This is a genomic window from Paraburkholderia sp. RL17-381-BIF-C (assembly GCF_046026435.1).
Classification (GTDB): domain Bacteria; phylum Pseudomonadota; class Gammaproteobacteria; order Burkholderiales; family Burkholderiaceae; genus Paraburkholderia.
In genome coordinates this window covers 1-41,723 of record NZ_JARESX010000066.1, presented here as the reverse complement: position 1 = coordinate 41,723, position 41,723 = coordinate 1, and the positions used below count along the sequence as shown (strand labels likewise).

The following is a 41,723-nucleotide window of genomic DNA, read 5'->3' as shown; positions in this document are numbered from 1 at the left end:
TGCCGGCGCGCGATTCCAGCAGCCAGAGAGTTTCGAGGAGACACTATGACGAGCACCACCATCCCGACGGCCGCCATGGCCGACAACCGCAAGGCGCGCAGCCAGGCCCGCAAGGCGGCGCTCGGCAGCTTCGTCGGCGCCGTGGTCGACTGGTATGACTTCCTGTTGTATGGCATCGTCGCCGCGCTCGTTTTCAATGCCGAGTTTTTCCCCAAAGTCAGCCCGGCGATGGGCACCCTCGCCGCGTTCGCCACCTTCGGCGTCGGCTTTCTGTTCCGTCCGCTCGGCGGCTTCGTGTTCGGGCACTTCGGCGATCGGCTCGGACGCAAGCGCATGCTCGTGCTCACGGTCATGATGATGGGCCTGTCGACCGCCGCGATCGGCCTGCTGCCGTCTTTCTCCAGCATCGGCTGGTTGGCGCCGGTGCTCCTCGTGACGTTGCGCGCGATCCAGGGCTTCGCGGTGGGCGGCGAATGGGGCGGCGCGGCGCTGATGGCGGTCGAAAGCGCCCCGGCAAAGAAGAAAGCGTTCTATAGCAGCGGCGTGCAGGTCGGTTATGGTGTGGGCCTCGTGCTCTCGACCGGATTGGTCGCGCTGATCAGCCGTTCGATGGATAACGCGTCGTTCCTGAGCTGGGGCTGGCGCCTGCCCTTCCTGTTCAGCGTGGTGCTGGTGCTGATCGCGCTATGGATCCGCTCGAGCATGGAAGAGTCGAAGGAGTTCGTCGAGAAAGTCGGCAAGCACGGTGAACGTAGCGTGCGCCTGCCGATTGTCGAAGCATTGCTGCGGCATCCGAAGGCGTTCCTGCTGATCATCGCGCTGCGTCTTGCCGAGTTGTTCACGATGTACATCGTCACCGCATTCGCGCTGAACTACTCGACGGCAAATCTGCACATGCCGCGCGAATTCTTCCTGACCATCGGTCTGCTGGTCGGCGCGCTGAGCTGCATGACGATCCCGTGCTTCGCCGCGCTGGCGGACCGTTTCGGCCGCCGCCGCGTTTATATTGTCGGCGCGGTGATCGGCATGCTGAGCGCGGTGCCGTTCTTCCTCGCGCTCGAAGCGCGCTCGACGCTGTGGATCGTGGTCTTCGCCGTCATGCTCGCCAACGTCGCGCACGACATGGTGGTGAGCGTGCAGCAGCCCATGTTCACCGAACTGTTCGGCACCGAGTATCGCTACAGCGGCGCGGGTGTGGGCTATCAGGTGGCGAGCGTGGTCGGCGGCGGCTTCACGCCGTTCATTGCGGTCGCGCTGGTCAGCTTTGCCGGTGGCTCGTGGCATCCCGTGGCCGCTTATCTGGCTATCGGCTGTCTGATCTCGGTGCTCGTAGCCGCCAAAATGAAAACCGGGCGCACCATCGCCTGAATGCGGTAACTCCGCCAAAGCGGGCCGGCGTGGCGAAAGATGCCACCGCCGGCCCGTTTCGTTTGGAATGACCGGTAGTTTGTTCCGCCCGTTTGCGCCGCGGCGCCGCGATTCGACAGATTACGGTCGTGTTTCACCAGGCAAACACCTTATGTCTTTGCGTCTCATATTGCAAAGGCCATGATCGCCGCCTATCGTTCGACGATGCGATTTTTGTCGCGGACTTCAACACGTCATATGCAATTCAAATACATATATTGACGGCTCCGAGTTCGTGGACTTTACGCCGCGACGCCTAAAGCAAAGTGTACGAGGCGCCGATAACAACTAATTCGTCACCGGAGACCGACCATGAGCAGCATCACCGAGCCGAGCGGCAATTCAGGCTCTGTTCCGTTCTTTTCCAAACAGGCCACCGTTGCGAAACCCGGCTTTTCGCGTTGGATGGTCCCGCCCGCGGCACTCGCCGTCCATCTCTGTATTGGCCAGGCGTATGCGTTCTCCGTGTTCAATGGCCCGCTGACCAAGGTCATCGGCATCACGCAATCCAGTGCGGATGACTGGTCGCTGACCTCCCTCGGCTGGATCTTTTCGCTGGCGATCGTGTTCCTCGGTTTGTCGGCGGCCTTTGCCGGCAAGTGGCTCGAACGCGTCGGCCCGCGCCGCACGATGTTTACCGCCGCATGCTGCTTCGGCGGCGGCTTCCTCGTCTCCTCGCTCGGCGTGTATCTGCATCAGATCGTCCTGCTCTACCTCGGCTACGGCGTGATCGGCGGAATCGGGCTGGGACTCGGTTATGTGTCGCCGGTGTCCACGCTGATCCGCTGGTTCCCGGACCGCCGCGGGATGGCGACGGGCATGGCGATCATGGGCTTCGGCGGCGGCGCGATGATCGCCGCGCCGTTGTCCGTGGCGCTGATGAACCACTTCCGCAGCGCCACCAGCATCGGTGTGGCCGAGACGTTCGTCGTGCTCGGCATCGCGTACTTCATCTCGATGACGATCGGCGCACTGGCGATCCGCGTGCCGCCAGCGGACTGGAAACCGGCCGGCTGGACGCCGGCCGCGACGAGTCAGAACAAGATGATCTCGCGTAACCACGTGCATATCGACCAGGCGCTGAAGACGCCGCAGTTCTATCTGATCTGGCTCGTGCTGTTCCTGAACGTGACGGCCGGCATCGGCATTCTCGGCCAGGCTTCGGTGATGATTCAGGAAAGCTTCAAAAACTCGGTGACGGCAGCCGCAGCGGCCGGATTCGTGGGTCTTCTGTCGCTGTTCAATATGGGTGGCCGGTTTGTCTGGGCGTCGGCGTCCGACTGGATCGGCCGCAAGAACACGTACTTCATCTTCTTCGCGCTCGGCGCGGTGCTGTACTACCTCGTGCCGGGTTTCGCCGCATCCGGTCAGATCGCCCTCTTCGTGCTCGCCTACTGCGTGATCCTGACAATGTACGGTGGCGGCTTCGCCACCGTGCCGGCCTATCTCGCCGACATGTTCGGTACGGCGTTCGTCGGCGGCATTCACGGGCGTCTGCTGACGGCGTGGGCTGCGGCGGGTGTCGCCGGTCCGGTGCTGGTGAACTACATTCGCGCCTATGAAGTCGCGCACGGCGTCGCCAAGGCGGACGCCTACACGATGACCGTTCATATCATGGCCGTGCTGCTGGTGGTCGGCTTCGTCTGCAACCTGCTGGTCAAGCGTGTGGACGACAAGCACCACATGACCGACGCTCAACTCGCCAGAGGCGCATAAGGAGATTCCCATGTCGACCGTTCAAGCAGTGAATCAGACCAGCAAGGTCAAACTCGCCGTGTTCTGGCTGTATGTGACCCTTCCGCTCGCATGGGGCGTGGTCAATACGCTCTCGCAGGCGATGAAGCTGTTCCAGTAACGGCCTGTCGTTCATCACCCCGCGCGTTCAGACGGCGGGGTGCGCGCCGCGAGCCAGGCTCGCGGCCCGTCTACCGGCGCATATCGAACGCGCCGATATCCCGCCTTCGCTCTACCACTGATATGCCGCGCCGGCCGTGACCGCGGTCGTGGCGGAACTGATGCCCGCGCCGAGCTTCACCTTCAGACTCTGCGTGACGCGCGCCGACAGCCCCACGGCCACCGCCTGATACCCCTTGTAGCCGGCCGTGCCGACTCCGATTGCGAGGTTCTTGCTGGAGTCGACTTCAGGAATCGAGGTCAACGCCAGCGCCGAGGCTGTGCCCGAGTAGGCACTGCGCGCCATGTCGCTCAAGCCGCCCTGGAACTGCTGCATATTCACCGCATCCGTGGGCGCCTGGCCCGGTGCGACGTTGGTGATGCGGCGCTCGCTGCCGGATGAGCCCACGGAAACCGTGTTCGTCACGTCGGCCACCGAACCCTCGCCGATCGCCACCGAGTTCGGCGCCGACGCTTTGGCGCCGCCGCCGATCGCCACAGACCCGTTGCCGATCGCCTGCGCCGCGCTGCCGGCACTGTTCACGGAAACATAGGGAGTGCCGGTAGTCTGATTGTTCCGCACGGACTGAACCAACTGGTTCAGCGTGCTCACATCCTGGTTGGTATTCCAGAGCTGCGCACCGGTCACGGCGTCAGTGCTGGTGGCCGATAGATTGGCGTCCTTCAGATTGGTCAGCTGTACCTTCGGCGCATTGGCCGCCGTGCCGCCGAGCGTGATCCTGTCGTGCGCCGAACCGTCGTACTGCACCGCATTCGCGACCGCCCCGTTGAGGTTGCCAATGGTAGTTTGCAAACCGGCGATATCGCTGCTGTTTTGGGTGACGCGGCCATCCAGGTTGGTAATCGCGCTGCCGACGTTGTTCACTACCTTGCCGCCCACGCTATACGAAGGCGCCGTTACCGAACCGTCCGCGTTGACCGTCGCTCCGCCGCCCAGCGCCACTGCCGTGCTCGCCGCCTGCGCATACAGTTGCGCGCCATTCACCGCGTCGCTGCTCGTCGAACTGACCGATCCTCGCGCCACGCCTGTGACGACCCGATTGCCTGCCGTGCCGGCCATGTTGATCAGATTGCCGTTCGTCGTCGCGCCCACCTTGATATCGCGCGACACCGGATCCTGCGTGACCATGCCGATGCCGCCGTTTTCCATGTTCTGCTGCAACGTGCTGAGACCATTGTCGAGCGAGCCGAGCGCGTCGCCGACCGTGGTTTGCGTGCCGCCTTGCATGTGATAGCTGGGGCCGGTCAGCGAACCGTCGGCGTTGATCTGCGCGCCGCCGCCCAATGCGGCCACCATCGGCTTGAACTGGCCGAGATTGACCGCGGATGCGTCCGTGGTGCCCGCCGCGATCCCGGTCAGCTCGCGCGCGCCGCCAGTGCCGGTGAAATCGACGCGCGCGCCGTCCGTATCTTTCGCCACGGTGAGATTGCGCGACGCCTGATCCTGCTGAACGAGCCCGATCTCGCCGTTCGTGATCTGGTTCGTGATGTTGGTCACGTCGCCTTCGATCGTGGTGGTGCGCTGGTCGAGATGGCTGATGTTCGTCGTGTTCGCGGTGACGCGCTGGTCGAGGCTGCTGATGTTCGTCGTGTTATCCGTCACGCGCTGGTCGAGGTTCGTGATGCTGACGCTGTTCTGCGCGACGGCCTGATTGGTGGCGAACAGTTGCGCGCCGTTGACGGCGTCCGAACTGCCGGCATCGAGATTAGCGGCGCGCACGTTGGTGAGCCGAACCGGCGCGACGCCCTTGCCCAACGTGATGATGTCGTGTGCCGCCGAATCGTACTGAACGGAATCGGCGCCTGCCTGGACACTGGTCGTGACGGCGGCCGCGAGCGCGGCCCCCACGTCGCTGTAGGTGCTTCCGCCGATGCTGTAAGCCGGCCTCTTGAGCGAGCCATCCGGATTGACGGTCGATCCGCCGCCCAGCGCGGCCGCCGTGTTAGCGGTGTTCGCATAAAGTTGCGCGCCATTGACCGTGTCGCTGCTGGCCGCGCCAACCGCACCAGCCGCCACGCCGGTGATCACGCGATTTCCCGCCGAACCCGCCACGCTGACCCGCGTGCCGGTCGTGGACGCGCCGATCAGAATGTCGTGAGATGCGGCATTCTGCGTGACGAGGCCGACCGTGCCGCCGCTGATCTGCGACTGCAGCGACGAAAGCCCGGTGTCGAGCGAACTCAGCGCGCTGCCGACCGTGGTCTGCGTGCCCGCTTGCACGTGATACGTGGGACCGGCCACCGAACCGTTCGCGTTCACCGTGGCGCCGCCGCCAAGCGACGCCACGACCGGACTGAGCTGCGCCAGATTCACCGCCGAGCCCGCGGTCGTACCCGCCGCCACGCCGACCAACTCGCGCGCCCCCGTCAATCCGGTGAAGTCGACGTGCTTGCCGTCCGTGCCCTTCGCCACGGACAGATCGCGCGAGACAGCGTCTTGCTGAAGCAGCCCCGCCTTGCCGTTACTAATGTTCGTGATGTTGCTGGAGATGTTGGTGATGTCAGTCGTGTTTTGCGCGACCGCCTGATTGGTGCCGTAGAGTTGCGCGCCGGTCACGGCGTCCGAACTGGCTGCGCTCAAGGTGCCGGCCGCGACGTTGGTGAGCTTGACCGGCGTGACTTTGTTGCCAAGCGTCGCAACGTCATGCGCCGGGGTGTCGTAGCGCAGCGCGTCGGCACCGCCGGCGGCGCTATTTGTCACCACCGCCGCGAGGGCCGCGCCCACGTCGTGGTAGGTCGTCCCGCCGACGGTGTACGCAGGCGCGACCACCGCGCCGTTCGGATCGACTTGCGCGCCGCCGCCGAGCGCTTCGGCCACGCCCGAGAGCTGACCGACGTTGGCCGCGTCGGTAGGCCGCGTGCCGGCCGCGACATAGGTGATCTGACGGCCTTGCGTAATGCTGCCCACCGAGACGACATTGGCGCGGTCGGCAATCGAATCGGCGCCGAGCGCGACCGAGCCCTTGGCGCTCGCCGACGCGTTCGAGCCGATCACGATCGAATTCGTCGAGGACGGGTTGATGAAGGCGTTGTAGCCAATCGCCACGGACCCGCTCGACACGGCGCTCGCGAAGGAGCCGAGCGCTATCGTATTCATGGCGCCTGCGCGCGAGTTGTAACCCACCGCCACCGAGTTATTGGAAAGCGCGCCCACGATGGCCGAAGCACCGACGGCGGTCGAATTCACCGAAGCGACGCCCGCCGCCGAGCCGACCGCCGTCGAAGCGTCGGAACCGGCAATCGAGGCCGAACCGACGGCCAATGCGTTGAAGCCGGTTGCAGCGGCCGTTGGGCCGATCGCCATGGCGTTCAGGTCGGTCGACGCACTGGTGCGCGCGCCCAGAACGACGTTCGGACTCACGGCGATATAGTCGGTCACCGGTGTAGGCACGCTCGCCCCGAGCAAGCCGGTCCGGTTCGAACTGGCAAGGGATGCCGCCGACGATGGCGCCGACGCCGTGTCGAGTGCCGGATTGCCGGTGAACACGCTCGCATTCGTGATTGCGGCCACCATGTCCGCGGGCTTCGCCGCGTCGTCTTTGTCCGGCACGGCGACACCGGCCGCCAGCGCCTGCGCGACGCTCAGACAGTGCTGTTCCGATGACTCGCATTCCCCGGCCGCTGCGGGTTGCGAAAACGCCAACGCACTCAGCAGCCCCGCACTCGCGGCCACCAGCGACCCGCGTACCGACACCCCTTTTGCACCACGGCTTTTCGTCACCTCTGACGCGGCTGCGTATGTGCGGGTCGTTGCATTCCAGACGGTCTTATAAGATTTATTCAACATACCTCCCACTCTTCTTATTGAAGAATCAAACAATAGTTTTTTCTTATGTGATCCTAACTATTTAGCCAGAACCAATAGAAACTTAAGATGGCATCGCGCTTCGCCTCGTCGCAAAGCCACGGGACACAAATATACCTTGCAAAGCTATTTTTTAGCTTATATTAGAAAAACGACATAGCCGATTTAAGACGCAAAATGCCAAATGTCTTAAATAGTGCAGACTGTTTTTAGTCTTTTCTAAGACGCAATTCCAAACTGTCTGAAAACAGTGCTCTGGATAAATGCGAATCGCGGCTAGCCGGCTTTCACGCGGGCGAACATCGACCGAATCAGTCTACGCTCGGTGACTGAACGAAAGTCATACAAGAGAACCACATTGGAAGATGCAAGAACTGATACAGCGGAGCACGCCGTATCCAGATAGACCTGTCAGCCGCCCGTCGCCTGCAAGCGCATCGGAAAGGTGATATCGAAGATCGTCCCCTTGCCTTCATGCGAGTCGAAACGAATCTCGCCCTCCAGCACCCGGCACAGTTCCTTGACGATCGCGAGACCCAGACCGGCGCCGGGAATGTCGTCGGCGGCGGCGCGCTCGAATTCCTTGAACACGCGCTCCCGGTCCGATGCCTCGATGCCCACGCCCGTGTCCGACACGCGCAGGCGCCAGCGGTCGTCCTGCGCGGCCGTCATGCTGAATTCGATCAGGCCCGCCTTGGTATATTTGGTCGCGTTGGTCAGCAGGTTCAGCGCAACCTGCTTGAGTTTGAGGCGGTTGGACACGACCACCTGCAGGGCGCCGTCGAAGGCCGTCTGAAGCCGCAGCCCTTTCGCTTCGATCGCGGGTTCGCACGAGATCACCAGTTCGTCGAACAACTCGCGCAGCGCGAAGCTCTCCACCACGAGCGGACTGTTATCGCCGAGCACGACTGAATATTCGACCAGTTCGTCTACCAGCGTTTTCATGTCGGCGGCCTGACGGTTCGCGAGCGCGAGCGCGGTGTCGACGCGGGACGGCGCGCGGCTGATCAGTTGCAGCGCCATCGAAAACACGTTGAGAAAGTTGCGCAGATCGTGCACGACGCTGCGCGTGATCTGCATGCGTGACTCGTACAGATCGCCGACCAGCCGCTGCTTGAGCGTCAACTCGTGATTGGCGCGCTCGAGGCGCCCGGTGTAGTCGTCGATTTTCCGGTCACGCTCGCTGACGACCTCGCGAATCGAGGTCAGCGTGACGAAGCTGACAGCTTCGTCGACGAAATACCGCGCCCGCTCCTCGTGACGCCGCGTGAAATACGGCCGGGATTCGCTGAATTCGACGATCGCGCCGGTCAGCATCTGCCGGAACAGATCGAGCTCGCGCACCAGTTCGTCGATCCGGTAGCCCTGCTTCCAGCGCAATTTGCCGTGCAGTCGCGCGTCGCGCTCGATCGCGCCTTCAGCGTGGTCGAGGTCCTGGCGCTCCAGCACGCTGCAGATTTCCTCGAGGATGTTCGGGATGTGATCGGCCAGTTGCTCGTAGGTCAGCCGGTCGGATTCGGTCAATTCGGCGTCGTGAAAGACGGCCTTCATCCAACGTTCGGTCAGATCGACCTGTTGCAGACGCAACTGTGCGGCAAGAGCGGTCAGCGGCAGTACGTGCGAGTCCGTCATGTGGGAGACCTGGCGCCGCGTGGCGGCGAAAATAGGTGTTCCGCGCCACCGCCAGGAGGACTTCCTCGGCATATCCAACGCGACCGCAGGGACTGCGCAACCGCGCTCAGGAGGCACAGGGGGAGCGCTTCGCAAGCCGCCCGGACGCCTCCAGTATGCGCGATTTACGGAACAAAAATTAACCAGGGTTAGGACGCGTCTGCACTAGTGTCCCGATGCAAGTCGCCATGCGGGACACCGCGCCGCCGTGTCAGATCTTTTCGAACAGCACGTCCTGCGCGCCTTCCCACAACACCTTGGTGCCGAGCTCGCGCAGTTTTTCCTTGCCTTCGACAATCGTCAGGAAGTGATTGCCCGCGAGCTGGCCCAGCTTGCTCGCGAAGCAGCACGAACCGTACGCGAGAATGATCTCGGTCTCGCTGTAGCCGCCGGGGTAGAACAGAATGTCGCCGACCGACGGATGGCTCGTGTGATTCTCGAAGCCGACCGCCACGCCGTCGTTTTCGAGCTTGAAGTCGCCGAGCGGCACCCAGCAGCCTTCGCCACTCCAGCGCACGTGGATGATCTTCTGGCGGTACGGCAGAAGCTTCAGGAAGGCGGCCACGGTATGCGGCGCGTCCGGATGGGTTTCAGCGGTAAAGACATGGCCGCAGGAGGTGATTCGGAGTCGGGTCATCGCCAGTTGTCCAGTGTGACGGGTTGAATGGAATGGTCGGTCAGACGCGAGGCACAGGCCAGGCCGCAGGCGCACCATTCTGTCGTCCGGTGCAAGGCTTCGACAGATACAGTTGACATTTTGCCGGTCAGGCCAGTTGGACCAGTGCGACGAGCTTGTTCAATTCGTGGCCGCCGCGCCTTGACGGCATAGCCGTGCCAGGTCGAACCGCAAGTCCGCCACGAAAGTTCGTAGTTTGCAAGCCGCGCAATGCGCAGCACACTGCGCAAGGTGCGTGATTCCCCCAAGGCGGCCCGTCGCATTGTCCCTCGCAGCGATCCAAGTCGGTTCGACTTCGGTGACAGTACGACAGACAGTACGACAGCGCGTCTGGCGGCGAAAGCGGCGAGGCTTAGCGAACCCTCGTCCGGCTAGCTTGAACCCTCTGCCGCCGTCTCGCCACTGCCTGCTGACCAGCCGGCCACTTCCGGTCGCGCAATCCGTACTTCAGTCACGCAGCCGGTAAGCGAGCGGCGTCACGCCGTAGTCACGCTTGAACTGCACGGAGAAATGACTGGCATTCTCGAAACCAACCGCAATCGCAATCTGCAGCACGGTGTGATCGGTCGCACGCAACAGCCGCGCCGCCTCTTCGAGCCGCAGTCGCGATACGAACTGATGCGGCGCCTCGCCAGTCTCGCGGCGAAACACGCGCGCAAAATGAAAGCTGCTTAATCCCGCCTGGGCAGCCAGTTCGCTGATCGACAGATCCCCGGCCAGATTGGCGCGGATGTAGTCGGTTACACGGCGAATCCGGCGCGGCACGAGGCGTTCCGGGTGCGCCGGCAATCCGGTTTGCGATCCAGACAACGTTGAGCGGCCGCGTGAATAATGCTGCAACAGGTGCGCGGCAAGCGCGTGGAGCAGCGCATCGACATACAGACGCGAGTCGGCCGGATCCGCCGCGGCGCGATGCAATGCGGCAAGCATCGCGGCAACCAGCGGATCACGAAACTGCATCGCGTCGCCGAGCGACAGCTCGCGGGAGCCGCCAAGCTCCATCTGATCGGCGACGCTGTCGATCAGGCTGCGCTCGATGTGCAAATGGACGGTCGACAGCGGCTCATCGCTGATCGAGCGCCAGCGCCACGAGATCGGCGCGGACGGCACGAACCAGACGTCGCCCACCCGCAGATCGGCGCTCTCCCAGCGCCCGTTCAGGTTGCGCTCGAGGTGCTCGGCGCCGCTCGCGAGTGTCATCAGCGTGAGGTCTTGCAAGCCGGGCGCTTCCAGCAGTTCCTGCTCGGCCGGTTCGAGATACGAGCGCAGCACGAGGTGGCGCCACGGGCGATTCACGCTCGAGACCAGTTTCTCGCCCGCCATGTAGCGATCGTAGGCAAGCGTCGTAGTCAGCTTTGGAATTCGTGCCATCACGTCCATTCCCAGGGAGGTGCATATGAAGAGTGAACCCTGCCATACCCGTGTTGCCAGTCCGCCATCAGAGCAAGAACTCAAAAATGATAGCAAGGAACCGGCTACCGTAATTTTTGGAAATAGCTAATCATTCAGGTTGTCGTCTTTCACGCGTTTCGAACGCTGGAGCTACCGTTTAATGGAACATGAATGCGATACGCTGCCGCACTGGCTGACCGGCTCGCCGCAAGGTGAAGCCGGGCACGCGTCGGCAGCTTACAACTCGGCGGTTGCCGCACAACCGGCCTACCCGGCCGGCACGCGGCAACCCGGGAAATCAGCCCACGCGGCTGAAGCATCCAGGGCACCTAACCGCACCGCAACAGGCATCGCGCCCACAGGCTTTCTCACGCTCTTCACCGAGGAGGAAATCGGCACGCCCTCACCCGCCGCCCGGCGCGCCGCGCCGGTCATCAGTCCGCTGGTGCGCTTTGGCAGCGCGCAGGACCGCATCGAGTTCGTGCGGCAGCGCATCAGGCAACTCGGATTCGACTCGTTCAGCTATTCGGCCACGCGCACGTCGGCGCATCACAAGACGATGTTCGTGCTGACCAGCTACGAGTCGCAGAGTTGGCTCACGCGCTACTTCCGCGAGCGTTATTTCGAACTCGACCCGCGCGTCGCGCTCGCCTCGCCGACCGGCCTGCCGTTTCTCTGGAATACGGCGGACATGCGCGCCGATCTGCCGCGTGCGCAAATGCGCAGCGAACGGCTCGGCGGCCTGATCGACCTGCTTGAGGCGACCGGGCGCAAAAGCGGGATCCTCACGCAAATGCCGCTGCCCGAGCCGGAGCTGAGCGCTAGCTTGTGCTTCAACTCGGAGATCGGCAATCCGCGCTGGATGACCGAATCGATCGTGGCCGAAACGTTGATGTTCGCGCACACGATCCACGAATTCATCTGGACGCACGCGAAAAGTGTGATCGGCATCGCGCCCGCGCAGCAGCAGCGCGTCACGCTGAGCGAATTGCAGCATGCGGTGCTGCGGGCGGTCGTGCAGGGTCAGCGGGACAAGGAGATCGCCTATTTCCTCGGGCTGTCGCCGCATAACGTCGATTACCACCTGCGCCGTCTGCGGCAGTTGTTCAACGTGCGCAACCGCGTGCAGTTGATCAATGTCGCGCAGGGTTATGTGACGTAGAAGTCAGGCAGGAAAGCGCGCAGTGGCCGGCATGCAGGGGTGCCGGCTCGCGTGCGCCCTGCTAGCTTTTGAGCCGATATCCCGTCTTGAAGATCCACGCAACGATCAGCAGAAACACCGCCAGAAACAACGCGGTCATGGCGAGACTCACTTCGACATTCACGTCGGCGAGACCATAGAAGCTCCAGCGGAATCCGCTCACCAGATAGACGATCGGATTGAACAGCGTCACGACCTTCCAGAACGGCGGCAGCATATTGACCGCGTAGAAGCTCCCGCCGAGAAAAGTGAGCGGCGTGATGATCAGGAGCGGCACGAGTTGCAGCTTCTCGAAGCTATCCGCCCAGATGCCGATGATAAAACCGAGCAGGCTGAACGTGACCGCCGTAAGCACGAGAAACAGGATCATCCAGAACGGATGCTGCACCTGCAATGGCACGAACAATCCCGCGGTAGCGAGAATGATCAGCCCGAGCAGAATCGATTTGGTGGCCGCGGCACCCACGTAGCTCACCACGATTTCCAGATACGACACCGGCGCCGACAACAATTCGTAGATCGTGCCGGTAAAGCGCGGAAAGTAAATTCCGAACGACGCATTCGAAATGCTTTGCGACAGCAGCGACAGCATGATCAAACCCGGCACGATGAACGCGCCGTAACTGATCCCGTCCACTTCCTTGATGCGCGAGCCGATCGCCGCGCCGAACACGACAAAGTAAAGCGAAGTCGAAATCACCGGCGCGATGATGCTCTGCATCAGCGTGCGCCAGGTGCGCGCCATCTCGAACTTGTAGATCGCGCGAATGGCGTAGAGATTCATTGGTCACCTCGGAGCAGACTGACGAAAATGTCTTCGAGCGAACTTTGCGTGGTGTGCAGGTCCTTGAAGCGAATGCCGGCGTCGTCGAGCGCCTTGAGCAGCGCGATGATGTCGGTGCGCCCGCCCTCGCCCTCATACGTGTAGATCAGCTCGTTGCCGCCCTTCGCGACGTCAAGCCCATAGCCGGCGAGCGAGTCCGGCACTTGCGCGAGCGGGCTCTCCAGTTGCAGCGTCAACTGCTTTTTGCCGAGCTTGCGCATCAACTCCGTTTTCTCTTCGACCAGCATGATTTCGCCGCCGCTGATCACGCCAATGCGGTCGGCCATTTCCTCGGCCTCGTCGATATAGTGGGTGGTCAGAATGATCGTCACGCCGCTCGCCGCGAGCGAGCGCACCAGCTTCCACATGTCGCGGCGCAACTCCACGTCCACGCCGGCAGTCGGTTCGTCGAGGAACAGCACGCGCGGCTCGTGCGAAAGCGCCTTCGCGATCAACACCCGGCGTTTCATGCCGCCCGAGAGCGTGATGATCTTGCTATCGCGCTTTTCCCACAACGACAGGTCGCGCAACACCTTTTCGATGTACGCCGGGTTTTTCGGCTTGCCGAACAGTCCACGGCTGAACGAGACGGTCGCCCAGACGGTTTCGAAGGAGTCGGTGGTCAGCTCCTGCGGCACGAGGCCGATCAGCGAGCGCGCACCGCGATAGTCGGTCGCGATATCGCGGCCGTCCACCGTCACGCTGCCAACGCTCGCGTTGACGATCCCGCAGATGATGCTGATCAGGGTTGTTTTGCCGGCACCGTTCGGGCCGAGCAAAGCGAAGATTTCCCCACGGTTGATCGCGAGATTGATGTTTTTAAGCGCATGAAAACCGGTCGCATAGGTTTTCGACAGGTTCGTGACCGAGACGATTGGCTGCATGGAATCGACGATGGCAGACACCGTTGTTTAATTAGAGGGAGCGGTGTTAAAGCGCCACCGCACCCGCAATGTAATGGAAAGTGCGAAAGCGTGCAGCGCACTGCAGCGCCGCACCGGAAATACGTAGGGTCGAAACGGGGAAAGATGCGCGTCTAGCGCTGTCCGCCGGGGAAGCGGCCGGTAATCACATGCTGAATTTCTTCGCACGACACCGGCTTCACCAGATGGTGGTCGAAGCCCGCCTCACGCGAACGTTGGCGGTCGGCCGCCTGCCCATAGCCCGTCACCGCGATCAACAGGGCATTGGCGGTGGACGCGCGCTTGCGCATCTCCTCGGCGAGCTGAAGCCCGTCCATGCCGGGCAGGCCGAGATCGAGCAGCACGATCTCGGGTTCGAACTGCGCCGCAAGCTCGAGCGCATGATTGGCCTCGTGCGCGACCCGCACGTCGTAGCCGTCCGCCTCGAACAGCATCGACATCGCCGTGGCGGCGTCCACGCTGTCGTCCACCAGCAGCAGACGCAGCGCCGGCCGCTCGCTGGAGACAGGCGAGACGGTAGCCGCGACGATGCCGGCACCGTTGTCGCGCAGCATGTTCTGCACGTCGTCCTGACCTGGCGGGACGAGAGGCGTTGCGCCTGGCGTTTCCATACGGCGTCCTTAATCGTTTTTGCGCGGACAGCGTGATGTGCCGGCCCGCGTTTTTACTGGTGGTTGTGGTGCTGCCGATCAGGCGCCTCGGACTCTAACACGCGTCATCTGCCTTCACAATCCTGCGATTGGCGTTCGCCGCCAACCTCCGCCGAAGGCGCAAGCATCGGCCGCTTTTACTGGACGCAGCGCCCTCGCCGCGCGATTCAAGGTAACTATTCCCATTGCTTTGGATACCTACCTTTTCATCATTCGCGGCATCGATCCGGGAACGGCCCATGCTCGAATTTCTGCATGCTGCCGTGTCGTTCGCGTTAATGCGAGCCTCCTCAAGCGAGGCACACCGCTTGCGGCAGTCCATGCATGTGAGCGACAAGCGCTTGCGTGACATCAAACTGACTTTATGGAGGTCAACATGAAACACGTTACCAAGATGGTTTTTGCTTCGGCGCTCGTAATGGCATTGTCTGGCGGAGCTTACGCACAGGCGGGCGGAGCCGGCGGTACGGGCGGTGGAGGCACCGGCGTAGGTGCCGGCGGCGGCACTACGGGTGGCGCGGGCGGGACCGCAACGCCCGGTGTCGGCAATGGATCGATGAAGAGCCCGAGCGATTCGGGCTACGGCACGCCTGGCGTGACGGGCACCGGCGGCGGCGTGGGCACGGGTACTGGCGCATCACCGAATAGCCCGTCGATGAACCGTTCCAATAGCGGCATGAACAAAGGCATGAACAACGGTATGAGCAACGGCACCCGGAGCGGTACCGGCAATGGCATGAACAATGGGGCGGGCGGCACGATGCAAAACGGCCAGTAATACGATACGGGCCGTGTATGCTTTGAGTTGCTGAGTTCGATGTGGGGCGGCAGCGCCGATGCGAGGCGCCGCCGCCCTTCTCTTTGCGAAAGCGGAATCACACGCTCATGCAGCGGGCTCGCTGCGCATGCACCCCGGCCTTTCAATTTCCGCAGCGCTTTTTGCAAGACGTCCGCTCACGGCTCGGCACATATAAAGCTGCTGGCCAGATTCACATTGCCCTTGCCGACATAACGCGGAAACAGCGGATAGCGGCACAGCGGACGTGAGCGTCCATTGGTCGCCGCCGCGATATCGGTTGCCGTCAGCGTTTCAGGTGATGCCCCGCGCGTCACCCAGTTATCGAGCGCGCCCAGCAGATCGACGGAAGGAATGAATACGCCGCTGCCGTGCTGGAATCCCGGCACCATGTACAAGCGCATGAAATTGTTGACCTGGTCGATGCCGAAACGATCGACCAGGGTGTCGTAGTAGCGAATGGTCTGATTCGGGCTGATGACTTCGTCGGCGAGGCCTTGCAGCGTGATGAGCTTGCCGCCGCGAGCAATATAGCGCGAGAGGTCGGGATTCATCGCGCCGATCGTCTGCGACAACGCGACCAGTTGCGCGCGGTATTTGCCAGGATGTAGCGGGTCGAACCTGAGCGAGTCGAAGCCGGCATCGCGCGCGACGAAATAGCGGATATAGCCGTCGCCCTGCGCGAACAGGTAGCCGTTGGCAAAGAATGTCGGCACCGGCAAGCGCTCCGCCTGATGCGCAAGGCCGAGCAGTCCGCTCAGATGCGTGCCCTGAAAAATGTTGTAGCCGCTATAGCCGTTCACGTCCCAAGCCAGACGGTAGGGCAACGACAGCCCGTCGCGCATGACGAGCAAGGTGGAAAGTTGCGTGTCGGTGAGGCAGTCATCGTGCGACGGCGCACGCCCGGCGCAGCGCAGCGAGTCGATGATTTGCGCTTCGCGCTCCCGGCATGCGGCAACGTCGCTGACAATCCCGTCCGCCGCGCCGTCGAGTGCGTCACACGCGGCGAGCGAGCGTTGATAGACGTGTTCGAGCAGCAACGGCGGAATGAAGCCGCCCGGCGTGCTGTATTCCGCCTGGCCGAGTTTCACGCCGAGCAGACGCACGCCGGAAAAATTGAGCGCGGGCGAATTGGCGATCACGCCGTCGTAATCGTCGGGAAAGCGCTGCATCACGGTGTAGCCTTCGCGGCCGCCGGTCGAGCCGCCGGCGAAATACATCCGTTGCGGCGGCCGGCCATAGGCGCGTGCAATCAGCGCAAGCGCGGCATCGTGCGTCTTCTTCAGATGCGCAAAGCCGAAGTTCGTAACGGCCTCATCGACGAGGCCGAACACCGCAACCGACGAATCGCCCACATGTCCGGAGTCGTCGCCGAAGGTTGCGTAGCCTTGCGCGAGCGGCGCGCGGTTCGGCGAAAACGGCATCACGCCGGTGCCGCTCACCACGACGCCGTTATAACCGCCGCCGCCGATCTGCAGCGCGCGGCCATTCCAGCGGCGCGGAAGATTCAGATCGAAACGGATGTCGGGGGTGGTGGCTTTGACGCCCTTGATACGGCCGGTGATACGACAATACTCGCCGCCCTGCTGATTGCCCGGCGCGGTGGCGCTGACCATCGCCGCGCTTTCGATCTGCACACCGGCGCTCGGCAACGCAATGAGTTCGGGCGGCAGAACCGCGCCCGCGAATTCCGCGCAGCGCATGGCGAGCGGCGCTTCCTTCGGCGCGGCACACGCCTCGTGAGCGGCGAGCCACAGCAGCGCGCCGACAATCTGAATCGCCGCGCGCCAATCGCGCGTGACACGCACGGAGGCCCAGCGCGACCTCATCCGCAACCCGCGCCGTTGGCGGCCGCGCGAGCCTGCTGCCCTTTCCAGCCGCTCCAGCCGCGCGCGATCATCAGCACGGCGCCGATGGCGACGAGATCGCCGCCCAATCCGATCAGCACGCCGCGAAAGCCATGGAATGTATGCGGCGTGGCCGTATCGACGATCAGGGACACCAGTGTGCCCGCAACGAAACACACCAGCCCCGTGCGGCCGACCGTGACCACGGCGGGCAGCCGCCGGGCGAGCCACGCGATGCTGCCCATGCGCACGAACTGCGCGGCGAGCCAGGCAATAACGATAAAGTTGATCACGCGATCGGGAGAAAGATTCTGTTTAAACGTGCCGGGCAAAGGTTGCGTCAGCACGAAGAGTTTGACGATAGCGAATGTCAGCGCCGCCAACACCGCGCCCCGCGTGCACCAACGGGCGGTGCGGGTCGCATGAAAGCGCTCGCTGACGGGCTGCACCCGGCAAAGAATCCCGAGCACGAACATCAGTTGCCACGCAAACGGATTAAAAGCCCAGTCGGCCACGTCGTCAATGCTGAATAACGCGGCCAGCGGCCGCGCGAGCGCCCAGATCGCCACGCTCAAGCCCAGCGCCATGAGCGACGAACGGCGGGCCAGCGGCACCGCGAACGGCACACATATCGCAAAGATCACATACATGGGCAGCACGCTCGACAGATAAGGCTGGCGCCGCAGCAGCATGATATCGAGCGCCTCGCGCAGCGGCTGGAGCGCGAAAGGCGCCCAGCCGGTGAGGTCGACCATGGGACGGTTCAGGTTCAGCGTCGCGAGTACGGCACCGGACAGCAGCGTCAGCACAGCCGTCAACAGATAGGCGCGGTAGATTTCCCAGCAGCGCCGCACAAAGCGCATCTTCGCCGCGCTCTCGCCGCGGCCCGCGAGCACGGCCGTATAAGCTGCCGCCGACGCATAGCCGCCGAGAAACACGAACACTTCCGCCGAATCGCACAGCGCATAAGCGTGCAGCATCAGATGAGAAAGTGTGCTGCCGGGAATGTGGTCCAGCACGATGACGATCAGCACGACGCCGCGGAAGAAATCCACTTCGATCGAACGTCCCCCGGGAGGGCTTCCTCCGGAGTGGCCGCGACGGGTTTCCATTCAGGTTCTCGCAAGATGGGCGCACGCAGGCGGTACGCCGTTTTTCGTAGGAACACCATGACAATAAAACGTTCCTGCCGGCGCCGCAGAGTAGATCGGCGCGCGCTGACAAGACGCCTTTAATTTCGAATCGCATAGCGGCAATCTGAAATTCAGCTGTCGGCATGCGGTAATACTGAGTCGTCAAGTATTCGGTTTGCGGCAAGATTTGCGGTTTTAAATCGCTGGGCGCGAATGCGATCGGTAATGGAAGCAGAAAATAAATCGCTGAATGCGATGCGCGATTTTTTTCGCTTTTTTTCATCGTAGGATGGTTTCATGCACGCCCGTCGGACATCGCGCGCTTTGAGCGATGCCACCATTCGACGGCGGCCACTCATGTGGACCGGACACGCGCTCAGCCGATCCGCGATCGGCAGGCGCGTTGCGCGTCATTGCGACGCCTTCTCTTCGCCACGGCCGACCTTAGCGTCGGTGGAGCGCTCCGGTCCTTCCATTACCGCCCAGAACGGCCGCGCCACGCGCGCCACCTTCGCACTGGAAGACGACCACATGAACACTAGAATTGCCGGCTTCGACGGACTGCGTGCGATCGCGGTCCTGATGGTCTTTTTTCAACACCGACTGTTCGGCGATATCGGCGAAATCGGCCATCTCGGCGTATGGATCTTTTTCGCGCTGAGCGGATTTCTGATCATCGGCATTCTGTCCGCGCAACGCACGCGCATTGAAACCGGCGTTAGTCGATTCGGCGCTGAATTGAAGCGCTTTCTATTTCGCCGGACCCTGCGCATTTTTCCGATTTACTACCTGATGCTGCTGGTAATGTGCGCCCTGATGGCGTTCGGCATGGCGAGTCCCGAACTGGCGAGCGGCATGCCGTTTCATCTCGCTTATCTGTCGAACATCTGGATCGGCTCCGTGCTGCACTATTGGCCGGGACGCTACTCGCATTTGTGGAGCCTCGCGATCGAGGAGCAGTTTTATCTCGTGTTCGCACCGCTATTGCTGCTGCTCGCCGTTAGACGGCATCTCACGGCGTGCCTCGTGATCGTTGCGACCGGGCTTGTTTCGCTCATGGCGATGCGCGCGGCGCATTGGCAGGACATCACCATCTATACGCACCCGCTCACGAACTTCTGGCTGCTGGCCTTGGGTGGAATCGGCGGCCTGATGATCGCGCGAAAGGAGAGCCGGCTGCGGGCATGGCTCGGGCACGGCGCGACGCTCTTCGCATTGAGCTTGGGGCTAGTGGCTTTCTGCGCGACCGAGCCGACGTGGAGCGAGGTGGGCAACCCCGTGCTGTTCACCCTGATCAGCGCCGCGTACGGCCTGTGCATCGTGGCGCTGGTGTGTTCGATTGCGTGCTGCCGCAATGCGGTCGTTATCGGCCTGCTCGAAGCGAACTGGCTGGTGAGCTTCGGGAGAATCAGCTACGGCTTCTACCTCTATCACAACCTGATCCCCGACCTGACTCGCAACCATCACGCCGAAGCGCTCTTCGGCGGCACGGTGCCCTTGTGGGCGCATGTCGCAGGCATCGCAGGGTCGTTTGCAATCTCGCTCGCCATGGCCGTTCTGTCCTGGCGGCTGATCGAAGAACCGATCCTGCGTTTGAAGACACCGCGCGCGCCAGCGTCGTCACACACGCAGCCTGCGCTGCCGTCCCGTCATGAGCGAGTCGAGCGTTCCTTGACGGATGACCGCGCCGCGTCGGATGCGGCCTGAGGCCGCCATGCCTTGCGTTTCGCCGGCCGGCCAAGGTTGTGAGGGTGCCGATAGCAAGCGGCTCGCTCCCCTCAAACTGGCCGTGGTACGCGTATTGCTGCACATGGTGGGTACTTACCAACCGGAGAGCCCTTGCGGCAATCATGGCTAATTCCCCGAACGAGCACGAGCCCGAGCGCCACGCCGAAGAAGACCCGGGCGGCCCGCCCACCGAGGTGTCCAAACCGATCGGCGACGCAATTCCCACACCGGTCGAACCGGGTCTCGATCAACCGCTGCCGAAAAAAGGCGAGGTACTTCCGCCTGCCGAGGAAGCCGAGGACGCAGCGTTGGGTGACACCGATACGCCTCCAGGCGTGCCGCCGCCGGGTCCGTCGGATTTTGCGTAGCGCAGGCCGGTAAACGACAACGGGCGGAGCCAATTGATGGCGCCGCCCGTATGAGTCACGCGCTGCTCAGCGAGTCAACCGTTCACGCAGCCTCCGGTTCGTGAACGATCTTCAGCGTGTTTTTGTGTTCCCTGATCAACCGGTACACGGTTTCTCCGGGAACGGTCTCCTGCTCGAGCAGTTCGTCCGCAATGGCGCGCAGCACTGGCTCGTAGGCATGCAACAGCCCGAAGCACAGTTCATTCAATTCCTTGAGCAGCACGTTCGCGTGTTCGATCGCACTCTTCATCTGCAAGCCTGCATATTGTGACGGCAGTGCCGCCAGACTGAACAGATCGCCGTCGCTGTTGAAGCCGAATTTCGACACCATATCCAGGCTGATGCGCGACGCTTCCTGCAGATCCGAGGCGGCGCCGCTCGATGCTTCGGAGAACGTGAGAATTTCAGCATTGCGGCCACCGAGCAAGACCTGGATTTCATTGCGGATCTCGGTCTCGCGATACAGGTGCTTGTCCTGCGCTTTGGTAATGAGCGCGACACCCAACGCGCCACCGCGCGGCAGAATCGTGACTTCCTCGAGCACGCCCGTACCCAGCAGCGCGGCGACGAGACCGTGCCCTGCTTCGTGCACGGCTATACGCGTGCGCTCGTCTTCGCTCAGTGCGCGCTCGGCGCCGCTCACGTCGCCGATGCGCGCAATCTTGATCGCCTCCATGAAATGCTTCGAGGCAATTTCGGTGTCGCCGCATTTGCGCGCGACGAGCCCCGCCTGATTGACCACCATCGCGACCGTTGCCGGAGACAGGCCGGTAGTCAGGCGCGCCAACTGGTCATAGTCGATGTCGGCGGATTTCGATTTCAGTTTCTGCGCGTAGAAGCGGAAAATCTTCGCGCGATCTTCGCGATCGGGCAAACGGACCTGCACGGTGCGATCGAAGCGGCCCGGCCGGCGCAACGCCTCGTCCAGATTGTCGGGGTGATTGGTCGCCGCGACGATGATCACCCCTTCGTTCGAAGCGAAACCATCCATCTCCGCGAGCAACTGATTGATGATGCGGTTGCTCTCGGCTTCGACAGGACCGCTGCCCGTATCCGTGCGTTTGGCGAGGCCGTCCGCTTCGTCGATGAAGATCACCGTGGGCGCATTCTTGCGCGCCAGTTCGAACAGATGCTTGACCTTCTGGATGCCGACGCCGTAGTACTTCGCACTGAAATAGCTGCCGGTGATCGAGATGAAGTTCGCGCCGCACTCGCCCGCCAGCGCCTGAGCAAGCCGCGTCTTGCCGACGCCCGGTCCGCCCACCATCAGAATGCCGCACGGCGCGCGCACGCCCATCGACGTGAACTGCTTCGGATCAGACAGATAGCTGCGAATGTCCGCGAGTGCAGTCTTCGCTTCGGCCGCGCCGATCACGTCGTCGAAACGCAGCGCCGGCGCCGTGTCGAGCAGCCTCGCGCCACCGCGCATTTCGCGCCGCATGAACCACGCCATACCGCCGATCAACAACAGCGGAAGCAGCAAGCTGATGACGTCGCGAGTCTGATCGAAAAGTTGTGCCCAGCGTGAGCCGGCGGAGAGAATATCCGCGTCGGGAAGCCAGACGAGCTGATAGGTGGCGGCCTCGTCGGACTTGGGTTCGCCGAGCAGAAGCGCGTGTGAGAAGGTCGCGTTGTGGTCGGTGACGAAGTATTTCGTGCCGTCGCGCTTCGAGATCAGAATCGCGTTCGGACTCACGCCGACCGCGGCAACTTTGGCGTCGCGAATGTCGCGCAGCATTTGCGAGGCGTCTTTCTCTTCGCGCGTCCATGCCGAAGCATCATGGCGCATCTGGTTTGCGACACCGGTCAGCGCCGGCGCGACTTGCGCCGCGCGCTGCTGGTAACGCCACACGCCGAATGCGAGCAACCCCGCAATGAGTGCAGCGGACACCGAAATGGCGATCGTGCGTGTACGTCTTTTACCAAGCGAGTTCTTTCCCGGCTTCATGAGTCACTTCCAAAAACGGGCCCAAAACGAGCCCCGATACTTGTCAAAGTCAGATGGGCAGAGGTTGGCGGAGGGGAATCGACTAAGGACGATACCGTGCGTGATCAGAGGAAAGGACACCCAACCATACGTCCCTTTTAACAGCATGCATACGCTCAAGTATGCGGTGCCGCCGTTTCTTCCAAATCGCGGAAAAAGCCTAGTTCTACCGTCTATCCGGCGATTCGAGCCGCCGGATTGTGGGGAACGGTCACCGCGCGCGATGCTGGCGCATGCTGCTCCGGCGCACAGTTTATCAGCGCTAAATTCGTTGCGTATTCTGCATACCTACAATTAACCGCTCCCTAATTAAAAGCGGTCAGAATTACAGTAGCGCCCTTTTTTCAGGGGTATCCGGAGTAAGCGACGATAGCTCGCGTTGTCTGACCGCATCGTCGCGCTTCGATTCGCGATTAAACGCTGGTGTGCAGAATGGACCGCCCTCCGCTGCAACTGAATAGGTTGGGCGAGCAAGTGAGACCAGCGGGGGTGTTGAAAAAGGGTGTTGTTCGCGAGGGATTGGTTCAGAACACGTGGAACGCTTAGCTCGCATGGCGAAACGCGTTCACCGGCTCACGAGCGATACGGTCGACCTGGCCGCGCGGAGCCGCGCCGCAGATGGTCAACCCAGGTAAAGCTCGGCGGATGTGCAAACGGGCCTTTACAGGCCCGTTCGCACCCTCGCCGCTTTCTCTCAAGTTCTTCGATTTTTATTGCCGACGCTCAAATGCATCGATCTGGTCCTCCTCTGCGCAACCCCGGTCTGCGTGCTTCTTGTTCTTGGCCTGGGCTCAAGCGGCCGTGCGCGGCTTTAGCGCAATCCGCGCATCACGCGAGAGTCTTTCGAGCAGTTTCGCCACGCGTTGCCGCTGGGCGGCGATCAGCTCGTAAGTGTCTTCCAGCGCGCGGATGCGATTTTCCCAATACTCATGGTCGAGCGAATGCAGCCCGCTGGACGCGTCCCCACGCGTCACATACTGCATCACGTTCTCGAGATGTTGCAGTTGGCTGTCCACCAGACTGGCCGGACGCCGCGCGGTCGGTTGCCTGTTCGTGCCGCTCATCGTCGATATCCCGTGAATTGCCTGCTGGCAAAGCGTGACCTTCGCGCCGCGCTTCGCGGATAGCGGATCGGCGCTCTCTCTTCGTGCGGATGCGATTCCAGCAACGGAGGCGGTGAATCACTGCGTGCCGCGCCGTCTGCGAAAACGTTCCGCATCTAATCACGTAACATTAATGCAGGTTTTTTGTTAGGCTTGACCATCCGTCTCAATTTCGGGCGGCGGCGAACCGTATCTCCATGCATTGCGCCTGCTCGCCGAAACCGCACGCCTCGCTCCCAGCAACCGATTCATGAATCAGCGCTCACTGCCGCAACATCTGGCCGCGGCCGCCGCCGCCCACTCGCGCTCGGTCATTTCGACGAGCCGTTTCAGCACGCGCGGATTGGCGCCCGACGAACAGTTTCTGGCGTGGCGCCAGCGTGTGGGTCATGTGGTCGACGCGCCGCCCTCGAAGGCCCAGGTTGCAGGGGGATTTCGCGGTGAAATCGATTTATACGCAACCGGCGGCATGGTGTTCACGGACTGCAGCACCGATTCGATGCTGCTGGAGCGCTCGGTGGCCCGCGTGTCCACCGACTCGCGGCGCGATTACGTGTTTCACCTCTTTCTGGAAGGGGAAGTCGGCCATGTGACCGGCATGCACAAAAAGCGCAGCGCGCCGGGTTCGGTGCGGGGCATCGTCGCGTTCGACCTGAACCAGCCGTTTCGCGTGGAACGCCCGGAATGCCGGGTGCTGAGCGTGTTCGTACCGGCCGCGCTAGTGGATGAGCAATTGCGCGACGGCGCGGCTATCCATGGCCGTATCGTTCAGCAAGGCTCGCCGCTCACCGGTGTCGTGTTCGATCACATGGCGGCGCTCGCCCGCGACATTCCAAGGCTCGATGCGGCCGGCGCCATCGGCGCGCTGCACGCAGGCGCGCGGTTACTGGTGGCCGCGTTTCGCAAGGACGCGCACTTGAGCGGCACGGGCCGCGCCGCGCTGCAAGCTGCGGTAATGGGCCGGATACGCCGTTATATCGAGGTCAATCTGCATCAGGGCGACCTCACACCGACCAGTGTGGTCCAGGCACTGCAATTGAAACGGGCGACGATCTATCGCTGGTTCGAGCACGAGGGCGGTCTTGGCGCGTATATCCGCCATCGCCGTCTGCGGGAGGCGGCAGACGAACTCGTCCGTTATCCGCACCTCCAGGTGGCGGAAATCGCTTTTGGACTCGGTTTTCAGAGCGCCTCCGACTTCACCCGCGCGTTTCGACGCGCCTTCGACATGAGCCCGCAGGACTTGCGCGCCCGCGCGTTCGACCTGCAGCAATTGCGCAACCCGGCCTAGCGCTCAGGCAGGCGGCGGCGAGGCGCAGGCGGCGCAGGCATCCGTCACCGCCTTTTCCGGGAAGGCCTTCAACGCGATGAGCGTGAGCACGGAAGCGCCCATCAGATACCACGCCGGCACCATCGGATCACCGGTCCGGTTGATGAGCCACGTCACCAGGAAAGGCGAAAATCCGCCGAACAGGACCACCCCGAAGCTGTAAATCACCGACAGTCCGGCCGCGCGCCGGTGGGCGGGAAACGCCTCCATCATCAGGACCGAAGCGGCGCCGGCGTTGTTCACCGCCAGCGCGACGTAAGCCGTGATGATCACGAGCGACGCGAGGTTGCCCGCGCCGTGGGTTAGCGCCCAGAACGCGGGCCAGGCCACTGCCAGCGACGCCGCGAGCGATACGTATTGCAGCGTCTTGCGGCTCGCAAAACGGTCGGCCGCGAGTGCGATCAGCGGCGTCACCACGAGAATCACGACACCGGACAGACAGGCCGTGAGAAGGCTGATAGTCGGCGGCCTGTGCAATGTGCGGACCAGATAGGCCGGCATGTAGAACACGGTGACGTAAATGCTCACCGAAGGCGCCGCCATCATCAGCAGGCCGCAGACGAGCGGGCGCGTGTGCTCCGCGAACAGACGCCGCGGGCTGAGCCGCGTGCGCTGCTGCGGCGCGGCCGCCGGCATGCGGCGCCGCAGGTACCAGCCGACCGGGCCGATCAGCCCGCCCAGCACGAACGGAATGCGCCAGCCCCATGCGTGCATGGCGGCGGGCGACAGCAGCGCCGTGGTGCTCGCCCCCACCAGCGCGGCGGCGAAAGCGGCCGCGCCCTGGCTCGCGCCGCGCCAGCTCACCATGAAGCAGCGGTGCCGGTAGCCGGCCGACTCCATTAGCGACGCCGACGCCGGGCCGATCTCGCCGCCTGCCGCAAGCCCTTGCATCAGGCGCGCGAGCACCATCAGCACGGGCGCTGCCGGCCCGATCGACGCGTAACCCGGCAGGCATGCGATCAGCCATGTGCCGAGCGTCATCAAGGTGAGTGATACCGTGAGGCCGGCTTTGCGGCCCCGGCTGTCGGCAATGTGGCCGATCATGATCGCGCCGAGCGGGCGCATGACGAAGCCCGCGCCGAAGGTGGCGAGGGAGAGCAACAGCGACGACGCGGGATCGTGCGACGGGAAGAACAGATTGCCGATCGCAACGGCCGAAAAGCTATAGACGGTGAAGTCGTAAGCAACGAAACCATTGCCGATCACGATGGCAGTGACGATACGTCCGAGTTCGGCGCGCGACAGTGGAGCCACATTGCTGGCAGCGGTGTGCATGAGTTGCAGTTGATAATTCGTCGAGTTATTCGGGAAGCTGGCGAAGAAAATGAAGCGCTTGTTTTATCGGCCCGACAGGGCGCAACTTTACGGCATGACGCCAGTTCTTCCAGATCTCCGGTCCTCCACGCACTGACGCGCGGCCTTGCGGCGTGGCTCGCGACGCGGCAGCGGCCATGTCTCACGCTGCTACACTTGCGCAACGCCAAGCTGCAAAAGACACCCTATTACACGCTCCAACCCATGCTTCGATTCGAAAACCTCAGCAAGCGCTACAGCGAGCGCCTCATCTTTCAGGGCCTGCATGACGACATTGCGTCAGGATGCGTAGCGTTAAACGATGAATCCGGCAGCGGCAAGTCGACACTCATAGGCATCCTCGCAGGCATGATCGAGCCCGACGCCGGCGAGGTGTGGCTCGGCGGTCATTCGCTGCGCACCGCGCCGCTTGCCGCGAAATCCGTGCTCACCTACGTGCCGGAAGACTGCATGACCTATCCGGATCAAACCGGCCGTGAGTATTTCAGCAACGTGGCAGCGGCGAGAAACACCGCGGTGAGCAGCGCAACCTTGGAACTTGCGGACCGCTTCGGTCTGACGCCGCATCTCGACAAACGCTTCGAACAGATGTCGTTCGGCACGCGCAAGAAGATTTTCCTGACCGCAGCCGTGCTCGGCGAGACCCGGGTCCTGCTTGCGGACGAACCCGTCGGCGGACTCGACGCCGCCGCACGCGCCGTACTGGTCGACCTGTTCAAGACTCTCGCGCAAACGCGCACGGTGTTTTTCTCGAGCTACGACACAGTCTTTACCGACGCGTGCGAAGCGCGCAGCGTGAGTTTCGCCGACCTCGGCGGGCGCGGCTAAGACGCGCCTGCATGCGACCACGCCACCGTGTCGCGCCGCGATCAAAGCGAGCGGAGCCGGCAAGCGGGTCTGCATGCGGGGCTGCATGCGCGCTCACGGATTTCTCTAACGCACGCACAACGCCGCACGCGCAACGCCGCATGCGCAACACTCAAACCGCCACGCAAATCTTCCCGAAGTGCGCCCCGGATGCCTCGTGCGCGAACGCGTCGCCGAGCTTCTCCAGAGCGAACGTGCTATCGATCACCGGTTTGATGCCGGTCGCTTCGAGCGCCCGGATCATATCGCGCTGATCCTGGCGGCTGCCGACGATCAAGCCTTGCAGGCGCTGCTGCCTCGCCATCAACGCCGCGGTGGGCACCGGCCCCGCCCGTCCGGTCAGCACACCGATCAGCGCAATATGACCGCCGATCCGGCAAGCGGTGATCGACTGCGGCAAAGTCCCCGGGCCGCCGACTTCGATCACGTGATCGACACCTCGCCCGCCGGTCAGCGAGCGGACCTGCTTGCCCCATTCCTGATTGTCGCGATAGTTGATCGTATGGTCGGCACCCAGCGCGCGCAGGCGAACCAGCTTCTCATCCGACGAAGACGTGGCAATCACCGAAGCCCCCATCGCTTTGGCAATCTGCAAGGCGAAAATCGACACGCCGCCCGTGCCGAGCACGAGCACCGTGTCGCCGGCCTTCAACTGACCGTCCACGACGAGCGCGCGCCATGCGGTCAGCCCGGCGGTAGTCAACGTGGCGGACTCCGAATGGCTATAGCCGCGCGGCGCATGCGTGAAGTAGTGGCTCGGCAGCACAACGGTTTCGCGTGCATAGCCGTCCACGCCGTCGCCCGGCGTGGTCGTGAAGTCAGCAATGGCGGGCGGCCCGTTTTCCCAGAACGGGAAGAAGCACGACACCACATGATCGCCCGCCTTGAATTCCGAAACGCCGGCGCCGACTGCTTCGACGACACCCGCGCCGTCCGCCATCGGAATCCGCCCTGCTTCAGCCGGCAAATTGCCGCTCACCACGCCGTAATCGTGAAAGTTCAGGGAGTTCGCGTGAATGCGCACGCGAATCTGGCCCGCCCCGGGTTGACCGGGGTCGGCAATATCGACAACCTGAAGATTGGCTACAGTGGCGGGCGACCCGATTTTGACGGCTTTCATGCGTTCGTTCCTCTGTGAGTTGCCCGGCGCGTGACGCGCCGGCGCGAGTGACTCGCAAAAGAATACCGCAAGCACGCTGCGCACGTGCTCGCGTGCGCAGGCGCCAGCGCGATAGCCGCGCTCATGCGTTCATTTGACGGTCTGAATGACCTCGAACCCTTCGAACTCCGGATGCCCGAGATAGAGCACACGATTGTCGCCACCGGCATTGCGATGCGCGGCGCGAAACGCCTCGGATTTCGTCCACGCCTCGAAAGACGCGTAGTCCTTCCAGATGGTATGGCTGGAATACAGAACGTGATCTTCCTTCTGCGGTCCCTTCAGCAGATGAAATTCCACGAAACCCGGCACCTCTTTCAGGTGTGTATCGCGCGTGGTCCAGAGATGCTCGAAAGCGGTTTCGGATCCGGGCGTCACTTTGAAACGGTTCATGGCAATGTACATGCTGAAGCCTCTTTGCAGTCACGATAGGTCTCGCGGGCTTTTGATTATATGCCCGTCATTCTTCCTACTCATGTGACGACTTCGAGACAGCAGAATGCGCCCGCGTTCAGGCCGCTTTGTCCTGCGCGACCTGTTCGAGCCAGAGTCGGCTGTCGGGAAACCAGAATGCATCCGGCCGCGGCGGCGACACGAGTTTCACCGGCAGCGACGGGTTGAATATTCTGGACCACGCCGACAGATACGAAGGCGTCTTCACGAGATACCCGCAACGCGATAGCAGAAGACTGGAGACCAGCGCTTCGCGGCCGATGTCGAGCCCAGGATAGCCGCTGAAATGCACCGGCGTATTTCCGCTCGCGAGCAATTTCGCGGGAGCCACCTTGACCGGCTTGCGAAACGGCCAGGCAACGAAGAAGTCGAGAAACGCCTGTTCGTCGCTTGAAATGAAAACGTTGCTCAGGTGCGGGTTTTCCGCGAGCGTCGTTTCTATGTGGCGGCAGAAATCGCCCCATGAAACCGGGATTGCTTCCAGCGTTTTGTCCGTGCCTCTGAAATGCGCACCGAGCGTCGACGTGCCAATTTCGAGTTGCTGGCAGATCGCGTCGACTTCGTCCTGAATGTGGCCGGCGGGCCGGTAATGCGCGAAGAATAGCTCGCTGGCGCTCGTGAGTTGAAGCCGCGCCTCATAGCGCTGACGAAATCCTAGCTGGACCAGATCACGAACCGTCGATTTTCTCACCCTGTGCGTCAGCAACGCCGTAGCCTCGCCATGCATGGAATCAAAGAAGGCCGAGAACCAGTCGATCTTTCCTTCAGGGTCGCCGTAGAGACCGCCTCGAGCACTGATGGACGGCGTCAGACATTTTTCGTCGCAGTACATCAGGATAAACAGGACCATCTGCATTACGGAGAAGAAACCGGAGTTCTCCTGAATTTCGATGGCAAAAATTCCCCTGTTCAAACGCTGTGTAGCATGAAGTGAAATGCGACGCGGTGTGGCCACGGAATGCTTGAACCCCTCGCTGCGCCGGATCTTTTTCGCCCGATCGACCACTTTTCTCAGCATGCCCGGCTCCTAATGGAATCTAGGTATTCTTTGAAATCGTCCGCGTCTGTGCACGATGAAAGTCACGACGCCCGAGCATAACATCTCAAAACTTCGGGTCGAGTAAGTTCGGCTCGACTTGGTGAGCTACCGCACAAACGCCCGGTAAGACTTCCCGCGAGATGAGGCGCTCGCCTGACGCAACGCTTCGGCAACGCGCTCCAGCACGCCGTTCCAGTCACCTCGTCGCGTCTGCGTGAAAAGCCGCACGCTCGCATACCAGGGGCTGTCGTCACGATCGCGCAACCAGCGCCAGCAGCCGGCAAAGCGGTTGAGCAGCCACACCGGCTTGCCCATTGCCGCCGCCAGATGCGCGAGCCGCAATGAGGGCGGACAAATGTAGCCGACACGCGCGAACCGTTCGAGCGCCAACGGCAGGTAGCGCACGAACTGTAGGACCGTTCCGAAACGGCCGATCACGCCTCGCGTTTTATCGCTTCTCCAGTTTCACCACCGTCAGCGCCCCGTCCACCTCTTCAGCGACGAAGTCGATTCTGTCGCCAGGCTTGACCTGCGAGAGCATTGCCGAATCCTTCACTTTGAACACCATGGTCATCGCATCCATGCCGAGGTTTTCCAAAGGACCATGTTTGATGGTCAGCTTACCGGCAACCGCATCCACTTTCCTGATCTCGCCATGCGACATGCCGGCCTTCGCCTGGCCTCCCGCTTGAGCGCCATCCGCGGCCGCTGCCGCGTGGCTCGCCTCATCCGCCGCATATGCCGAAACGGGAACCGTCACCATGCAAGCCATCGCCATCGAAACCAATACGTTCTTCATCTCACACTCTCCTAAGTTCATCACAATCTGCACGACATCAACCATCCGGCAATTCGCCGGTGTATTCGTACGCCACGGTTCCTTTGGGATGCCTGAACCAGCCCGGATCGCGGTAGTCGTCGCGCCCTAGCCCCTCGCGCACTTTCACGACCGTGAACATGCCGCCCATTTCGAGCGCACCGAATGGCCCGGTGCCGGTCATCATCGGCAGCGTGTTGTCGGGCAGCGGCATCTCCATCGCGCCCATCGAGCCGCCTGTGCTGCCCATCGCCATATAGTCGGGCACCAGCCGGTTGATGCGTTTGGCCAGGTCTTTCTGCGGCACGCCGATCATGTTCGGAACCTGGTGCCCCATCGCGTTCATCGTGTGATGCGACTTGTGGCAATGGAACGCCCAGTCGCCCGGACGATTCGCCGTGAACTCGATGGCGCGCATCTGCCCTACCGCGACATCGGCCGTCACCTCGGGCCAGCGCGCGGAAGGCGGAATCCAGCCGCCGTCCGTGCCCACCACTTCGAAGTGATAGCCGTGCAGATGAACCGGGTGATTGGTCATCGTCAGATTGCCGACGCGAATCCGCACGCGATCGCCCGCGCGCACCGGCAACGAATCGATACCCGGAAACACGCGCGCGTTCCATGTCCACATATTGAAGTCGGTCATCTCGTTCACGCGCGGCGTGAAGCTGCCCGGATCGATATCGTAGGCGGACATGATGAACGCGAAGTCGCGGTCCACCGGCATCGCGCCGGGATCTTTCGGATGAACGATGAACAGGCCCATCATGCCCATCGCCATCTGCACCATCTCGTCGGCGTGCGGGTGATACATGAAGGTGCCGTGCCTCTCCAGACCGAATTCATAGACGAAGGTCTTGCCTGGCGGAATGTGCGGCTGCGTGAGCCCGCCCACGCCATCCATACCGCACGGCAGCAGCATGCCGTGCCAGTGGACCGTGGTGTGCTCCGGCAGCCGGTTGGTCACGAAAATGCGCACCTTGTCGCCTTCAACGGCCTCGATGGTCGGCCCCGGCGCCTGGCCGTTGTAACCCCACAGGTTCGCGTTCATGCCCGGCGCCAGTTCGCGCACCACCGGCTCGGCGATCAGGTGAAACTCCTTCCAGCCGTTTCTCATGCGCCACGGCAGCGACCATCCGTTGAGTGTGGCGACCGGCGTGTACGGCCGGCCATTCGACGGCGCGCGCGGTGCCTGCATCGCGGCCGAGGCCATGCTGGGCGCTTCGGGCAGCGACGCGGCGCCAGCCTTGCTGACCAGCGCGGCGCCTAACAAAGCGGCTCCCGAGCCGCCGATAAAATGTCGACGTGACACCATGTCATTGACCTTCCAATTCAGTGGACGACGCCGGCTGCGTCGTGGAGGCGAGCGGCGTCGCGCTCGTGGCAACTGGCAGACGGCCGCCGAGCGCCTGTTGCAAATCGGTTTGCGCGAGCCAGAAGTCCTTCAGCGCATCGATTGCGCTATTCACCGCGCCGATCTGCTCGCGCGAATCGGCGAGCAGTTCGAACACGCTGACCAGCATGCCGTTGTAGCGAAGCAGCAATTCATCGGAGATGGTTTTGCGGACCGGCACGACTTCGTCGCGATAGTGCTTCGCGAGGTCGTAGCCGGACACATAGGCCGAATACGATTCGCGCACTTCGGAGCGCGCGTTGATCGCGGTCTCGGCAACACGATTCGCCGACTGCAGATAGATCGCTTCGGCTCGCGCCACTTTGGCGCTGCCCCAGTCGAACAGCGGGATCTCGACGCTGATCTCATAGCCCTGCTGGCGGCCGTCTGAAGTCGTGAAATTGTTCTGATAGCCGACATCCAGCACGTTGATGAAACGCGTCGCTTTGCTCAAGCCGAGTGCGCTGGCGACACTTTGCGTTTGCAGCTTCGCGGCCTGAATGTCGAGCCGGTTCTGCATCGCGAAGGTTTCCAGATCGTGCAACTCGGGGCGCGTGGCAGGCAGATCGGGCAGGCGCTCAGGCAGCGTGTACTGTGCCTGGGAACCCCAGAGTCCCATCGCGCGAGTGAGCTTTTCTCGCGCGGACACTGACTGCTGTCGCGCTCTTCCTACCTGCGCCATCGCTTCCGCGTAAAAGGCCTGCTCGCGCGCGTAATCGAGCTTGCTGAAATGGCCGGCCTGCTGCATGCGCGACGCGAGTTCGGCGCCGGCCTCGGCCGCGTCCTTCACCTGCTCCGCGTACATCGCCGATTGCCCTGCGGCGACTGCGAGGATATAGGCGCGCCGGGCGTCGGCTGCGACTTTGAGCATGGCGTCCGCGGTGAGCAGGCGAGTCTGCTCGAAACGGCGGCTCTCGATGCGCGTCACCAGCGGCATGGTCAGTACCCTCAGCATGCCGAGCGTGAAAGTGCGGCTGATACTCAGGTCATCGCCACCGTGCGTGCGGCTGAACGAAAAGCCGGGATTCGGCAGGCGTCCTGCCTGAACGAGGTCCGCTTCGGCAATGCCGAGTTCGCCGTACGACGCCTGCAGGCCACGGTTGTTCAGGAGCGCGATCTGGAGCGCGTCGTCCATGCTGAGCGGTGTGGCGAGCAACGCTTGCGTGCGACTTGCTACGGTGTTTCGGTCGTCATCCGTTTTTATCAACACGGCGTCTTTGCCGATCCGCGCGGAGGCCACCGTCGACACGGTGTCGAACCCGCCGTCCTTTGAAAACGTCGTGCAGCCGGCGAGCCATGACACGGCAATGGCGATGGAAACAGCGCCGGCGGAAGGAAGCAGGCGCGGCCTCATTTTGCTGCCTCCGCGTGGTGAGCACCGTGGCCGTCGCCTTCGGCATCTGTGACGCCCATGTGCATCGAACCGTGGCGCTTCCCAGCGCCATCGGCTGGATCGGTCACCGCGCGATTGAGCGCCTGCCAACCTGGTGACGGCTGGTCGCGGTGCGGCCGATAGCCGGCCAATGCAGATGGCACCTCGAGCGCAGGCACGGATGCCGCGGCATTCGCCGGGTCGGGAAATAGGGGCGCGGCGAACGCGAGTGCCGGCAGACATGCCGGCGCGCCGAGCAGCGCCGCAATGAACATTCGCATGGATAGTCTCGTCGTAGTCCGCCCCGACGGACGACACACGGCCGCCATCGAGACAAAATGGAACACCGCAGCACAGGGCTGCGAAAGATCTAGACGAGAGGGATTCGGGGAGGCCGTTCGACGCCGTCAGTCAGAAACGACACGACACGCACGGCGGGAGGCAGGGGAACAGCAAAATGAACCGCGTTAGCGGACAGGGACACGACCGGCGTGATGGGCAACGCGCCGCCGAAACAGCAGGACGCGCAGGCGGAGCACGCATGCGCGTGATGCTCGCTGCCCCCGCCGTCGTGATGCTGAAGATGAGTACCGGCGATATTGTCGGCCTGATCGGCCATCATCCCGGCATGATCGTGATGCTGGGTCATTGGACCCCCATGCTCGTGGCGCGCCGACATCCCTTCGCCCACGGAATGCGAGGACTCGCATTTCATGGAGACGGCCGCGAACGACTGAACCGGGAGGCACAGCACGAGCAGCAACACGATGAAGAATTTGCGCCAGCAAGACATGGAAACGGAGTCTAGCATGCGGTTCTGGAAAATCGTAAGGCAGGGACGACGTCGCGCGCGCACGTTTTTGGTGCGGTGATTTGCCTTCAGCCAGTCACAAAAAAAGAGGCTTGACCTTACCGCCGTGGGAAGGTCCACGCTCGAGCCATGACTTCTCATTGGAGGTAGGACATGGAATTCAACATCCCGGACATGTCGTGCGGCGGATGCGCCAACGCCATCACGCGTGCTGTCACGAGTCTCGACCCGGCTGCCAGGCTCGAAGTCGATGTGCCCGTTAAAATCGTCAAGGTCACGTCGACGCTGGCGCCCGAGCAATTCATCGAGGCCATCGAGGCGGCGGGATTTCATCCGTCACTGAAAGCCTGATAGGCTGATCGCCCAATCGCTCGATCGCCGGACCAGATCGACGCCGGATAGCCGCCGGATAGCCGCCGGGAAGGCGGTGGGAGCACACGCGCCCACTTCCGCTTTCCGGTAGCGGTGTCGATCGGGACAACTTTTCCCCAACGGAAATCTACTATGAAAAACCTTCGCGCCTTTCGTGCTCTCTGCCTGTTAGGCGGCTTTGCGTTTGCCGTTGCGGCCGCGCCCGTCCATGCCCAGCAACCGGCGTCCATGCCCGGCATGGATATGTCCGGTTCAGCCGGCGGCAAGTCGACGCAAGCCTTCAAAGCCGCCGACGACAAAATGATGCAGGACATGAGCGCCGACTACACCGGCGACGCCGATAAGGACTTTGTCGCTCACATGATTCCGCATCATCAGGGCGCGATCGAAATGGCGCAGGTCGAATTGAAATACGGAAAGGATCCGGAGCTGAAGCGGCTGGCGAGCAACATCATCAAGGCACAGCACGATGAGATCGCGTTCATGAAAAAATGGCAGGCGAAGCATGGCGTGAAATGAGCGCACGGAGTATTGGCGCCTTCACATCGGGTTGCCGCTAAAGGGTTCGCTGTAGCAATCTACAGCGCTCGCGCCGGCGGCACCCGCCGAGGCACTCGCCATTCCGCCCCGGCTCTTCCTCCACCCTGCCGGCGGCATCCCGAACTCCCGCTTGAAAGCGCGATTGAAGGCCGCCTCCGACTCATACCCCACCTGATCCGCCACCTCCGCCACCGACTTCGTCCCGCCGCGCAACTCCTGCGCCGCGACCTGCAAACGCCAGTGGGCGAGATACTGCATTGGCGGCTGACCGAGCAACTGCGTAAACCGCTGCGCCAGCGCGGAGCGTGACAACCCCGCCATTCGGGCAAGCTCATCCACGGTCCACGCATGCGCCGGCTGCGTATGCATCATGGCCAGCACCCGGCCGACAAACCTGTCCCCCACACCCGCGAGCCAGCCCTTTCGATCGGCCGGCAGCGCGTCGATGCAGCGCCGCACCGCCTCCACGAAGAGCAGCTCCGATAGCCGCGCAAGCACGAGCGCACTGCCTACGCGCCACTCCGCCGCCTCGGCCGTGGCGAACCGCAAAGAAGATTCGAGCCACGCGGACTGCGGATCATTGCGCATGTCGACCTTGAAGAGGCGAGGCAACGCGGACAGCACCGGGTTGCTCAACGTGTCGTCGCAAGCGAGAAAGCCGCACACCAGACGCGTACTGTCGCCGCCGCCGCCATAGTTGAGCGTCATCAACTGCCCCGGCGAATTGCGCAACTGACTCTCGAGCAGTTCGGCAGTCGGTCCGGGCGTGACGTCGAGTGAACTGCCCAGCAGATGCGATTCGCCTTGCGGAACGACGAGCAGTTCGCCGGCGTTGACGTAAATGGCGGACTCGGGATCGTCCGCGAGTGCCGCCCAGCAGCTTCCCTCGGTGATCAGATGATAGGAGACGACACGTTCGGCTCGTGGCAGGTAACTGCCGCACAGCGCTGCGTCCGCCTGGCCGAACAGACACCAGGGCGCAGTGAAGTGGCCGTTTAGATACACCGCGCCGCCCAGGCGAACGAGGCGAAGAACGTTGGAGAGAGCATCCATGGATGTGTGCCCATGAACTTCGGCGTCCTGCGCAAAAGATCTGGACGCCTGGTCATTCATCGATTCAACACGCGCAACGATACTAGCACCCATGCGAATTCCTTACAACGATGCTAAGGAATCTTGAATGTATCGAATACTTAAACGCAATTAAGGAGGCGCCCCATGAATTCATAGCGACGCTGAAAGCCTTCGCGCAACGAGATCAACTTGCATTGCACAAAAAAATTTTCAGGAGCATTTCCATGTCACAAGTCCAGTCTTCTTCGCAAACCTCCGCATTCGCCGACGTCAAAGCGCGCCAGCACGTCGCGTGGGAAACGGGCAACTATGCGGTCGTCGGCACGACGCTGCAGATCGTCGGCGAAAACCTGTGCGAGGCGCTCGATCTGCGCGCCGGCAGCAGCGTGCTCGATGTCGCGGCGGGCAACGGCAACGCCACGCTTGCCGCCGCACGCCGCTGGTGCGACGTCACCTCGACCGACTATGTCTCCTCGCTGCTCGAAGCGGGGAAGGCTCGGGCGCGAGCGGAAGGTCTCACCTCGGTGCGGTTTCGCGAAGCGGACGCCGAAGCGCTGCCCTACGCCGACGCCTCGTTCGATGCCGTCATCTCGACCTTCGGCGTCATGTTCACGCCGAATCAGGAGAGGGCGGCAAGCGAGTTGGCGCGCGTGTGCAAGCCGGGCGGCAAAATCGGCCTTGCGAACTGGACGCCCGAGAGCTTCATCGGGCAGGTGTTCAAAACGATCGGCAAGTATCTGCCCCCGCCGCCCGGCCTCAAGTCGCCCGCGTTGTGGGGCACCAGGGCGCGGCTCGACGAGTTCTTTCACGGGAGCGCGAAGCCCGTCGCTGCAAAGAGCCGTGAATTCACGTTCCGTTACCGCTCACCGGCGCATTGGATCGAGGTATTCCGGACATATTACGGCCCGGTCAACAAGGCATTCGCCGCGATGGATGCCGAACGGCAGGCGGCCTTCCAGCTCGACCTGATGACGCTGCTGGCAAACGGCAACCGTTCCGGCGACGAGACACTCGTGTTGCCCAGCGAGTATCTCGAGGTCGTCATGGAGCGGCTGTGAACGGGATCAGCCGCGCACTGGCCGGCGCGGCGGTCTACACCCTCAATCGATGGCCAACGCTCAGCGTGGTCGGCCTGCGGTGTGCCACGGTGGCTTTCGGCCTGCCGCTTTTTTCGTCCGTGTGCTTCTTCGGCCTTCGGTTCGTTCTCGCCAGCATCGGGCTGATGTCTTAGACTTCGCCATTTCATCCAACCCGTTTTTCCGGCTTCGTGCTTTCCAGACGAAGCCGGACTTTCGCACTCTGGACACCTGAGCGGCGAATCGGCGCGCTGGCGACGGCCACCTCACCTTTCCTGCGGCACCCGCACCCACCCTTCCATCAACACGCGCGCGCTGCGGCTCATGATCGCCTTCCTGACCGTCCACTCGCCGCCGCTCTCGCTCGCCTCGGCACCTACCCGCAAGGTCCCCGACGGATGCCCGAAGCGTACCGACTGCTTCGCCCCGCCGCCTGCCGCGAGATTCACCAGCGTGCCGGAAATCGCCGCCGCCGTGCCGATCGCGACCGCGGCCGTGCCCATCATCGCGTGATGCAGCTTGCCCATCGACATCGCCCGCACCAGCAGATCGACATCGCCCGCCCCAATGCGCTTGCCGCTCGACGCCACATAGTCGGCCGGCTTCGCGACGAACGCGACCTTCGGCGTATGCTGGCGCGTCGCGATCTCGTCGAGATGCTTGATCAGTCCCATGCGCAGCGCGCCGTGCGCGCGAATGGTCTCGAACATCGCCAGCGCTTTTGGGTCGCTGTTGATTGCGTCCTGCAACTCCGTACCCTTGTAGCCGATCGATTCCGCATCCACGAAGATGGTCGGAATGCCCGCGTTGATCATGGTCGCCTTCAACGTGCCGACACCCGGCACTTCGAGGTCGTCCACGAGATTGCCGGTCGGGAACATCGAACCGCCCGCGCCCTCTTCTTCCGCAGCCGGATCCATGAATTCGAGTTGCACTTCGGCAGCCGGAAACGTGACGCCGTCGAGTTCGAAATCGCCGGTTTCCTGCACGGCGCCATTGGTCATCGGCACGTGGCCGATGATCGTCTTGCCGATATTCGCCTGCCAGATGCGCACGGTCGCCACGCCGTCGCGCGGAATCCGGCTCGGGTCGACGAGACCCGCGCTGATTGCGAACGGTCCCACGGCGGCCGACAGGTTGCCGCAATTGCCGCTCCAGTCCACGAATGCCTTGTCGATCGACACCTGCCCGAACAGGTAATCCACGTCGTGATCCGGCCGGCTGCTTTTGGCGATGATCACCGTCTTGCTGGTGCTCGAGGTCGCGCCGCCCATGCCGTCGATCTGCTTGCCGTACGGGTCGGGGCTGCCGATCACGCGCATGAGCAGCGCATCACGCGCGGCGCCCGGCACCTGAGCGGCCTCGGGCAGGTCCTGCAAGCGGAAGAACACACCTTTGCTGGTGCCGCCGCGCATGTAGGTGGCGGCAATCTTGATCTGGGGTTGGTGGGCCATGAAAGTCGTGTCCTGATGTAGGCGGACGGTCCCTGGAGGGACTTCGTGCAGGGCGTACGGCATGCCGCACCGTAGCGCCCTGTCCCGCGTTAAAACGTTCGCTGCTTCAAACGATCTGACAACCGGGCAGCCTCAGGCCGCCGCTTTCGTCGATTCGAGAAAGTCCTGCGCAAAGCGTTGCAGCACGCCGCCGGCCTCGTAGATGGAAACCTCTTCGGCCGTGTCGAGCCGGCACGTGACCGGCACGTCCACACGCTCACCGTTCTTGCGATGAATCACCAGCGTGAGGTCCGCGCGCGGCTTGCGCTCGCCGATCACGTCGAAAGTTTCCGTGCCGTCGATACCGAGCGTAAGCCGGTTCACCCCAGGCTTGAATTCCAGCGGCAACACGCCCATGCCCACCAGATTCGTGCGGTGAATGCGCTCGAACCCTTCGGCGACGATCGCTTCCGTGCCGGCAAGACGCACGCCCTTTGCGGCCCAGTCGCGCGACGACCCCTGGCCATAATCGGCCCCGGCGATCACGATCAGCGGCTGCTTGCGCTCCATGTAGGTTTCGATCGCTTCCCACATGCGCGTGATCTTGCCCTCCGGCTCGATGCGCGCCAGCGAACCCGCCTTCACCTTACCGTCTTCGACCACCATCTCGTTCTTCAACGTGGGGTTCGCAAAGGTGGCGCGCTGTGCCGTCAAATGGTCGCCGCGGTGAGTCGCGTAGGAATTGAAGTCTTCTTCCGGCAGGCCCATCTTCGCCAGATACTCGCCCGAGGCGCTGTTCGGCAAAATCGCGTTGGAAGGCGACAGGTGGTCGGTCGTGATGTTGTCGCCCAGCACGGCGAGCGGGCGCATGCCCTTGAGCGTGCGCTCACCGGCAAGCGCGCCTTCCCAATACGGCGGACGGCGAATGTACGTGCTCATGGGGCGCCAGTCGTACAGCGGGCTGGCCTTCTCGCCCGTGTCGACCGTGACCGCGAACATCGGCTCGTACACCTTGCGGAATTGTTCCGGCTTCACGCTCGACGCCACGATCGCGTCGATCTCCGCATCCGACGGCCAGATGTCCTTCAACGTGACGGGGTGGCCGTCGGCGTCGATGCCGAGCACGTCTTTCTCGATGTCGAAGCGGATCGTGCCCGCAATCGCATACGCCACCACCAGCGGCGGCGACGCCAGGAAAGCCTGCTTCGCGTACGGATGAATGCGGCCGTCGAAGTTGCGGTTGCCTGACAGCACGGCAGTCGCATACAGATCGCGCTCGACGATTTCCTTCTGGATCGCCGGATCCAGCGCACCGGACATGCCGTTGCACGACGTGCACGCATACGCGACCACGCCGAAGCCGAGCTTCTCCAGATCGTGCAGCAGACCGGCTTCTTCCAGATACAGCGTGACCGCCTTCGAGCCAGGCGCGAGCGAGGTCTTCGCCCACGGCTTGCGCGTCAGTCCGCGCCGGTTCGCGTTACGCGCCAGCAGGCCGGCGGCGATCATGTTGCGCGGATTGTTGGTGTTCGTGCAGCTCGTGATCGCGGCGATGATCACCGCGCCGTCCGGCATCAGGCCCGGTTCATTCTCCACCTTGCCGCTGATGCCGCGCGCCGCCAGTTCCGACACCGGCAGACGGCGGTGCGGATTGGACGGACCGGCCAGCGTGCGCACCACGGTGGACAGATCGAACGTGAGCACGCGTTCGTATTCGGCGTGCTTGAGGCTGTCCGCCCACAGGCCGGTTTCCTTCGCATACGTTTCCACCAGTTTGACGAGTTCGTCGTCGCGGCCGGTGAGCTTGAGATACTTGATGGTCTGTTCGTCGATATAGAACATCGCGGCCGTGGCGCCGAATTCCGGCGCCATGTTGGCGATGGTCGCGCGATCGCCGAGCGTCAGGTTGGCCGTGCCCGCACCGTAGAACTCGAGGTACGCGCCGACCACTTTTTCCTTGCGCAGGAATTCGGTCAACGAGAGCACGATGTCGGTCGCGGTAATGCCTTCAGCCGGCTTGCCGGTCAGTTCCACGCCGACGATATCCGGCAGGCGCATATACGACGCGCGGCCCAGCATCACGCTTTCCGCTTCGAGTCCGCCCACGCCGACCGCGATCACACCGAGCGCGTCCACCATCGGCGTATGGGAGTCGGTGCCGACCAGCGTATCGGGGAATGCCACGCCGTCTTTCACCTGCACCACCGGGCTCATGCGCTCGAGGTTGATCTGATGCAGGATGCCGTTGCCCGGCGGAATCACGTCGACGTTCTTGAACGCACGCTTGGTCCAGTTGATGAAGTCGAAACGGTCTTCATTGCGGCGGTCCTCGATCGCGCGATTCTTCGCGAACGCGTCCGGATCGAACCCGCCGCACTCGACGGCGAGCGAATGATCGACCACGAGTTGGGTCGGCACCACCGGATTCACCATGGCGGGGTCGCCGCCTTGCGCGGCGATCGCATCGCGCAGACCAGCGAGATCGACCAGCGCGGTCTGGCCAAGAATGTCATGACAGACCACGCGTGCCGGGAACCACGGGAAATCCAGATCGCGCTTGCGTTCGATGATCTGCTTGAGCGACGCGACGAGCGTGACGGGATCGCAGCGGCGCACGAGGTTCTCCGCCAGCACGCGCGACGTGTACGGCAGCTTGTCGTACGCGCCGGGCGCAATGGCGTCGATGGCGGCACGCGTGTCGAAGAAATCGAGCTGGGTGCCGGGAAGGCGTTTGCGGTTTGCGGTATTCATGGCGTAGGGGACAAAACAGTAATGATCCGGGAACGATGGCGGCGGCCGATCACAGTCAGCTGCCCCTCTTTTAGCGCTTCCCTGGCGGGCCAGTCAGGTACGGGTAGTTTAGCTCGCGGCAGCGTGCTGGCCGGGTTTGCCGGCACTCACGCGAATACGCCGCAAAAAACAGCCTTGGCTCGGGGTTCCAGCGAGCCAAGGCCCAATTTCATTGCGCCGCGCTCTCGAGACGCAATGAAGGTCGAACACTTGCATCGGCGTGTCGACGCTCTCGCGATCGACAACGCTCGCAAGGTCTTTAGCCACGCTCAAACACGCTTCGCGAGCGGCACGAACGGCAGGTCATCGGGTCCGGTGTAATTTGCGCTCGGACGGATGATCTTGTTGTCGATGCGCTGCTCGATGATGTGCGCGCTCCAGCCGGCCGTACGCGCGATCACGAAGAGCGGCGTGAACATG

The 41,723-nt window shown here is 62.8% G+C and carries 39 protein-coding genes and 1 pseudogene; 13 read left to right on the top strand and 27 right to left on the bottom strand.

Features of this window, described 5'->3' with window-relative positions; genetic code table 11:
• The first annotated feature begins 45 nt into the window (after nt 1-45).
• From shiA to P0D70_RS29100, 3 genes are all read left to right on the top strand, one after another.
• The gene (gene shiA / locus P0D70_RS29110) at nt 46-1,368 is read left to right on the top strand and encodes a shikimate transporter (protein ID WP_408186989.1); all 1,323 of its coding nucleotides are present in this window, start codon (nt 46-48) and stop codon (nt 1,366-1,368) included.
• A gap of 351 nt (nt 1,369-1,719) precedes the next feature.
• On the top strand, nt 1,720-3,123 hold the full coding sequence (locus tag P0D70_RS29105) for an L-lactate MFS transporter (RefSeq protein ID WP_408186988.1): 1,404 nt from the start codon (nt 1,720-1,722) through the stop codon (nt 3,121-3,123).
• A 10-nt stretch (nt 3,124-3,133) separates the two neighbouring features.
• Nucleotides 3,134-3,262, top strand: coding sequence for an MFS transporter small subunit (locus P0D70_RS29100; RefSeq protein WP_091802982.1), 129 nt, complete (start codon nt 3,134-3,136; stop codon nt 3,260-3,262).
• A 111-nt stretch (nt 3,263-3,373) separates the two neighbouring features.
• Here the strand turns inward: P0D70_RS29100 and P0D70_RS29095 are convergent, their stop codons facing one another.
• The 4 genes from P0D70_RS29095 to P0D70_RS29080 form a co-directional block, all read right to left on the bottom strand.
• A complete protein-coding gene (locus tag P0D70_RS29095) occupies nt 3,374-7,108 on the bottom strand; it encodes a YadA-like family protein (protein WP_408186987.1) in 3,735 nt (1,244 codons plus the stop codon).
• 429 nt (nt 7,109-7,537) lie between these two features.
• Nucleotides 7,538-8,758: a sensor histidine kinase gene (locus tag P0D70_RS29090; protein WP_408186986.1), complete on the bottom strand. Its 1,221-nt coding sequence runs from the start codon at nt 8,756-8,758 to the stop codon at nt 7,538-7,540.
• Nucleotides 8,759-9,008: 250 nt separating this feature from the next.
• On the bottom strand, nt 9,009-9,434 hold the full coding sequence (locus tag P0D70_RS29085) for a DUF3830 family protein (RefSeq protein WP_095422571.1): 426 nt from the start codon (nt 9,432-9,434) through the stop codon (nt 9,009-9,011).
• A gap of 486 nt (nt 9,435-9,920) precedes the next feature.
• The gene (locus tag P0D70_RS29080; RefSeq protein WP_408186985.1) at nt 9,921-10,844 is read right to left on the bottom strand and encodes an AraC family transcriptional regulator; all 924 of its coding nucleotides are present in this window, start codon (nt 10,842-10,844) and stop codon (nt 9,921-9,923) included.
• A 181-nt stretch (nt 10,845-11,025) separates the two neighbouring features.
• Between P0D70_RS29080 and P0D70_RS29075 the strand changes: the two genes are divergently transcribed.
• Nucleotides 11,026-12,027, top strand: a complete 1,002-nt coding sequence (locus P0D70_RS29075; protein WP_408186984.1) for a helix-turn-helix transcriptional regulator — start codon at nt 11,026-11,028, stop codon at nt 12,025-12,027.
• 61 nt (nt 12,028-12,088) lie between these two features.
• On the opposite strand, the gene P0D70_RS29070 is transcribed toward P0D70_RS29075, so the two are convergent.
• From P0D70_RS29070 to P0D70_RS29060, 3 genes are all read right to left on the bottom strand, one after another.
• Entirely contained in the window at nt 12,089-12,850 is a 762-nt protein-coding gene (locus P0D70_RS29070; protein WP_091802995.1) for an ABC transporter permease, read from the bottom strand.
• Nucleotides 12,847-13,773 carry an ABC transporter ATP-binding protein gene (locus tag P0D70_RS29065; RefSeq protein ID WP_091802997.1) on the bottom strand — a complete coding sequence of 309 codons (927 nt, stop codon included), beginning with the start codon at nt 13,771-13,773 and terminating at the stop codon, nt 12,847-12,849. Before P0D70_RS29065 ends, P0D70_RS29070 begins: the two co-directional genes overlap by 4 nt.
• Nucleotides 13,774-13,925: 152 nt before the next feature.
• Nucleotides 13,926-14,423, bottom strand: a complete 498-nt coding sequence (locus tag P0D70_RS29060) for a response regulator (RefSeq protein ID WP_408186983.1) — start codon at nt 14,421-14,423, stop codon at nt 13,926-13,928.
• A 415-nt stretch (nt 14,424-14,838) separates the two neighbouring features.
• On the opposite strand from P0D70_RS29060, the gene P0D70_RS29055 reads away from it, so the two are divergent.
• Nucleotides 14,839-15,240, top strand: a complete 402-nt coding sequence (locus tag P0D70_RS29055) for a hypothetical protein (RefSeq protein ID WP_408186982.1) — start codon at nt 14,839-14,841, stop codon at nt 15,238-15,240.
• A 176-nt stretch (nt 15,241-15,416) separates the two neighbouring features.
• On the opposite strand, the gene P0D70_RS29050 is transcribed toward P0D70_RS29055, so the two are convergent.
• From P0D70_RS29050 to P0D70_RS29035, 4 genes are all read right to left on the bottom strand, one after another.
• Nucleotides 15,417-17,087 (bottom strand): tannase/feruloyl esterase family alpha/beta hydrolase, encoded by a 1,671-nt coding sequence (locus tag P0D70_RS29050; RefSeq protein ID WP_408186981.1) that lies wholly within the window; start codon nt 17,085-17,087, stop codon nt 15,417-15,419.
• Nucleotides 17,084-18,217 carry an OpgC domain-containing protein gene (locus tag P0D70_RS29045; RefSeq protein WP_408186980.1) on the bottom strand — a complete coding sequence of 378 codons (1,134 nt, stop codon included), beginning with the start codon at nt 18,215-18,217 and terminating at the stop codon, nt 17,084-17,086. Before P0D70_RS29045 ends, P0D70_RS29050 begins: the two co-directional genes overlap by 4 nt.
• A 152-nt stretch (nt 18,218-18,369) precedes the next feature.
• Nucleotides 18,370-18,537, bottom strand: coding sequence for a hypothetical protein (locus P0D70_RS29040; protein ID WP_408186979.1), 168 nt, complete (start codon nt 18,535-18,537; stop codon nt 18,370-18,372).
• Nucleotides 18,538-18,648: 111 nt separating this feature from the next.
• Nucleotides 18,649-18,771: a hypothetical protein gene (locus P0D70_RS29035; protein ID WP_408186978.1), complete on the bottom strand. Its 123-nt coding sequence runs from the start codon at nt 18,769-18,771 to the stop codon at nt 18,649-18,651.
• Here P0D70_RS29035 and P0D70_RS29030 point away from each other — a divergent pair.
• Together P0D70_RS29030 and P0D70_RS29025 are read left to right on the top strand one after the other, a co-directional pair.
• Entirely contained in the window at nt 18,770-19,945 is a 1,176-nt protein-coding gene (locus P0D70_RS29030; protein ID WP_408186977.1) for an acyltransferase family protein, read from the top strand. The genes P0D70_RS29035 and P0D70_RS29030 overlap by 2 nt on opposite strands.
• Nucleotides 19,946-20,088: 143 nt before the next feature.
• On the top strand, nt 20,089-20,334 hold the full coding sequence (locus tag P0D70_RS29025) for a hypothetical protein (protein WP_408186976.1): 246 nt from the start codon (nt 20,089-20,091) through the stop codon (nt 20,332-20,334).
• 82 nt (nt 20,335-20,416) lie between these two features.
• Here P0D70_RS29025 and P0D70_RS29020 read toward each other — a convergent pair whose 3' ends face one another.
• Together P0D70_RS29020 and P0D70_RS29015 are read right to left on the bottom strand one after the other, a co-directional pair.
• Entirely contained in the window at nt 20,417-22,321 is a 1,905-nt protein-coding gene (locus P0D70_RS29020) for an AAA family ATPase (RefSeq protein ID WP_408186975.1), read from the bottom strand.
• Nucleotides 22,322-23,151: 830 nt separating this feature from the next.
• Nucleotides 23,152-23,424 carry a hypothetical protein gene (locus P0D70_RS29015; RefSeq protein WP_408186974.1) on the bottom strand — a complete coding sequence of 91 codons (273 nt, stop codon included), beginning with the start codon at nt 23,422-23,424 and terminating at the stop codon, nt 23,152-23,154.
• Between the two features lie 289 nt (nt 23,425-23,713).
• Between P0D70_RS29015 and P0D70_RS29010 the strand changes: the two genes are divergently transcribed.
• The gene (locus P0D70_RS29010) at nt 23,714-24,754 is read left to right on the top strand and encodes a helix-turn-helix transcriptional regulator (RefSeq protein ID WP_408186973.1); all 1,041 of its coding nucleotides are present in this window, start codon (nt 23,714-23,716) and stop codon (nt 24,752-24,754) included.
• Between the two features lie 3 nt (nt 24,755-24,757).
• On the opposite strand, the gene P0D70_RS29005 is transcribed toward P0D70_RS29010, so the two are convergent.
• The gene (locus tag P0D70_RS29005; RefSeq protein ID WP_408186972.1) at nt 24,758-26,068 is read right to left on the bottom strand and encodes an MFS transporter; all 1,311 of its coding nucleotides are present in this window, start codon (nt 26,066-26,068) and stop codon (nt 24,758-24,760) included.
• Between the two features lie 243 nt (nt 26,069-26,311).
• Here P0D70_RS29005 and P0D70_RS29000 point away from each other — a divergent pair, with 243 nt between their 5' ends.
• A complete protein-coding gene (locus P0D70_RS29000) occupies nt 26,312-26,935 on the top strand; it encodes an ABC transporter ATP-binding protein (RefSeq protein ID WP_408186971.1) in 624 nt (207 codons plus the stop codon).
• A gap of 151 nt (nt 26,936-27,086) precedes the next feature.
• Here P0D70_RS29000 and P0D70_RS28995 read toward each other — a convergent pair whose 3' ends face one another.
• The 9 genes and pseudogenes from P0D70_RS28995 to P0D70_RS37120 form a co-directional block, all read right to left on the bottom strand.
• Nucleotides 27,087-28,094 carry a zinc-dependent alcohol dehydrogenase family protein gene (locus tag P0D70_RS28995; protein ID WP_408186970.1) on the bottom strand — a complete coding sequence of 336 codons (1,008 nt, stop codon included), beginning with the start codon at nt 28,092-28,094 and terminating at the stop codon, nt 27,087-27,089.
• Nucleotides 28,095-28,223: 129 nt separating this feature from the next.
• Complete coding sequence (gene hmuQ / locus P0D70_RS28990; protein ID WP_091803019.1) at nt 28,224-28,538, bottom strand: heme-degrading protein HmuQ; 315 nt, start codon at nt 28,536-28,538, stop codon at nt 28,224-28,226.
• Nucleotides 28,539-28,644: 106 nt separating this feature from the next.
• Nucleotides 28,645-29,604 (bottom strand): O-fucosyltransferase family protein, encoded by a 960-nt coding sequence (locus P0D70_RS28985; protein WP_408186969.1) that lies wholly within the window; start codon nt 29,602-29,604, stop codon nt 28,645-28,647.
• 126 nt (nt 29,605-29,730) lie between these two features.
• Nucleotides 29,731-29,961, bottom strand: a pseudogene (locus tag P0D70_RS28980) (tetratricopeptide repeat protein); the annotation flags it as partial.
• Nucleotides 29,962-30,073: 112 nt separating this feature from the next.
• Nucleotides 30,074-30,424: a copper-binding protein gene (locus tag P0D70_RS28975; protein WP_408186993.1), complete on the bottom strand. Its 351-nt coding sequence runs from the start codon at nt 30,422-30,424 to the stop codon at nt 30,074-30,076.
• Nucleotides 30,425-30,461: 37 nt separating this feature from the next.
• Nucleotides 30,462-31,757: a multicopper oxidase family protein gene (locus tag P0D70_RS28970; protein WP_408186968.1), complete on the bottom strand. Its 1,296-nt coding sequence runs from the start codon at nt 31,755-31,757 to the stop codon at nt 30,462-30,464.
• A 1-nt stretch (nt 31,758) separates the two neighbouring features.
• A complete protein-coding gene (locus P0D70_RS28965; protein WP_408186967.1) occupies nt 31,759-33,189 on the bottom strand; it encodes a TolC family protein in 1,431 nt (476 codons plus the stop codon).
• Nucleotides 33,186-33,488, bottom strand: coding sequence for a hypothetical protein (locus tag P0D70_RS28960; protein ID WP_408186966.1), 303 nt, complete (start codon nt 33,486-33,488; stop codon nt 33,186-33,188). The genes P0D70_RS28965 and P0D70_RS28960 overlap by 4 nt, the downstream gene beginning before the upstream one ends.
• A gap of 89 nt (nt 33,489-33,577) precedes the next feature.
• Nucleotides 33,578-33,922 carry a hypothetical protein gene (locus P0D70_RS37120; protein ID WP_494478132.1) on the bottom strand — a complete coding sequence of 115 codons (345 nt, stop codon included), beginning with the start codon at nt 33,920-33,922 and terminating at the stop codon, nt 33,578-33,580.
• Nucleotides 33,923-34,171: 249 nt separating this feature from the next.
• Between P0D70_RS37120 and P0D70_RS28950 the strand changes: the two genes are divergently transcribed.
• Nucleotides 34,172-34,369: a heavy-metal-associated domain-containing protein gene (locus tag P0D70_RS28950; protein WP_408186965.1), complete on the top strand. Its 198-nt coding sequence runs from the start codon at nt 34,172-34,174 to the stop codon at nt 34,367-34,369.
• A gap of 153 nt (nt 34,370-34,522) precedes the next feature.
• Complete coding sequence (copM, locus tag P0D70_RS28945; protein WP_408186992.1) at nt 34,523-34,909, top strand: CopM family metallochaperone; 387 nt, start codon at nt 34,523-34,525, stop codon at nt 34,907-34,909.
• Between the two features lie 21 nt (nt 34,910-34,930).
• Here the strand turns inward: copM and P0D70_RS28940 are convergent, their stop codons facing one another.
• Nucleotides 34,931-35,983, bottom strand: a complete 1,053-nt coding sequence (locus P0D70_RS28940) for an AraC family transcriptional regulator (RefSeq protein ID WP_408186991.1) — start codon at nt 35,981-35,983, stop codon at nt 34,931-34,933.
• A 245-nt stretch (nt 35,984-36,228) separates the two neighbouring features.
• Between P0D70_RS28940 and P0D70_RS28935 the strand changes: the two genes are divergently transcribed.
• Complete coding sequence (locus P0D70_RS28935; RefSeq protein WP_408186964.1) at nt 36,229-37,062, top strand: class I SAM-dependent methyltransferase; 834 nt, start codon at nt 36,229-36,231, stop codon at nt 37,060-37,062.
• A complete protein-coding gene (locus P0D70_RS28930) occupies nt 37,059-37,235 on the top strand; it encodes a hypothetical protein (RefSeq protein ID WP_408186963.1) in 177 nt (58 codons plus the stop codon). The genes P0D70_RS28935 and P0D70_RS28930 overlap by 4 nt, the downstream gene beginning before the upstream one ends.
• Nucleotides 37,236-37,346: 111 nt before the next feature.
• On the opposite strand, the gene prpF is transcribed toward P0D70_RS28930, so the two are convergent.
• From prpF to P0D70_RS28915, 3 genes are all read right to left on the bottom strand, one after another.
• Nucleotides 37,347-38,534, bottom strand: a complete 1,188-nt coding sequence (prpF, locus tag P0D70_RS28925; RefSeq protein ID WP_408186962.1) for a 2-methylaconitate cis-trans isomerase PrpF — start codon at nt 38,532-38,534, stop codon at nt 37,347-37,349.
• Between the two features lie 132 nt (nt 38,535-38,666).
• On the bottom strand, nt 38,667-41,264 hold the full coding sequence (acnD, locus tag P0D70_RS28920; RefSeq protein ID WP_408186961.1) for a Fe/S-dependent 2-methylisocitrate dehydratase AcnD: 2,598 nt from the start codon (nt 41,262-41,264) through the stop codon (nt 38,667-38,669).
• A gap of 308 nt (nt 41,265-41,572) precedes the next feature.
• The coding region (locus P0D70_RS28915; RefSeq protein ID WP_408186990.1) for a citrate/2-methylcitrate synthase at nt 41,573-41,723 on the bottom strand (151 nt) is incomplete at its 5' end.

Bases quoted from the DNA above. Each gene is read 5' to 3' on its own strand.
- P0D70_RS29050 (WP_408186981.1), bottom strand. From the start codon at position 17,087: ATGAGGTCGCGCTGGGCCTCCGTGCGTGTCACGCGCGATTGGCGCGCG.
- P0D70_RS29005 (WP_408186972.1), bottom strand. From the start codon at position 26,068: ATGCACACCGCTGCCAGCAATGTGGCTCCACTGTCGCGCGCCGAACTC.
- P0D70_RS29080 (WP_408186985.1), bottom strand. From the start codon at position 10,844: ATGGCACGAATTCCAAAGCTGACTACGACGCTTGCCTACGATCGCTAC.
- P0D70_RS29075 (WP_408186984.1), top strand. From the start codon at position 11,026: ATGGAACATGAATGCGATACGCTGCCGCACTGGCTGACCGGCTCGCCG.
- P0D70_RS29070 (WP_091802995.1), bottom strand. From the start codon at position 12,850: ATGAATCTCTACGCCATTCGCGCGATCTACAAGTTCGAGATGGCGCGC.
- P0D70_RS28965 (WP_408186967.1), bottom strand. From the start codon at position 33,189: ATGAGGCCGCGCCTGCTTCCTTCCGCCGGCGCTGTTTCCATCGCCATT.
- P0D70_RS29015 (WP_408186974.1), bottom strand. From the start codon at position 23,424: ATGAGCGGCACGAACAGGCAACCGACCGCGCGGCGTCCGGCCAGTCTG.
- P0D70_RS29060 (WP_408186983.1), bottom strand. From the start codon at position 14,423: ATGGAAACGCCAGGCGCAACGCCTCTCGTCCCGCCAGGTCAGGACGAC.
- prpF (WP_408186962.1), bottom strand. From the start codon at position 38,534: ATGGCCCACCAACCCCAGATCAAGATTGCCGCCACCTACATGCGCGGC.
- P0D70_RS29020 (WP_408186975.1), bottom strand. From the start codon at position 22,321: ATGAAGCCGGGAAAGAACTCGCTTGGTAAAAGACGTACACGCACGATC.
- P0D70_RS29040 (WP_408186979.1), bottom strand. From the start codon at position 18,537: ATGAAACCATCCTACGATGAAAAAAAGCGAAAAAAATCGCGCATCGCA.
- P0D70_RS29000 (WP_408186971.1), top strand. From the start codon at position 26,312: ATGCTTCGATTCGAAAACCTCAGCAAGCGCTACAGCGAGCGCCTCATC.
- P0D70_RS29010 (WP_408186973.1), top strand. From the start codon at position 23,714: ATGAATCAGCGCTCACTGCCGCAACATCTGGCCGCGGCCGCCGCCGCC.
- copM (WP_408186992.1), top strand. From the start codon at position 34,523: ATGAAAAACCTTCGCGCCTTTCGTGCTCTCTGCCTGTTAGGCGGCTTT.
- P0D70_RS29090 (WP_408186986.1), bottom strand. From the start codon at position 8,758: ATGACGGACTCGCACGTACTGCCGCTGACCGCTCTTGCCGCACAGTTG.
- P0D70_RS28970 (WP_408186968.1), bottom strand. From the start codon at position 31,757: ATGGTGTCACGTCGACATTTTATCGGCGGCTCGGGAGCCGCTTTGTTA.
- P0D70_RS28985 (WP_408186969.1), bottom strand. From the start codon at position 29,604: ATGCTGAGAAAAGTGGTCGATCGGGCGAAAAAGATCCGGCGCAGCGAG.
- P0D70_RS28935 (WP_408186964.1), top strand. From the start codon at position 36,229: ATGTCACAAGTCCAGTCTTCTTCGCAAACCTCCGCATTCGCCGACGTC.
- shiA (WP_408186989.1), top strand. From the start codon at position 46: ATGACGAGCACCACCATCCCGACGGCCGCCATGGCCGACAACCGCAAG.
- P0D70_RS29025 (WP_408186976.1), top strand. From the start codon at position 20,089: ATGGCTAATTCCCCGAACGAGCACGAGCCCGAGCGCCACGCCGAAGAA.
- P0D70_RS29095 (WP_408186987.1), bottom strand. From the start codon at position 7,108: ATGTTGAATAAATCTTATAAGACCGTCTGGAATGCAACGACCCGCACA.
- P0D70_RS29030 (WP_408186977.1), top strand. From the start codon at position 18,770: ATGAACACTAGAATTGCCGGCTTCGACGGACTGCGTGCGATCGCGGTC.
- P0D70_RS29055 (WP_408186982.1), top strand. From the start codon at position 14,839: ATGAAACACGTTACCAAGATGGTTTTTGCTTCGGCGCTCGTAATGGCA.
- P0D70_RS28960 (WP_408186966.1), bottom strand. From the start codon at position 33,488: ATGCGAATGTTCATTGCGGCGCTGCTCGGCGCGCCGGCATGTCTGCCG.
- P0D70_RS29045 (WP_408186980.1), bottom strand. From the start codon at position 18,217: ATGGAAACCCGTCGCGGCCACTCCGGAGGAAGCCCTCCCGGGGGACGT.
- P0D70_RS29100 (WP_091802982.1), top strand. From the start codon at position 3,134: ATGTCGACCGTTCAAGCAGTGAATCAGACCAGCAAGGTCAAACTCGCC.
- P0D70_RS28975 (WP_408186993.1), bottom strand. From the start codon at position 30,424: ATGAAGAACGTATTGGTTTCGATGGCGATGGCTTGCATGGTGACGGTT.
- P0D70_RS29035 (WP_408186978.1), bottom strand. From the start codon at position 18,771: ATGTGGTCGTCTTCCAGTGCGAAGGTGGCGCGCGTGGCGCGGCCGTTC.
- P0D70_RS37120 (WP_494478132.1), bottom strand. From the start codon at position 33,922: ATGAAATGCGAGTCCTCGCATTCCGTGGGCGAAGGGATGTCGGCGCGC.
- acnD (WP_408186961.1), bottom strand. From the start codon at position 41,264: ATGAATACCGCAAACCGCAAACGCCTTCCCGGCACCCAGCTCGATTTC.
- P0D70_RS28940 (WP_408186991.1), bottom strand. From the start codon at position 35,983: ATGGATGCTCTCTCCAACGTTCTTCGCCTCGTTCGCCTGGGCGGCGCG.
- P0D70_RS28995 (WP_408186970.1), bottom strand. From the start codon at position 28,094: ATGAAAGCCGTCAAAATCGGGTCGCCCGCCACTGTAGCCAATCTTCAG.
- P0D70_RS29085 (WP_095422571.1), bottom strand. From the start codon at position 9,434: ATGACCCGACTCCGAATCACCTCCTGCGGCCATGTCTTTACCGCTGAA.
- P0D70_RS29105 (WP_408186988.1), top strand. From the start codon at position 1,720: ATGAGCAGCATCACCGAGCCGAGCGGCAATTCAGGCTCTGTTCCGTTC.
- P0D70_RS29065 (WP_091802997.1), bottom strand. From the start codon at position 13,773: ATGCAGCCAATCGTCTCGGTCACGAACCTGTCGAAAACCTATGCGACC.
- hmuQ (WP_091803019.1), bottom strand. From the start codon at position 28,538: ATGTACATTGCCATGAACCGTTTCAAAGTGACGCCCGGATCCGAAACC.
- P0D70_RS28950 (WP_408186965.1), top strand. From the start codon at position 34,172: ATGGAATTCAACATCCCGGACATGTCGTGCGGCGGATGCGCCAACGCC.